This is a genomic window from Sphingomonas sp. SORGH_AS_0879 (assembly GCF_030819175.1).
Lineage (GTDB): Bacteria > Pseudomonadota > Alphaproteobacteria > Sphingomonadales > Sphingomonadaceae > Sphingomonas.
Map to the genome: position 1 here is coordinate 3,392,946 of NZ_JAUTBJ010000002.1, position 57,671 is coordinate 3,450,616.

Genomic DNA, 57,671 nt, shown 5'->3' on the forward strand with positions numbered 1-57,671 from the left:
GACGAAACTGGATAGGAAGAGGGCATGGCCACGATCGCCGAGGTCGATACCTATATCGTCGACATCCCGACGATCCGGCCGCACGTGCTCGCCATGGCGACCATGCAACACCAGTCGATCGTGCTGGTCCGGCTCCGCGATGCGGACGGCGTCGAGGGGATCGGCGAAGGCACGACCATCGGCGGCCTCAGCTATGGCGAGGAGAGTCCCGAGGGCATCAAGCTCGCCATCGACACGTACATCGCCCCCGTCCTCAAAACCTGTGACGCGGCGCAGGTCGGGGCCGCGATGGCCAGGATCGGCAAGAGCGTGTTCGGCAATCACATCGCAAAATGCGCGGTGGAAACCGCCCTGCTCGACATGGCGGGCAAACGACTGGGCGTGCCTGTCTCCGCATTGATCGGCGGTGGCGCGGTCCGGGATCGGCTGCCGGTCGCCTGGACGCTGGCCAGCGGCGATACGGCGCGCGACATCGAGGAAGCCGAACGGGTCCTCGCCGAGCGGCGACACAACATCTTCAAGCTCAAGATCGGCAAGCGCGACGTGCGCGCCGATGTCACCCATGTGGCCGCGATCAAACGTGCGGTCGGCGACCGGGGCAGCGTGCGCGTCGACGTCAACCAGAACTGGAGCGAGGCGCAGGCCGATCTCGGCATGACGCTGCTCGAGGACGCGGGCGTCGATCTGGTCGAACAGCCGGTCGCCCGGCACGATCATGCCGCCATGGCCCGGCTCTCCGCGAAACATGTCGTGCCGCTGATGGCCGACGAAGCGCTGCACGGCCCCACCGACGCCTTCGCCATCGCGGCGTGCGGCGGTGCGCGGGTCTTCGCGGTCAAGATCGCCCAGTCCGGCGGCCTGATCCCGGCCCATGCGGTGGCGACGATCGCGCAGGCAGGTGGCGTCGGGCTGTATGGCGGCACGATGCTGGAGGGCGGAGTCGGAACGGTCGCGTCGGCGCATGTCTTCGCCACCCTGCCCTCACTGGCCTGGGGAACCGAATTGTTCGGACCGCTGCTGCTGACACAGGACATCCTGGCCGAGCCGCTGCGCTATGCCGATTTCCACCTGAGCGTGCCGACCGGCCCCGGCCTCGGCATCGCGCTGGACGAGGATCGTGTCGCCTTCCACCGGCGCGACCGTCGTTCTCCCACCCTCCATGTCGTCGCGGGAAGAGGCTGACCCATGTTGTTCCAGGTCGAAATGGACGTGAACATTCCGCTCGGCTTCGATGCCGAGGAAGCGGCGCGGCTGAAGGCCGCCGAAAAGGCGCGATTCCAGGAGCTTCAGCGCACAGGCACCTGGCGGCACATCTGGCGGGTGGTCGGCCGCTACGCCAATGTCAGCATCTTCGATGTCGGCTCCAATGCCGAGCTGCACGACATATTGATGAGCCTGCCGCTCTACCCCTTCATGACGGTCCGCGTGACGGCCCTGTGCCGCCACCCTTCCTCCCTGCACGACGACGACCGCTGACGAACCGAACGACAAGACCGCCGACGAGCGGCCAGACAGACAGAATATAGGAGAGTGTGATGGACACCAGCTTCGTGAAGACCCCCGCCATCCAGGACCTGCTCGACCGCGTCGCGGGCACGGCCTCCGACAAGGGCGATCCGCGCGTCAAGGCGATCCTGCGCGATCTGGTGGAATCGCTGATGGTGCTGATCGTCAAGCACGACATCAGCGAGAACGAAGTCTGGGGCGCGGTCAACTTCCTCCAGCGTGGCGCGGACGAGTTCGGGCTGCTGATGCCGGGCATCGGCCTGGAGCATTTCCTCGACCTCTACATGGACGCCAAGGATGCCGAGGCGGGCAAGAGCGGCGGCACGCCGCGCACGATCGAAGGTCCGCTCTATGTCGAGGGGGCGCCGCTGGTCGACAACGACGCCAATCTGACCGACGATCCCGACGATACCAGCACGCTCTACATGGCCGGGCGGGTCACGGGACCGGACGGCGAGCCGGTCAGACAGGCGATCCTGCACGTCTGGCACGCCAATTCGAAGGGCTTCTATTCGCACTTCGACCCGACCCATGAGCAGACGCCGTTCAACAACCGCCGCCGCATCCGGCTGGGCGACGATGGCCGCTATGCGTTCCATTCCAAGATGCCCAACGGCTATAGCGTGCCGCCCGGCGGCGCGTCCGACCAGTTGATGCAGGTGCTCGGTCGCCACGGCAACCGCCCGGCGCATGTCCACTTCTTCATCGAGGCCCCCGGCTATCGCCAGCTGACCACCCAGATCAATTTCGGCGACGATCCCTTCGCCGCCGACGACTTCGCGTTCGGCACGCGCGAGGGTCTGCTGCCGGTGCCCAATCGCCAGGGCGATACCGCGCACATCGCCTTCGACTTCCAGTTGCAGCACGCCGACGATGCCGAGGAGGAAGCCTTCTCGCACCGCGCGCGCCTTGCCGTCGCCTGATCCCGGGAGGACATGCCATGACCGATCTTCGCGAACGCCTCGCCACCGCCGTGGTCGACGACCCCGCCACCGGAGCCTTTCGGTGCCGCCGGGACATCTTCACCGATCCCGACCTGTTCGAACTGGAGATGCAGCACATCTTCGAGGGTAACTGGGTCTATCTGGCGCATGAGAGCCAGATCCCGGAGAACAACGACTATTTCACCACCCATATCGGTCGCCAGCCGATCATCATCACCCGCGACAAGACCGGCACGCTGAACGCGGTCATCAACGCCTGCGCGCATCGCGGCGCGATGCTGTGCCGTCGCAAACATGGCAACAAGGGCAGCTTCACCTGCCAGTTCCACGGCTGGACCTTCAGCAATGCGGGCAAGCTGCTGAAGGTCAAGGACGGGAAGACCGGCGATTATCCCGCCGGGTTCAATACCGAGGGGTCGCACGACCTGACCCGCGTCGCCCGGTTCGAGAATTATCGCGGCTTCCTGTTCGGCAGCCTCAGCGCCGATGTGCCGCCGCTGGAGGACTGGCTCGGCTCGACCCGCCTGATCATCGACCAGATGGTCGACCAGGCCCCCGAAGGGCTGGAGGTGCTGCGCGGCAACTCCTCCTATATCTATGACGGCAACTGGAAGCTGCAGATCGAAAATGGTGCCGATGGCTATCATGTCAGCGCGGTCCACTGGAACTATGCCGCGACCACCGGCCGCCGCAAGGAGGACTCGATCAAGGCGGTCGACCCCGATGGCTGGTCGAAGAGCGTCGGCGGCGTCTATGCGTTCGAGCATGGCCATATCCTGCTCTGGACGCGGCTGCTCAATCCCGAGGTCCGCCCGATCTATGCGCATCGCGAGGCGCTGGCGGCGCGGGTCGGCGAGAAACGCGCGACCCTGATCGTCGATCAGACCCGCAATCTGTGCCTCTATCCCAATGTCTATCTGATGGACCAGTTCTCGACCCAGATCCGCGTCGTCCGCCCGATCGCCGTCGATCGCACCGAAGTGACCATCTATTGCTTCGCACCCAGGGGCGAGAGCGACGCCGACCGGGCGCTGCGCATCCGGCAATATGAGGATTTCTTCAACGTCAGCGGCATGGGTACGCCAGACGACCTGGAGGAATTCCGCTCCTGCCAGACAGCCTATGAAGGCGCGGGCATGTTGTGGAACGACCTGAGCCGCGGGGCGACCCACTGGATCGCCGGGCCGGACGACAATGCCCGCGCGCTGGGTCTCGAACCGCTGCTCAGCGGCGGGCGCAGCGAGGACGAGGGGTTGTTCGTCCGCCAGCATGAATATTGGGCGCGGACGCTGATCGCCGCACTCAACCGCGATGGCGGCGGTAATGACGGCGCGAGTCTGCGGCCGGTCGACCGGCTGGAGGTGGCGGCATGAGCCTGACCTACGACGGGCTTCTCGCATTTCTCTACCGCGAGGCGCGGCTGCTCGACGACCGGCAATGGGACGAGTGGCTGGCCTGCTATGCCCCGCATGCGGTCTTCTGGATGCCCGCCTGGGACGATGACGACCGGATCGTCGAAGACCCGCAGCGCGAGATATCGCTCATCTACTATCCCGATCGCGACGGACTGGAGGACCGGGTCTTCCGCATCAAGACCGAGCGGTCGGGGGCCAGCATGCCCGAACCGCGCACCAATCACGCCGTCTCGAATGTCGAGATACTGAGCGAAGCCGACGGGCAGATGCAGGTGCGGTTCAACTGGCACACGCTGAGCCATCGCTACAACGAGACGCTGAGCTTCTTCGGCACGTCCTTCTACACCATCGACGCGACCGGGGCGCAGCCGCTCATCACCCACAAGAAGGTCGTGCTGAAGAACGACTATATCCGCCAGGTGATCGACGTCTATCACGTCTGACGCCCGGCTCCGGAGAGGATATCATGGGCCATCGTATCGCACTGAATTTCGAGGATGGGGCGACGCGCTTCATCACCTGCGACCCGGGCGAGACCGTGCTGGACGCCGCGTTCCGCCAGAAGATCAACCTGCCGATGGACTGTTCGGACGGGGTGTGCGGGACGTGTAAATGCCGATGCGAGCAGGGCGATTACGATTTGGGCGACGATTATATCGACGACGCACTGACCGCCGACGAGGCGGAAGAACGACTGGTCCTGACCTGCCAGATGCGCGTCTCGTCCGATTGCGTCATCGCAGTGCCGGTCCCCTCCACCGCCTGCAAGGTGAAACCCGCCGTGCATGAAGGCGAGGTGGCGGCAGTGGACCTGGTATCCGACAGCACGATCCGCCTCATCCTGCGGCTGGACGATCCGGCCGCCCTTGGCTTCCTGCCCGGCCAGTATGTGAACCTTGCGGTGCCCGGCACCGACCAGCACCGCGCCTATTCCTTCAGCTCCAAGCCCGGCGCGGCGGAGGCCAGTTTCCTGATCCGCAACATGCCCGGCGGGCTGATGAGCGAATGGCTGACCTCCCAGGCGAAGCCCGGCGCGCGCATGAGTTTCGTGGGACCGCAGGGCAGCTTCTTCCTCCGGGCGGTCGAGCGGCCGACGATCCTGCTGGCGGGCGGCACCGGGCTCGCCCCGATCCTCTCGATGCTGGAGGTGCTGGCCGATACCGGCACGGACCAGCCGCTTCATCTGATCTACGGCGTCAGCCGGGACGGCGACATGGTCGAGATCGCCCGGATCGAGGCCCTGGCGGCGCGCCTCCCCTCGCTGAGCTGGACCATGTGCGTCGCCGATCCGCAGAGCGCGCATCCGCTGAAGGGCTATGTCACCGGTCATCTGACCGATGCGCATCTGAACGCGGGCGACTGCGACATCTATCTGTGCGGGCCACCGCCGATGGTCGAGGCGGTGCGTGTCTTCCTGCGCGACAAGGGCGTCGAGCCCCGACATTTCCATTACGAAAAATTCGCGCCCAGCGAAGCACCGGTTGCGGTGGCGGCATGACCTTCGTCGGACGCTTTCGCGACAAGGTGATGGTGGTGACGGGGGCCGCCCAGGGCATCGGACGCGGCGTCGCACTGCGCGCCGCCGCCGAGGGGGCCGCCGTCCTGCTGGTCGACCGCGCCGACTTCGTCGCCGATGTGGCGCAGGAAGCGGGCGGGACGGCGGGGTTCTTCGTCTGCGATCTCGAAACCCATGACGGCGCAAAGGCCGCAATGGAGGCGGCGGTGACGGCCTTTGGCCGGATCGACATCCTCGTCAACAATGTCGGCGGCGCGATCCGGATGCGCCCTTTCGCCGCGTTCGAGCCCGAGCAGATCGAGGCGGAAATCCGCCGTTCGTTAATGCCGACGCTCTGGGGCTGTCACGCCGTCCTGCCGGTCATGCTGCGCCAGGGCGGCGGCACGATCGTCAACGTGTCCTCCAACGCGACACGCGGCATCCGGCGCGTTCCTTATTCAGCGGCGAAGGGCGGGATCAACGCCCTCACCCAAAGCTTGGCGATGGAATATGGCGACCAGGGCATCCGCGTCGTAGCGACCGCGCCCGGCGGCACACAGGCCCCGCCGCGCACCGTCCCGCGCAACCCGGATGGCGACGACGCCCGCGAACAGGCCTGGATGGCCGAGGCGGTGGAGCAGGTCACCACCTCCACCTTCCTGGGGCGCTATGCCACGCTCGACGAGCAGATCGCGCCCATTCTCTTCCTCGCCTCGGACGAGGCTTCCTACATCACCGGCTCGGTCCTTCCCGTGGCCGGTGGCGACCTCGGCTGACTGGAGCGATATGAAAAGCAAGATTTATCCCTCCCCCGCCGCAGCGCTCGACGGGCTGCTGTTCGACGGGATGACGATCATGTCGGGCGGCTTCGGCCTGTCGGGCAATCCCGAAAGCCTGATCCCGGAGGTCCGGGCGAGCGGGGTGAAGGGGCTGACCGTCATCTCGAACAATGCGGGAGCGGACGGCTTCGGCCTGTGGATGCTGCTGGAGAGCCGCCAGGTCCATAGGATGATCTCCAGCTATGTCGGCGAAAACAAGCTGTTCGAGCAACAATATCTGTCGGGCGAACTGGAACTGGAACTGAACCCGCAAGGCACGCTGGCCGAGCGCATCCGGGCGGGCGGCGCGGGCATCCCGGCCTTCTACACCAAGACCGGCGTCGGCACGGTGGTGGCCGAGGGCAAGCCGGTCGAGACGTTCGAGGGGCAGGATTATGTCCGCGAAACCTGGCTGCGCGCCGACCTGTCGATCATCAAGGCGTGGAAGGCCGATCCGGCGGGCAACCTGCTGTTCCGCAAGACCGCGCGCAACTTCAACCCGAACATGGCTACCGCGGGCAAGGTGACGGTGGTGGAGGTCGAGGAGATCGTCGCAGCCGGGGAGATCGACCCGGATTGCATCCACACGCCCGGCATCTTCGTCGATCGGATCGTGCGCTCGACGATCAACGAGAAGCGGATCGAGAAACTGACCACCCGCGCGCGGGAGGATGCGGCATGAGCTGGACCCGCGACGAAATGGCGGCACGCGCCGCGCGCGAACTTCGGGACGGCTTCTACGTCAATCTGGGCATCGGCATCCCGACGCTGGTCGCCAACCATGTGCCCGAGGGCGTCGACGTGACCTTGCAGTCCGAAAACGGCCTGCTCGGCATCGGGCCCTTCCCCCATGAGGGGGAGGCGGACCCCGACCTCATCAATGCGGGCAAGCAGACGGTCACGACGCTGCCGACCTCCAGCTTCTTTTCTTCCGCCGACAGCTTCGCGATGATCCGGGGCGGCCATATCGACATGGCGGTGCTCGGCGCGATGGAGGTGTCGGCGGGCGGCGACATCGCCAACTGGACGATCCCCGGCAAGATGGTGAAGGGCATGGGCGGCGCGATGGACCTGGTTGCGGGCGTCAAGCGCATCGTCGTCGTCATGGACCATGCCAGCAAGGCGGGCAGTCCGAAGATCCTGCCAGAATGCACCCTGCCGCTGACCGGCAAGGCCTGTGTGGACCTGATCGTCACCGACCTGTGCGTCATGGCGTGCGACAAGCCGGGCCTGCGGCTGATCGAACTGGCCCCCGGCGTCACGCTGGAGGAGGTGCGCGCCAAGACAAGCGCGCCGTTCGCCACGAATATACTGGAAGGCGTCGCCTGATGCCGTTCGTGACATCCGACGGAGCCGACATCTACTGGAAGGTCGAAGGCCAAGCGGATGGGCCGCGACTGGTGCTGCTCAACTCGATCGGCACCGACATGGACCTATGGAGCCCGGTCCTGCCGCTGTTGCGCGAACACGTCGCCCTATTGAGGATCGACACGCGCGGGCATGGCGCTTCGGATGCGTCGGCGGGGGATTATACCCTGGCCGGGCTGGCCCGCGATATCGCCGCGGTGATGAGTGCGGCCGAATGGGATAGGGCTCAGGTGGCGGGGGTGTCGCTGGGCGGCATGATCGCGATGCAGATGGCACTGGACATGCCAGACCGCGTGACGGGCCTGATACCGATCTGCACCTCGGCCGCAATGGACCGTGCCGCCTGGACCACCCGCGTCGATACGGTGCGTCGCGACGGCATGGCGGGAATCGTCGATCTTGCCATGTCGCGCTTCCTCTCCCCAACCTTCATCGCCGAGCGGCCCGGCCATGCCGCAACGATTCGGCAAGGGCTGCTCACGATGCGGGCCGAGGGCTATGCCGGTTGCGCCGCCGCGATCCGTGACATGGCGCTGGCCGATCGGTTGAACGGGATCGCCTGTCCGACGCTAGTGATCTCGGGCGAGCGCGACATCTCGACGCCCTATACCGGGCATAGCGAGCATCTGGTCGCGGCCATTCCGGGCGCACGGCATATCGCCATCCCCGCCGCCCACCTCGCGCCGTTCGAAGCACCCGATGCGCTGGCCGAAGCCATTCTGAATCACCGGAGTTGACCGCATGACCGCCGCTTTCCTCTGCGACGCCGTCCGCACCCCGATCGGGCGGCTGAACGGCGCCCTGGCCGATATCCGCGCCGACGACCTCGCCGCCGTGCCGATCCGTGCGCTGGTCGAGCGCAACCGCAGCGTCGACTGGGACGCGGTGGACGATACCATCCTCGGTTGCGCCAATCAGGCGGGCGAGGACAATCGCAACGTCGCGCGCATGGCGGTGCTACTCGCGGGATTGCCCGAGGCGGTGCCCGGCACGACGGTCAACCGACTGTGCGGCTCGGGCCTCAACGCGGTCGGCTACGCGGCCCAGGCGATCCGGTCGGGGGACGCCGAACTGGTCATCGCGGGCGGGGTCGAGAGCATGACCCGCGCACCCTATGTCATGGGCAAGGCCGCCTCCGCTTTCGATCGCGCGCAGCAGATCGAGGACACCACGCTCGGCTGGCGGTTCGTCAACCCGGCGATGCAGGCGGCGTACGGCGTCGACACCATGCCGCAGACGGGCGAGAATGTCGCCGATCAATGGCGCATCCCGCGCGAGGATCAGGACCGTTTCGCCCTGGCCAGCCAGCAAAAAGCCGCCGCCGCGATCGCCAGCGGCCGGATGGCGGCCGAGATCGTGCCCGTCACCATCCCCCAGAAAAAGGGCGAGCCACGCATCGTCACGCAGGACGAACATCCGCGCGCGACCAGCCTGGACGCCCTCGCCCGGCTGAAACCCGTCGTCCGCGCCGACGGCACCGTGACGGCCGGCAACGCCTCCGGCCTGAACGACGGTGCGGCCGCGATGATCGTCGCGTCCGAAGCGGCGGCGGGGCGACATGGCCTGACACCACGCGCGCGCATCCTAGGCATGGCCGCCGCCGGGATCGCGCCTCGCATCATGGGCGTCGGTCCCATCGAAGCGGCTCGCAAGCTGTCCCGGCTGACCGGCGTTGCGCTCGACGAGCTCGACGTGATCGAACTCAACGAAGCCTTTGCCAGCCAGGCGATCGCGACCTTACGTGATCTGGGCATTGCGCAGGACGACCCCCGCGTGAACCGCAACGGCGGGGCCATCGCGCTGGGGCATCCGCTGGGCATGTCGGGCGCGCGCATCGTCATGACCGCCGCCGAGGAACTGCACCGGACGCAGGGGCGCTACGCCCTCGCCTTCATGTGCATCGGCGTGGGCCAGGGCATCGCATTGATGATGGAGCGGGTCTGACGCCATGAGCGGGCGGGGGCAGACGCCCCCTGCCCGCTTTCCCATCAGGCGGGCAGCCGCAGGATAGGCTTGATCGTCACGCCGCTTTCGCTGTCCGCGACGGCCTGGTTGATGTCGGCGAAATCATAGAACTTCACCAGCCGGTCGAACGGGAACCGCCCCTGGGCGTGGAGCGCGATCAGTTCGGGAATGAAGACCTGCGGCACGACGTCGCCCTCCACGATGCCCATGATGCGCTTGCCGGGCACCATGACCATGTTCACGTCGAAACTCGCCTCGGTGCCCAGCCTGGGCGCGCCGACGATGCCGCAGGTGCCCATGATGGTCAGCGCGTCGATCGCCTGGCGCAGCACCTCGGGCCGACCGCTGCTCTCCAGCGTGAAGTCCGCGCCGCCGCCGGTGATCTCGCGGATCGCTTCCACCGCGTCGGTCTCGCGGCTGTTGACCACATGCGTGGCCCCCAGTTCCCTGGCGAGGTCCAGCCGACTGGGCGTCACGTCGACGGCGATGATCGTCGTGGCACCCGCGACGCGCGCGGCCATGATCGCGCTGAGCCCGACCGCGCCAGAACCAAAGGCGGCGAAGCTCGCCCCCGACGGCACCTTCAGCGCGCGCAGCACCGCGCCCGCGCCGGTCTGGATACCGCAGCCAAGCGGCCCCAGCAGTTCGAGCGGCGCGTCCTTGGCGACCTTCACGATGTTGCGCTCCTGCGCCATCGCAAAACTGCCAAAGGAGGACTGGCCGAAGAAGTGATCGTGCAGCGCCCCGCCATGCGCATCGCAGGTGGCGGTCGAGCCGTCCTTGCGCCCGCCGCCGAAGTTCAGCGCGAAGAAGTCGCCGCAATGCGCCGGGTGGCCGGTCAGGCACGGACCGCAGACCCCGCACGAGGCGAAGCTGAGCACGACATGGTCGCCCGGCTCGACGGCGGTCACGCCGGGCCCCACCGCCTCGACCACGCCCGCGCCTTCATGGCCGAGCACGGCGGGCAGCGGCACCGGATAATATTGGTCCCGCACGATGATGTCGGTGTGGCACACCCCCACCGCGACGATCCGGACAAGCACTTCGCCCCCTTGCGGGGCGGCGATCTTCGCCTCCTCGATCGCGAAGGGTGCGCCCTGGTCGCGAACCACGGCGGCGGTGATACTGCGCATGCCTGTCATTGTCATCTCCTGCATCATGTTATGTCGTTGCGAGCCGTCAGAAGGGATAGGCGGGTGCGGTGCCCTTGACCGTCACCCACTGCCAATGGGTGAACTCCTCCCAATTGGCCGGGCCGCCGATTGCGGACCCGTTGCCGGAGGCGCCCACCCCGCCAAAGGGATTGACCACCTCGTCATTCACGGTCTGGTCGTTGATGTGGAGCAGGCCCGCGCGCAGCCGTTCGCCCAATGCCATGGCACGGCCGACATCGCGGGAGATCACAGCAGCCGACAGGCCGTATTCGGTGTCGTTGGCGAGCGCCACGGCTTCGTCGTCCGTGTCGAACGGCACCAGCACCGCGACGGGGCCGAAAATCTCTTCCTCGAACGCCGCCATGCCGGGCACCACGCCGTCCAGCACGGTCGGCGCAAGACACAGGCCCTGCGCGGTGCCGCCCGCCATGACGCGTGCCCCGGCGGCAACGCTGCGGTCGAGAATGTCGAGCGCGTGGTCGAGCTGCGGCTGGCTGATGAGCGGACCGACCGCGACCGCGCCCGACATCGGATCACCCGCGGGCAGCGCCTTCGCCTTGTCAGCCAGCCGGGCGGCGAAGGCGTCGAAGATCGCGCGGTGGACCAGGATGCGACCCGCCGTCATGCAGATCTGCCCCTGATGCAACCACGCGCCCCACGCGGCATTGCGGGTCGCGAGGTCCAGATCGGCATCGTCCAGGATGATCAGGGTATTCTTGCCACCCAGTTCCAGCGAAACCTTTTTGAGGTGACGGCTCGCCGCCTCGCCGACTTTCCGCCCGGCTTCGGTCGAGCCGGTAAACTGGATCATCGCGATATTCGGGTCCGCGCAGAGCGCCGCCCCCGCCTCGCCGCCGCCGGGCAGCACCGACAGCACGCCGGCGGGCAGCCCCGCCCGTTCGAACAGTCGCGCGATCACCAGGCCACCGCAGATCGCGGTGCGCGGGTCCGGCTTGAGCAGCACCGCATTGCCCACCGCCAGCGCGGGCGCCACCGCCCGCATCGCCAAGTAGAGCGGAAAGTTGAACGGCGCGATCACGCCGACCACGCCCAGCGGACGACGGCGCGCCAGGCTTAGCCGCCCCGGCTCGCTGGGCAGGACCAGCCCCTGCGCCTGGTGCGGCATCGCCGCCGCCAGTTCGATCGCCTTGATCGTGATCGCCAGCTCGAACTCCGCCTTGGCGCGCACCGAGCCGCTTTCCCGCATGATCCAGGTCACGATTTCCTCGCCATGCGCGCGGGCCAGCGCCGCCGCCTGGACGAAGACGCCCGCCCGGACATCCGACGTCGCCGCCGCCCAGTCCTGTTGCGCGGCACGCGCGGCCGCCGCTGTTCGCGCGACGGTCGCGACGTCGACCGAGGCGGCCTGCGCTAAGACCGCGCCGGTCGCGGGCTCGAGGACATCATAGCCCTGGTCGCCCTCGATCCAGTTCCCGTCGAAGAATCGGCCATCGAGATGCGCGGCGTCGAGCAGGGATGTCATATCGCTCTCCATCATGATCGTTGAAATATTAGACGACGCGGTATCGAACGCCCCGCGCCTTCGGTCAGTCATCGGCGGCGGCATGGACCAGGTCGGCCATGCGCTAGTGGCGCTCAGCTGTCGGAGTCCTCCATCGGACCCGCCGAACGTTCCCGGTGCGGCCGGCATGCCGAATGCCGTCGGAATGGCATGATACCCATCATCCGCTTACTCTCCATAGGATGTCGCGTTCTTTCGTTGCGACGTGTCCGAAGCGCTCGCTTTTGTGGAGGCAAGCATGTCGGGGCCAGTGCTGTCCGTCCAACACCAACTTCATATCCTGTCGATACCTGTAGGGTTGCTGGGCGTATTCAGCCCTGCCCGGGGAACAACGCGCGGGTCATCGAGAAAACTCTTTGATCTGGCCCCCGTTTCACCGGACGGGTTCAAGCGGTTGCAGAAACCAGTGCGCGATGCTCGCGCGGCGAACGCATTTTGAGCCCTGAATGGGGGTGGTTGTCGTTGTAGTCCTCGATCCATCCGGCAAGCGATGTCAACGCGGTGAGTGCGTCCGGCAGCGGCGAGACGCGGACGTAATCCCGTTTGAGGGTATGGACGAAGGCCTCCGAGATGCCGTTGGACTGCGGGCTGCGGACGGGGGTGAAGCAGGGTTTGAGGCCCAGCTGCCGGGCAAAGGTCCGTGTTTCGCAGGCGGTATAGGCCGAACCGTTGTCCGACAGCATCTCGACCGGTGTCGTCGCGCGCATGGTGCCGAAGCGGGTTTCCACGGCTTCCAGCATGATGTCGCGCACGTCCGAGCCGCTGATGCCGGCATTGGCAACCGCGCGCCACGAGATGATCTCGCGGTCATGGGCGTCGATGATGAAGGCACCGCGCACGACCTCACCGTTCCAGCAGGTGAACTCGAAGCCGTCGGAGCACCAGCGCAGGTTCGAGCGGATCGTCACTACGACGCCGTCATGCCCATAGTCGGCTCGCTCGGCGTAGCGCCGCGCCAGCAGCAGGCGGTCCGCCGCCATGATGCGGTAGACGCGCTTGTGGTTGACCGGCGCAAGTCCTTCGGCGCGCCGCTGCCGATTGAGGACCGCCGCGATGCGGCGGTAGCCGTATGTTGGCCGTTGCGCGGCGATCTGGCGAATGCAGGGCAGCAGATCCGTGTCGTCGGCCTTGGCGTACGGCCCGCGCGTCCTGGTGGTTCCCGTCAGGCGGTCGTACACCGTCGAACGCCCGACCCCGAGCGTGCTGGCGACCAGGCTCACCGGATAGTCTCCGGCAGCGGCGAGTGCATGAGCAAGCTCGCTTTTTTTGGGCGCGAGCGCTCCAGCGCCTCCTTCAGTATCTCGACCTCCAGCGTCTTGCGCCCGAGCTGGCGCTCCAGTTCGCGGATGCGGGTTTCCATCTCGCGGACCTGCCGGTTGCTGGTCACGTCGTCGTCGCCGGCAACTGCAACGCTCCCGCCTTCCAGCATCAGCCGCCGCCAACGGTACAGCAGGTTCGGCGTGACGTGACCCCCGTTTCTTCATCCAACTGGAAGTAGAGACCGTCTCCTTAAAGGGACGGACGGAATGAAGCGGAAGCAGTTTTCGGAAGAGCAGATCATCGGCATCCTGAAGGAGGCCGAGGCGGGTGCGGTGGTGACGGAGCTGTGCCGCAAGCACGGGATGTCGAGCGCGACTTACTATGCGTGGAAGGCGAAGTTCGGCGGCCTGGAGGTATCCGACGCAAAGCGCCTGCGGTCGCTCGAAGAGGAGAACGCCCGGCTCAAACGGCTACTGGCGGACACGATGCTGGACAATGCGGGGTTGAAAGACCTGCTGTCAAAAAAGTGGTGACGCCCGCCGCGAAGCGGCAAGCGGTCGCGCATCTCCAGGCGACGTTGGGGATGAGCGAGCGGCGGGCATGCACGGTCGTTGGGGCAGACCGCACGAGCATGCGGTATCGCTCGTGCCGGGCGGATGATGGCGACCTGCGGTCGCGGCTGCGCGAGCTGGCGCAGCAACGCCGACGGTTCGGCTATCGGCGTCTGCACATCCTGCTGCGCCGGGACGGCATCACGATCAACCGCAAGAAGACCCAGCGGCTCTATCGTGAGGAGGGTTTGACGGTCAGGCGCCGGAAGGGACGAAGGCGCGCCACAGGCAGCCGTGCGCCCGCGTCAGTGCTGGCGCTTCCCAACCAGCGCTGGAGTCTGGACTTCGTCCACGACCAGCTCGTGACCGGCCGTCGGTTCCGCGTGCTCAACATCGTCGATGACGTCACGCGCGAATGCCTTCGGGCGGTGGTGGACACGTCGATCTCGGGCCGGCGGGTCGTGCGCGAGCTGGCCGATCTGATCGCCGAGCGTGGCAGGCCGAAGATGATCGTCAGCGACAACGGGACCGAACTGACGTCGAACGCGGTGCTCGCCTGGTCCGGCGATGCCCGCATCGAGTGGCATTACATCGCGCCGGGCAAGCCCACGCAGAACGGGTTCGTCGAGAGCTTTAACGGTCGCATGCGCGACGAGCTGCTCAACGAGACGCTGTTCTTCACCATCGGTCAGGCCCGCTCGATTCTGGCCCGCTGGGTCGACGACTACAACAACGAGCGTCCGCACTCCTCGCTCGGCTACGCCACTCCGGCAGCCTTCGCTGCCGGGCTCGAACAGCAACGGGCGGGGTTAACCCCGCCCGTTGCTTCACCTGCGCTTATGCGCGAAAACCACGGTCGGTCTCTGGTTGCCGCTGGATGAAAGACCGGGGTCACGTCAGCGCCCTTCCGGCTCTCGACATACTGCCGACAAACCCCGGCGAAGGCACCGCCTAGGATTTGGACATTATCGCTTGACGGCTTGCCCATGCCAGGTTGAAATGACGCCACACACGGGTACAGGCCGTGTGTACAAACCGATGGGCAAGCGGCCCCCGAAAACCGCAGAATTACGTGCTTTTCATGCTGGTTTAACGCCTCCCGTAGGGGTCACCATCCTCGCATCGAGGCGCGGAAATCCAGGATTTACGCCAGCTTCACCGTCCGCAGGTATAGCGAACGGGTATAGAAGCGCATGGTGCAGATGATCACACCCTGGAAACATCCCCAGACCGGCATCTACTATCTCTACAAGGATTCCTCTGCGAAACGGCTCATTTGTGACAGAGGATCTGGGCGAGGCTTTCGCTGCAGGGATCCGGTACGGGCCTTGGTCAGCTTTGGCTGGCCGGTTTGGAGGGGCCGGATCGCCCCGGCTCAGCCAGCGGCAAGGATGGCGGCGCGTCTGAGATTGTAGATGGTGGCAAAGGCGAGGAAGTCTGCGGCGTTCCGCTCGATCGACAGGCATCTGGTGCGCGCCTTGCCGTAGAGGCGCTTCATGGCGCTGAAGACCGCCTCGACAGGGGCGCGCCGTCTGGCGATGAGGTGGTTGCGCCGGGCCTGCCAGCGCGGCAGCTTTGGCATGTAGCGGTGCCGGCGATGCATGATGCGATCCTTGATCCCGGCCGCCTTCAGGGCCTTGCGACGCGCCTGGCCCTCATAGGCCCGGTCGGCATAGACCGCGCCTTCGTCGCCGCAGACCAGCGCGTCGGCCCGTTCGACATCCTGGACCCTGGCCGAGGTGAAGGCCAGCTTGCGGATCAGGCCCGAGCCCTCGTCCATGCCGATATGGAAGCGGTAGCCGAACACCGGCTTGCCGTCCTTGCGCGTCCAGTCGGCACCCGGCTCCTGGGGGTGCGGATCACCCGGCGCGATCCAGTCCCCGCGCGGGGGCTTGCGGGTCGCCTTGACCACCGAGGCATCAAGGATCGTCCCCCGCCGCAGCACCAGCCCCTGCGCATCCAGCTGCCGGTTGATCTCGGCAAAGCAGCGCTCCAGCACGTCCCCCGCCGCCGCCGCCGCGCGAAACCGGCACAGCGTCGTCTCGTCCGGCGTGCCGCCATCCAGCGCAAAGCCGCAGAACCGCCGGAACGACAGCCGGTCGAGCAGCGCCTCCTCCAGCCCGGGGTCCGACAGATCATACAACGCCTGCAGATACAGCGCCTTGACCATCGCCAGCGGCGCATAGGGCGGTCGACCCGTCCGACCCTGCCGCAGCGGCGACACCAGCGGCTCCAGCCGGCTCCAGTCGATCAGCCGCTCGATCCCCGACAGCTTCGCATTCGATCCCAAGCGCGGATCCATCAACGCTTCCACCAGCGATCGCTGCTCGACCATCACCATGCCCTCCTGCCCGCACAGTGAATCACTCAACCATCCTCATTGCCAGACGTTTCGCAGAGGAATCCTACAGGAAGCCTGCGTCCATTCGCAGATCCTGTGTGCGCCGGTCGATCCGAACCGCCGCTTCGCTGACTGGGTGCGGTCCGACATCGGCGAGATCGAGCAGGAAGCACAGGTCGACGCGATCGCCACTTTCCGGCTCGTCATACGCCGTCTCGCCAAGGTGAATCCGGTCGGTCGCAGCATCGCTGCGGCCATCAGCAGCCACTTCGCCGAATGGCTGGGCGAAGCCGATTACGCCGCCCGGCTCCATGTCGCGGACCTGCTGTCCGCCGCCGACTGATCGAACCCGGCCGCATCGCGGCCTACCTCCAGGAAAAACTATGTCTCTCATTGATCTATCGATCGAGGAGCGCGGCTTCGCACCCGCGTCGATCGCGCTCGCCGTACGCACGATCGGTGCCTGTCCCGCCGCCCGCCACCGACCGGACGCCCGCATCCTCTGCGGGGTCGGCATCCTCAACGTCACGCCGGATGATGGTGGCGGCCACCGGTTCTCCGCCGATGCTCGCTGCCTCGGAGAAGGCGACGCCGTCGGCGATCTTCTCGACTGGCTGGAGCAGCGCATCCCCGCGACCGGCGCTGCAATAAGCTGGGACAATTGGGGTCGCGTCCCCCACCGACTGCTGGCGCTCGCCGATCTGGCGCGCCATCCGCGCATCATCGCCATCGCCGGCGACACGGCCGGGCGGTGGCGCGACATGCCGCGCGGATAACGAATAGACCGCAGACATAGGACACTCTCCCATTCTACGGCCCCGTGGTGCGTTCGCACTCATATGCCTGGCGGGTGAACTCCCGCTATTTTGTTTCGCGAGTCTTCGCGCATTCTTTCGGACAATCCAAGCCGCGTGCATTTGCGTGTGGCATAGGACACATGGCGGACCCGTTAGACGGGCGGCGAAGCGTGCATCGCGGTTGGACGACGTCAGACCGTCCAGCATCGTCGCCAGGGTGATGGCATCCTCGATCGTCGTATTCGCACCCTGCCCATGATGGGGCAGCATGGCATGGACGGCATCGCCGATCAGGACGACCCGACCGCGATGCCAATGGCAAAGCGGCGGGGCGACGAACAGGCACCAGCGCCGTTCGACATCGCCCGCCGCGACCATCTGGCGCACGGCCGGATGCCAGTCGGCAAAGGCCACCACCGCGTCACCGGGCTCGATCGGCGCCGTACCGCCACGATCGGGCAAAGCGGTGGGGCCCTCCACCACCGCGAAGAAGTCGACATGCCCGCCGGCGCTGCCGAGTGACGGAGCGAACGCCGTCCGCACCCACCACGATATCGGCCTCCACAGGATCGCGCCCGGCGGCATTATCGCGGGTATGGCTTATTCCGTCCCAGCAGGAGAGCGGCGATCCATCACGCTCTACCAGAAGCGGCACATCCCTTTGGTCAAGGACGGACGGGATGCTGGACCCATGACTTCGATCAAAATTGGTGGTTGTACGAAGCGTCGGGCCCGAGAATGAGCAGCGTCGATATCGGCCACCGCTCCTGCCCGATATCGACGCTGCTCGAAAGGATCCGCGTGCGTTACCTATTGGCCATCTGGACCTGCATTCTCGTTACACCACCGGCTGTGGCACAGGGCGGGCATCCGATAACGCCCGAGGACATGCTGGGGGTTCGACAGGTTGCCGATGCGCAGATGTCGCCCGACGGAAAGCGGATCGCCTATACCGTCACCGAGCGTAAGGGTGACGAGCGCGTATCGCGCATCTGGATCGTGCCTGCCGATGGTTCGGCCCCGGCCCGGCCCCTGACCGTCGGCAGCGGCTCCGACACATCGCCACGCTGGTCACCGGATTCCCGATCGCTGGCGTTTCTTTCCACGCGCAAGAACAACTGGCCGCAGTTCCGCTTCAAGCTGACCGGGCTGGAGGGCCTTCCCCAGGTAGCGGCCAAGGCACCGGCAGCCGACGCGAACAAGCCGCAACTTCACCTTTTCGACTTTACCAGCGAAGCGCGCCCCCTGACCGACATTCCGGGCGGTATCAAGAGCTTCCGCTGGCTACCCGATGGCAGCGGCATGAGCTTCGTCCATCGCGACACCGGTGACGCCCGCCAGCGCGAACGCCAGGCCGCGAACAATGACGAGATCGTCGCCTTCGATCGCAGCCTTTTCGACCGGCTGTTCGTCTATACGCTGGCGGACGGCCAGGCGCGGCTGATCACCCGTGGGGACGACAATGTCGGTGACGCGGTCGCCATCCCCGCCGGCGCGCTTTATGTCGCCCGGCTTGCTTCGTCGTCGAACCTCAACGACGTCTATTACGGGACCCGCACCGCACTGCTCGATGGCGTGACCGGCCATATCGTGAGGACGTTGACGCCGCGCGGCCATTTCCTCAGCGAACCATCGCCGGACGGCCGCCGCATCGTGCTCACCGAGCGGACCGAGAAGGGCATTCTGGGCGGCTATCCGCGCATCGTCGATCTGCGAACCGGCCACAAGATCGACGTGACCGGTCCGAACCCCGCCACCTTCGGTATTTTCAAGTGGAGCGCCGACGGCAGGACGCTGCTCGGCGGAGCGGAAGAAGGCACACATGATATCGTCTACCGCATCGACCTGACCACCGGTCGCGCAACGCCCCTGGCCCGTGTGCCGACAGGCGGCGATCGCTTCACCGCCTCGACCGATTTGCGGGTTCTGGCCATCGCCGGCAGCACGCCGGATCGTCCCGCCGCGATCTGGACCATGCGCGGCAGCAAGCTGGGACGCGTGGCCGACCATAATCCGCAAGTCGCCCAGTGGACGCTGGGAGCAACCGAGGAAATCGACTGGAAGAGCAGCAAGGACGGCCGCGTCCTGCATGGCATATTGGTCTATCCCGCAGGCTATACCCACGGGACGCGCGTGCCGATGGTCACCTATCTGCACGGCGGCCCGCTCGAAAGCTGGTCGAACGGCTGGAACGCGACCTGGTACTCACCCGCGCAACTCCTCGCCTCGCATGGCTATGCGGTCCTGCTGCCCAATCCGCGCGGATCGAGTAGCGGCGGCGTCGACCTGGCCGAAGCGAATTTCGGCGACTGGGGCGGCACCGATTATCAGGACGTTCAGGACGGCATCGACACGGTGATCGATCGCGGCGTGGCCGACCCGAACCGGCTCGGCATCGGCGGGTGGAGCTATGGCGGCTTCATGGCGATGTGGTCCGTCGGGCATACCGACCGGTTCAAGGCGGCCTATTCCGGTGCGGGGATCAGCGACCTGAAGATGATGGCGCTGACCACCGATATTTCGCCCAACTATCTGGGCGCCTATTTCCCGCCGGTGCTCGGCACGCCGGACGTCTTCGCGACGCATTCGCCACTGACCAGCGTCGAGCGTGTCACCACCCCGATCCTCCTGATCCATGGCGCGGATGACGATCGCGTGCCGCCGACCCAGTCGCTGGCCTTCTTCAATGCCCTTCGCTTCCAGAACAAGCCGGCAAAGCTGATCCTCTATCCGCACGAGCCGCACATCTTCACCCGATATGCCCATCAGGTCGACAGCCTTACCCGCATGCTGGCTTGGTTCGACGCGCATTTGCGCTGAGCGTCGAACCTAGAGCCGCGATCGGTTGAAATGCGCCATCCAGCGTCGGAGCGCCGGGTCAGCCGTCGCGTCGAGGATCGCGCGTAGCGTGTCGATCCGCTCGTCCTGGCCCAGCTTGAACTTTGCGGCGATCGCGGTGGGGCGGGCGCGGAAGCCGATGATGGCGCCGAGCATCCCCCGATAGCGCTCGCCCAATTCCGTGGTCGACCAAGGATCGGGGCGCGAGCGCTCCATCGCCATGATCAACACGGCAAGGGACAACTCGGTCGCCGCTTCGTCGAACACGATGTCCGCATTGACCCTGGCCTGCGCATAGTTCCAGGTCGGTGCCCAATCGCGCAGCCCCGCCTGTTCGGGCGAGACATAGCCTTCGGGTCCGCGGAACAGGATGGTCGCCGAAGGGTCCTGGGCCAGCGCGAGATGCAGCGGATTGCGCCGCGCCAGGTGGCCGATCAACTCGATCAGACGACCATCCCCATCATAGATACCGATCAGCGGCAGCAGACTGGCCTCCAGCCCTTCCCCGCCGCGCGCCGTCACCCAGGCGAGCGGATGCTCATCGATCAGCATACGGAGATCGGCATCGTCATAGCGCTCAAAGGGAGACAGAGGGCGCGCCCCCTTCGTCGAAACCGAGCCCTGCCGCGTCATGATTGCACAATCGCGCCACGCCCCTCACGCAACAAGCGCCAAGACATAAAATGGCGCGGGACCAAGCTTCACAAATCCGCAGCTGGGCCGTAAACCCACCTGAAATCAATGGAAATGAGGGACCAATGCTGCGCCCTTGGCAAGTGGGATTGAGCGAGCGGATCGATCCCGCACGCGAAACGCCGATCTATATGCAGATCATCCAGGCGCTGATCCGCGATATCGACAGCGGACGACTGACCTCGGGCACCTATCTGCCGAGCAGCCGCGAACTCGCGACGACCCTGAAGGTCAATCGCAAGACGGTCGTCCTCGCTTATGAGGATCTGATCGCCCAGGGCTGGCTTTCGTCCGCCGGGACACGAGGCACGATGGTGTCGGAGTCGCTACCCGAACCGTCCGGCCGAACACACGAGTCCCCCCTGCCGCATACGGTTCCCACGGGCGCCGCCTATCGCTTCGCCGCGCCGCCGCAGCGACCGCTCGCGCTGCCACCGGGACAGGGTCTGAAGCTGGACGAAGGTGCGCCGGACGGGCGACTGTTCCCCGCCGAACTGCTCGCCCGTGCCTATCGCTCGGCCGTCGCGAAGGCGACGCGGATCAACGGCTTCCAGTATCGCGACCCGCGCGGTTCGCCAGCGTTGCGGGAGAATGTCGCCGCGATGCTCAAAAGCCAGCGCGGCTTGAGCGTGACCGCCGACAATATCTGCATCACGCGCGGCAGCCAGAACGGCATCTTCGTCTCGGCGCAAGTGCTGTTACGGCCAGGCGACACCGTGATCGTCGAAGCTTTGACCTATGAACCGGCCGTGGCCGCGTTCCGCGCATTGGGAGCGCAGGTGGTGTCGGTCGGGCTCGACGACGAAGGCACGATCATCGACGATGTCGAGGCGGCGTGTCGACAGCACCGGGTTCGCGCCGTGTTCGTAACCCCGCATCACCAGTTCCCGACGACCGTATCGCTACGGCCCGAGCGCCGCCTGCGTCTGCTCGAACTCGCTCGCCAATTCGGCTTCGCCATCATCGAGGACGATTATGATCATGAATTCCACTTCGAATCCCAACCGCTGCTGCCCATGGCCGGCTATGCGCCCAACCATGTCATCTATGTCGGATCCCTGTCGAAGCTGCTCCTGCCCGCCTTGCGCATCGGCTATGTCGCCGCGCCGATACCCGTGGTCGAGGCGATCGCGCATTGCGTTTCGCTGACCGACGGCATGGGCAATACCCTGACCGAGGATGCGGCGGCCGAACTGATCGAGAGCGGCGAATTGCGCCGCCATGCCCGCAAGGTGCGTCAGATATATGCGCAACGGCGACAGACCTTTGCTGCGGAGGTCGAACGCATGCTGGGCGGGTTGGTCGAATATCGCCTGCCGGACGGAGGGCTTGCCTTCTGGCTGCGATTTCGCTGCGATCTCGATACGATCGAGGCACGTGCCCAGGCGATGGGCCTGCGCTTCGCCTCCTCGCGTTCGTTCATGACGCGGGAAGACGCCCCGCAGGGCCTGCGGATCGGCTTCGCCAGCCTGACGGAACAGGAAGCGCGCGCCGGTCTCTCGGCACTGGCGCAGGCGGCGCATTAGGCTTGGCCCGGTCCGTTCGGCGCGAACTGGATGTTTCGCGCCGGCGATCGACGGATTGATGTCTTTTCGGTCAAGCGGAGGGACCGGTGATGGACAGGCGAAACTTTCTGACCGCGAGCGGCGGCGGGGTGGCCGCGATGCTGGCCCCTGCCCTCGCGCGGGATATGACGGGCGCACTCGACACCGCCTATATCAACGGACGGATCTGGACGGGCGCTGGCCCGGGCCTGTTCACCGATGCGCTCGGGATCAAGGGGGACAGGATCGGCGCGATCGGCCACGCCGCAGTCAGGAGCGCCGCCGCCAGATCGACCCGGATCGTCGATCTGAAGGGCGCGTTCGTGACGCCCGGTTTCATCGATGCGCATGTCCACTTCGTCAAAGCGTCCGTCATGCTCACCCAGCCTTCGCTGCGGACGGCAGACAGCCCCGAAGACTTCGTCCGGCGGATCGGCGAGGCGGCACGCAAGCTGCCGAAGGGAGAATGGCTACAGGGCGGCAACTGGGATCAGGACCGCTGGGGCGGCCAGATGCCGCATCGCAGTTGGATCGACCCGGTCACGGCCGACACGCCCGTCGCGCTGATACGATACGACCTGCATATGATGCTGCTCAATTCGGTCGCACTCAAACTGGCCGGTATCGATCGCAACACCCCCGACATGCCCGGCGGCGTGATCGAGCGCGACGCGAAGGGCGAGCCGACCGGCATCATCAAGGACGCCGCCAAGCAACTGGCTATCCGCGCGATCGGCGCGCCCAGCGATGCGCGGATCGACGCCGCGGTACGGCAGGGCATCGCGCTGGCGCTGAGCAAGGGGGTGACCGGTGTGCACAGCACCGAGATCGACTGGGTTTCGCAAGCCGCCTTTCAGCGACTGAACGCGGCCGGTTCGCCCGGCATCCGCTTTCGCAGCTATGTGCCACTGGCGGACTGGGCGCGGCAGGCAAAGCTGATCGCCGATCATGGCAGCGGCGACGACGGGATGCGTCTGGCCGGCTGCAAGGTGGTGTTCGACGGTTCGCTGGGGTCCCGCACCGCTCTGTTCTACGACCCCTATATCGATGATCCGTCGACCCATGGCATCACCGTCACCGATCCCGCCGACCTCGAACGCTGGATGATGGCCGCGGACAAGGCCGGGTTGCAGATCGCGGTGCATGCGATCGGGGACAAAGCCAACGACACCGTGCTCGACATCATGGCATCCGTCGCCGCCGCCAACGGCGAACGCGATCGCCGCTTTCGCATCGAACACGCCCAGCATCTCACCCCCACGGCGATTCCACGCTTCGCACGCCAGGGCGTGATCGCCTCCATCCAGCCCTATCATGCCGTCGACGATGGCCGTTGGGCAGCGCGCCGCATCGGGCCGGATCGGCTGAAGACCAGCTTCGCCTTTCATTCGCTGATCGCGTCGGGCGCGCATGTCTGCATGGGGTCGGACTGGCCGGTCGCTCCGATCGATCCGCTGAGCGGCCTGAAAGCGGCGGTACTGCGCGAGACGATCGACGGGAAGAATCCCGGCGGCTGGTATCCCGAACAGCGTATCGGCCTCGCCCAGGCGCTGTCCGGCTATACGCGGGGCGGCGCCTATGCCGCCTTTGCGGAACGGCGGCTGGGTGTGCTGGCGCCCGGCTTCCTTGCGGATTTCACGGTCTTCGATACCGATCTTTTCGCGATCGACCCGGAAAGGATGACCGATACGAAGGTCCTGCGTACCGTCGTGTCGGGGCTGCCGCGCTTCGTCGCCTGACCCGGCGAATTGGTCCCCTCCCCTCTGCTTAAACTGGATGTTTTGCCCGAGCGGCAATGGGCCAACACTGTTCGGATAATGAGACGCAAATCGGGAGTGGACTGGCCTTGTTTCCGGTTTCTGGGGGATTTCGCATGACCGCTTGCCGTTCCTGGCTTCGTACCGCCGGCCTTACAGCCCTTGCGACGATGCTGACCACGCCCGCCTTCGCGCAGCAGGAGGAGCCGACCAGGGAAAGCGACGAGATCATCGTCACGGGCCAACAGGTGCAGAAGCAGGTGGTCAGTGACGGAAACCTCGGCGCACTGGGCAATCAGGATGCGATGTCGACGCCGTTCAACGTCACCACCTACACCGCCAAACTGATCCTCGACCAGCAGTCGGAGACGATCGGCGACGTGATGAAGAACGATCCCTCGGTGCGCATCACCTCGGGCAATGGCAACCAGGCCGAGCTGTTCATGGTCCGTGGCTTTCCGCTCTATGGCGACGACATCGCGATCGACGGCATGTACGGGATCACGCCGCGCCAGTTGATCTCCCCCGAACTCTACGAAGGCGTGCAGGTTCTCAACGGAGCCAGTGCCTTCCTGTTCGGTGCCCCGCCGGGCGGGTCCGGCGTCGGTGGCGGCATCAACCTGACGCCGAAGCGCGCCGACAAGCCATTGTATCGCATCACTGGCAGCTTCAGCGGCAAGAGCATCTTCGGCGGCAATTTCGACGCGGGCAGGCGCTTCGGGCCCCATGACGAACTCGGCATCCGCGCCAACGGAGTCTATCGCCAGGGCGAGAATGCGATCGACAATGAGGACAAGCGCGTCATCGTCGGTGGCCTCGGCATCGATTATCGCAGCGGCCCGGCGCGCATTTTCCTCGATCTCGGCTATGAGAACCAGCGCGTGTTCCAGCCCCGCCCGGTGATCCGTCTCGGCTCGGCGCTGACGGATGTGCCCGCGCCGCCCAAGGCCAGCTCCAACTATGGTCAGGCCTGGACCTATACCAAGCTGCGCGACGTCTATGGCACGCTGCGCTTCGAACTCGATATCGCCAAGGACGTCATGCTATACTCTGCGTTCGGCATGCGCGACGGCAGCGAATATGGCGACTATTCGACGATCACCATCGCGGCCGCCAATGGCAACGGCACCCAGGCCAGGCTCTACGTCCCCCGCGCCGACAATAATGAGGCAGGCCAGCTCGGCTTGCGCGCCAGGTTTACAACCGGCGGCATCTCGCACCAGGTCAATGCCGGTGCCTCGGCAACCTTCCAGGAGAATCGCAACGTCTCGACTGGCGGCATCTACCCGGCGTCGACCCGGACCGGCGCGAACTGCACCGGCATTCCGGCGGCATCGCTGACGTCCTCGGTATTTTGCAGCAATCTCTACAACGCGCCGCAGGTCGCCAAGCCGGCGGATGCGACCGTGCTGACCAACCTCGGCAACCTGCGTCGGCTCCAGGCCTTCGACTATCGCAGCGTGTTCGCGTCGGATACGCTGGGCTTTCTGGACGACCGGCTGCTGCTGACCCTGGGCGGGCGGTACCAGAAGATGGATTCCCGCACCTTCGCCTATAGTCCCGCATACCGCGTCACCCAGGTTATCCGCGACGCGGTAACGCCCGTGGTCGGGCTGGTCGCGAAGCCGACCGATACCCTGTCGATCTACGCCAACCGCATCGAGGCGCTGGTGCAGGGAGCCGTCGCCCCCGCGACCTTTGGCGGCCTGACGGTCGCCAATTCGGGGCAGATCTTCGAGCCTTATCGCTCGGTACAATATGAAGGCGGCATCAAATTCGCGATACGCGGCCTGACCGGGACGGCGGCGGTCTATCAGACGAACCAGCCGATCTCCTCCTATGTCGACGGTCCGGCGGTCGGCCAGGTTTCGTTGCTGGTCGATGGCGAACAACGCAATCGCGGCGTAGAGTTGAGCCTGAACGGCGAACCGACCGACTGGCTCCGCTTCATCGGCGGGGCCACCTATACGCAGGCCGAGGTGATCCGGCAGGTCACCTATATCAACCGCGTGCCCTATGACCTGCGCGGCAAGCGGGGGATCGGCGTTCCCGAATGGCAGGTCAATTTCGGAGCGGAGGTGGTGCCGCCATTTTTGAGAAGCGCGACCTTGACCGGTCGCCTAGTCTATACCGATCGCCAATATGTCAACAATATCAATACACTTTCCATTCCGGCCTGGACGCGCCTGGACCTCGGCCTGCGCTATGTCTTCGTCGCGGACCGCCATCCCGTGACCTTCCGCCTCAGCGCCGAGAATGTGACCAACAAGGATTACTGGTCCTCCGCGGTACTCGGCTATCTAACCATGGGTGCGCCACGAACCTTCAAATCGTCCATCACGTTCGAATATTGACGGTCGGATATTGAGGGCGCCGTTCGGCGATTTGCCGGGGGCATATGGTCCATCGTTCAGAAGAGGCGAACGAAGATGACGACCCATGAGTGACAACCCTCGACACCCCCCGGGGCGGCTGACGCGGCGAACCCTACTCGCCGCTCCGGCCGCGATCGCAGCGGCAAATGTCGGGGCCGGGGCCGCAGCCGGTGCAGCCAAAGCCAGTGACGTGCTGGATCTCGGCGCGACCGAGCTGGCGACCGCCATTCGACGCAAACAGGTTTCGAGCCGCGAGGTCATGACCGCCCACCTGGCGCGGTTCGAGCAGTTGAACCCCCGTTTCAACGCGATCGTCTCGCAGGTTCGCCCGGAGCGGCTGATGGACATGGCCACGGCATGCGACGCGGACGCCGCAGCGGGCCGCTTCCGCGGACCGCTGCATGGCTTTCCGCATGCGGTGAAGGACACCGCACCGACGCGCGGCATCCGCACCACCCAGGGCTCACCGATCCTGCAGGACAATATCCCCACCGCCGACTCGCTGGTGGTCGCGCGGATGCGGGACGCCGGGGCGATCTTCGTCGGCAAATCGAACGTGCCCGAATTCGCGCTCGGATCGCACAGCTTCAACCCGTTGTTCGGCACCACCCGCAACGCCTGGAACCCGGCATTCGCCGCCGGGGGTAGCACCGGCGGGGGCGCGGTGGCGCTGGCGCTCCACATGGTGCCGCTTGCCGACGGCAGCGATTTCGGCGGATCGTTACGCAACCCCGCCGGCTGGAACAGCGTCTTCGGCTTCCGCCCATCCTTCGGACGTGTCCCGTCCGTGCCATCAAGCGACGTGTTCGGCCAGACCTTTGCCACATCCGGCCCGATGGCGCGGCGCGTGCGCGATCTGGCGCTGCTCCTGTCGGTGCAGGCGGGTGCCGATCCACGCGCGCCCTTCTCGCTTTCCGACGATCCGACGGCCTTCGCGCGTCCCCTCGATCGTGATTGGAAAGGCCGCCGGATCGGCTGGCTAGGCGATCTGCAAGGCGCGCTGGCCACCGAGCCGGGCGTCATCGAGACCTGCACCAACGCGCTGGCCGCTTTCCGTGCCATCGGCATGGAGGTGGAAGAGGCGCGGCTGGCCCTGTCGGCGGCGGAGATGTGGCAAACCGCGCTGACGCTGCGCTTCTGGTCGGTGGGATCGGATCTGATCGACTTCTACCATGATCCGACGAAACGCGCGCTGATGAAGCCCGAAGCGATCTACGAGGTCGAAGGCTATCTGGCACTTACTGGCCGACAGGTGGCGGAAGCATCGCAGGGCCGCAGCCGCATCTATCAGGCCTTCCGCACCCTGTTCGATCGCTATGATTTCGTCGTTCTGCCGACGGCGCAGGTCTTCCCCTTTCCTGTCGCCCAGCGCTGGCCGAAGGAGATCGCCGGCCGGGCGATGGACAGCTATCACCGCTGGATGGAAGTGACCCTGCCACCGACCATGGCGGGCCTGCCGACGCTCGCGGTGCCCGCGGGTTTCGGCGGTCCCCACAAGCTGCCGATCGGTCTACAGATCATCGGCCCCAACCATTCCGATCTTGCCGTATTGCAGGTCGGCCATGCCTATGAGCAGGCGTCCTCCTGGATCGGACAAGCCATCCCCGAGGCACGGCGCATGGCGCAATAGTCCGAGGACACGAAGGGAAACCGCAAGGTTGCGTGCCCCCGTTATGCCATCGGCACGGACGGCCCGTTCGGGCTGCGGGCGTCCGCTGTTCCCAGGTTGTCACTCCCGAAATCCAGCGTAATGCACAGTCCGGGGCGGGTGTTGACGATCTCCAGCGAGGCGTCGAGCCGCGAGGCGGCGGAGCGGACGATGGCGAGGCCCAGGCCGCTGCCCTCGCTGTCGCGCGCGGTCGACAGGCGGGTGAAGCGTTCGCCGAGACGCGCCAGCTCGGCGTCGGGCAGGCCGGAGCCGTTATCCGCCACCGTAATCCGGGCCCCCGCCCCGTCTTCGCAGGAGATGTTCAGCATTACCTGACCACCCCGCCGATTGTAGCGGATCGCATTGTCGAGCAGGTTGGACAGGATTTCGAACAGCAAGGTGCGGTGGCTGGCGATCGCGATGTCGATGTCGATGGGGGCGTCGAGATGGACGTCGATCCCCGCCTCGATCGCCTGCGCGATGCGGCGGTTGATGACGGCGACCGCGACCTCGCGCAGGTCGACCCGCTCGCGCGGCGGCGCGACGCCCGCTTCTTCGGCGCGGGCGAGCGCAAGTAGCTGCGTCACCAGATGCTCCAGCCGGTCGGCGGCATCGGCGCCAGCATCGCCGCGAGCAGCCGGGTACGCAGCGCCAGTGCGCCGCGCCGCGCGCGCTTAATGGGCATTGAGCATATAGCCGACCCCGCGCACGGTGCGGATCGCCGGGCCATCGGGGGCCAGCTTGCCGCGCAGCCGCGTGATGTTCACCTCAATCGCATTGGGGCCGACCGGCTCGTCATAACCGAACACCTCGGATTGCAGCGTCTCGCGCGGAACGATCTGGCCAGCGAGGGTCGCCAGCGCATCGAGGACCGCCCATTCGCGACGGCGCAGATCGAGCGTCCGCGCCCCCACCCGCGCCGACCCGCGCGAACGGCCCAGCACCAGCGCTCCGACCACCAGCTCGGGCGTTGGATCGCCGCCGCGCCGCCGCCCGAGCGCGCGGATGCGGGCCTCCAGTTCCTCCGGCGCAAAGGGCTTTCGCAGATAATCGTTCGCCCCCGTGGTCGAGTCCGCGCACCCGATCATCCAGCGCGTCGCGCGCGGTCAGCATCATCACCGGCACCCGGTTCCTCTGCCGCCTGAGCGTCTGAAGCACCGAAAAGCCGTCGATATCCGGCAGCCCGACATCCAGGACGACCAGTGCATAGGCCTCGTCCGCGGCGACCATCAGCGCATCCTCGCCGGTGGCGACATGATCGACCGCGTGCCCCGCCGTGCGCAACAGCGCGACGATCCCGCGCGCCAATGCCGCATCATCCTCGACGATCAGAATCCGCATGATGCGGCACATCCGTGAAAGGCGGATGACAGCTTGCGGGGATAATCCATGTCCTTGAGCTTATCCGAACTCAGAGGCGGGAAGCGAGAGGACCTGAACGATGCGAATGGTAATTCTATCGATGCTGATGCTGGGCGCCATGGCGTCCACCCGCACCGATGCGCAGCGCCCCGCCGGTTATCCCCGCTCCTATGACGGGCTGGTCGCCAATGCCCGGGGCGAGCGCATGGTGCGCATCTACGGCAATGCCGACACCGCCGCGATGCAACCGCTGATCGCCGCCTTTCGCCGCGCCTATCCCGGCGTCCAGGTGCGCTATGACGATCTGGAATCGAGCACCATTTACGACCGGGTCGTCGCCCAAGCGCGGAGCCGGACAGCGGGGGCCGATCTGGTCTGGTCCTCCGCGATGGACCTTCAGGCCAAGCTGATCAACGACGGCTATGCGCAAAGCTATCTCAGTCCCGAAAAGTCCGCCTTGCCGGATACGGCGGTGTGGAAGAACATGGGTTACGGCGTCACCGCCGAGCCCGTCGCCTTCGTCGTCAACCGCCGCCTGATCCCCGCCGCGCAGGTGCCGCGCACGCACGAGGCGTTCGAGCAGTTGTTGCGCACCCGTCGCGCCGAGCTGATGGGCAAGGTCGCCACCTATGACCCGGCGCAGTCCAATGTCGGCTATCTCTATCTGACCGAGGATCATGCGATCACCCGCGACACCCGCTCGCTGGTGCGGGCGAGCGCGGCGACCCGGCCCATACTGTCGCGCACGATCGAACCGATGCTGGATGCGGTGTCGGCGGGGCGGATCGCCATCGTCTATAATGTCGTCGGCCCCTATCTTCACCGGCATCCTGTCGGGCACCGGCATGGTCGAGGCGATGAGCAAGGAGGTCGTCGGCTTCATTCCGCCAGTGCTGGGGCCGTACATGGCGCCGATCACCGCGATGCTCAGCCTGCCGTTCACCTTCTTCATCTCCAACGACGCCTTCTATTTCGGCATGCTGCCGATCCTGGCCGAGGCGGGGACGCATTACGGCGTGTCGCCCATGGCGATCGCCCGCGCCTCGCTGATGGGACAGCCGGTCCACCTGCTCAGCCCGCTGGTGCCCTCGACCTATCTGCTGGTCAGCCTGGTGGGCATTGATCTCGCCGATCATCAGCGCTTCACGCTGGTTCCCGTCACGGTGGTGTGCGTGGTCATGACCTTGGTCGGGATGGACGTCCTCGCCTTCCCGCTGATGGGCTGATCCGATGGACCTCTGGCAGCATATCGTCGCCGACTTCTCCGCCATCGGCACGCCCGGCGATGCGGCGCAAGGTGATTCTGGTCGGCGTCGTCGCCGCCTTGGTCCTGCGCATCGGTTTCGCGCTGGTGGTGACGCAACTGCTCCAGATCGTCGGACTGGTGCTGGCTGGCGGGCTGCTGCTGATATGGGTCGCATGGAAGATGTGGCGCGAACTACGCGGCGGCGCGGAAGAGGGCGATCCGCTGGCAAGTCAGGCCCCGTGCCGCTTCTGGGCCGCCGCCTGGGCGGTGGCGGTCGCCGATGTCTCGATGAGCCTCGACAATGTCCTGGCCGTCGCGGGCGCGGCGCGCGATCATCCGGGCATCCTTGCCATTGGTCTGATCCTGTCGGTCGCTCTGATGGGTCTGGCCGCCAATGTGCTGGCACGCGTGATCGAGCGCTATCGCTGGCTGGCCTATGTCGGGCTGCTCGTCATCCTGTGGGTCGCCGGCAAGATGATCTGGGAAGGCCTGACCGACCCGGCGCGCGGCCTGCTCACCCTGTTCGCGTGACCCCCTTCCCTTTTTTTTCCGGGAGACTTTCGAGATGATCCGAAACGCCCTGCCCTTGGTGTTGCTGCCCGCCATGGGATGCGACGGGCAGCTCTGGGCCCGGCAGTTGGTCGACCTGAGCGACATCGCCCATCCGATGCTGGGCGACCTGACCATCGACGACACGCTGGAGGCGATGGCCGCGCGCGTGCTGGCCCACGCCCCGCCGCGCTTCGCGGTCGCCGGGGTCAGTCTGGGCGGCTATGCCACGCTAGAGATCATCCGCCAGGCGCCCGAGCGGGTGCAGCGGGTGGCGCTGTTCGGCACTCGCGCCTCGGTGCAGATGCGCCCACGCACCGTCGCCGACCAGGGACTGCTTGCTACCGCCCCTCATGCCGATCCGACCCTGAGTGCGATCGTCAGCGGGCTCGTACAGGCGATGGCGGAGCGGGTCGGCGCGGCCGTTTTCGAGCGACAGCAGCGCGCGCTGCACGCCCGCCCCGACATCGCCCCCGCCATCGCGGCGGTTCATGTGCCGACGCTGGTCGCGGTGGGCGACCGCGACCGCATCTGCCTGCCCGCCGATGCCCGCGCCTTATCGGAGCATATCCCGGGCGCGCGCTTCCACGAAATTCGCAACTGCGGCCACCTGGCTCCCATCGAGCGCCCGGGCGAAGTGACCATGCTTTTGCGGGACTGGTTGCAATGGCAAAGGGTTCAGGAGCGATAACGTGCGCGGTGCTCCAATGGTCATGCAGTGCCACTGACCCAATCTCGGTCAGCGAAGTCCGGTCAGAGGGCCCCGCGGGCCGTATCATGCCTGACATCGGGTGGAGCCACCGTCCCGCAATACCCCTTGATGAACGTGAGATGGTCCGGGATCGTCTGCACTTGCCGCGAAAGCTGTTGATCCAGGCCTGCAAGGGAATCATTCAGGGCCTGACGGCTTAGCATGCTCGGAATGCGGTGGTGGGATTTTGGGAAAAGTCCCTGCCCCAGCATGACCGAAACCCAGGAATCGATCTTGAACAGATCGTCCTGCCCCTGCCAGGCTCCCGCGCTTTCGATAAACAGTGCGATGCGTTGCGCCAGTGTCTCGGGCACCGACATCGTCGAGCGACGTTGCCAGAATACCGAGTCCGTCCGCCCCGTCTGCGCATAATGCAGGATGATGAAGTCGCGGATATGCTCCCATTCGTGGCGCGACTGGGCGTTGAACCTAGCCCGAAGGGCCGCGCTGTCCTGACCCTGGAACGGAAAACCCTGGATCAGGCGCATCACCGCGATCATGACCAGATGGATGCTGGTCGACTCCAGCGGCTCGATGAACCCGGCCGCGAGGCCCAGCGCCACGCAATTGGCGCTCCAGGCCTGCCGACGCATCCCGGCGCGGAACTGCAAAGCGCGCGGCTCGAACAGCGGCGTCCCCTCGATTCCGCCAAGCAACGTCGCCGTCGCCTCGTCGTCGCTCATGTCGGCCGAGGAATAGACCAGCCCGTTGCCCACCCGCGTCTGAAGCGGGATGCGCCAGCGCCAACCCGCCCGGTGCGCGATGGCGCGGGTATAGGGGACCGGGGAGGAGACGGCTTCGGTCTGGACGGCCAGCGCGCGGTCGCAGGCCAGCCACTCGCTCCAATCCTCGAAGCCCGTCTCCAGCGCGCCTTCGATCAGCAACGCGCGAAAGCCGGTGCAGTCGAGGAACAGGTCCCCCTCGACCCGCTCGCCCGATACCAGGTGCAGTGCGGCGATGTCGCCGCCCTCACCGTCGCGCTCGATCCTGGCGATGCGTCCCTCGACCCGGCGCACCCCGGCCGGTTCGGCGATACCACGCAGGAAGCGGGCATAGGCGGTGGCGTCGAGATGATAGGCATAGGCCAGGGTTCCCGCCTCGTCCCGACCGAACCGGCCCGCCTCCGCCGCCCGCGCTTCGAGCGAATAGTCGGTGTACGCGCCGCCAAAGCCGTGCCGCCTGGCCTCCAGCCAGAAATGCTGGAAATCGGCGATCGCCACCGATCGGCCGACCGTCCCAAACGGGTGGAAATAGCGTGCGCCGTCCGGCCCCCAATTCTCGAACGCGATGCCCAGCTTGAAGGTCGCCTGGGTCGCCTTCATGAACGCGGCCTCGTCGATGCCCAGAAAGGCATGGAAGCTGCGCGCCGTCGGGATGGTGGACTCGCCGACACCGACGATGCCGATCTCGTCGGATTCGACCAGCGTGACATCGACCAGCGGCCCCAACTGCCGCACCAGCGCCGTCGCCGCCAGCCACCCCGCCGTCCCGCCTCCGGCGATGACGACACGAGTCGGCGGATAGGGATGGCTCATCGGTTCAGCCTTTGCAGAAGATAGGCGCGAAGCCGCCGCGCCATGGCCCCGTCGAGCGGCGCGAGCGGGCCGTGCGACGCCGGGGGCAGATGAGCGACGACCGCTTCGCTGTCGCCGAAGACATAATGGTCGAAGATCGCCCGCCAGGCCTGCTTCTCCGCCGCTGGTCGATCGCGCAGCGACAGCATCGCATGCATCACACTATCCATTGGCGTGTCGAGATAGTCCGGCGCCGCGTTCCACCAGTAGTTGACGAGGATGTTGAACGCCTCCAGCGCCTGGACATGGTGCCACCACAGCGCCGGATAGATCAGCAGGTCACCGGGTTCGAGCTCGGCCACCACGGCATGGGTCATGGCATCGGCGAAACGGGGATAGCGATCCAGATCGGGCCGCGCGAAATCGACCATGCTGACCACCTGCCCGCCCGGCGTCGGGGCGAGCGGACCGGGATAGAGATTGCCGATCTGATCGGGAGGAAACAGCGTGAAGCGGCGTCGGCCGACGGCGCAGATCGCCGCGTTGTTCGCCATGTCGTAATGCGCCGAGGCGATGGTCCGGTTGCCGATCCAGATACCGGCCAGCGGCGGGTGGCGTTGGAACAGCCCGCCGGACGGGATCAGATCATTCTCCAGGCGGAAACCCGGCAGATAAGCGTCGAGATCGGTCGACCCCATATAGAGCGCGGGCGCATCCCCCGGCCCGTCGCCCCCCTCCAGCAACTGCGCCAGGAACGCGCGCAGGGGCAGGGTCTGTGTCTGGAAATTCAGTCCGGTGACCGTTTCGTCATAGTGGAAACGCCCCCGTATCGCGGCGTCACCCACATAGCCGGTCACCGGTCGCCCGCGATCGAAGCGCAGGAGATAGTCGGCAGCCGCCTGGGGGGAAACACGCCCCGCATGGACCAGCGGCCAGTTCGCCGCATAGCCCCGCAGGATGACCGGCTCGTTGCGCTCGACGAGCGCGGCCAGGTCGGGCGCGTCCGTGTCCGCCAGCTCGCGGGCAAGACGCGCGGCGGGCAGGCGGTCAGCCATGCGCATCGCCGGCCAGCTTGCGATCGATCAGATGGCGCAGATTGCCCAGCGAGGACGCGATCCAGAACGCCGGGCGCAGATAGTCGCGCGCATGGAGATCGCCCAAGGCCCCGGTCTCCAGAGCCGCCAGCCGCGCGGTGTCGATCGTCAGGCAATCCGGCACATTGTACCGCCGCCCCTCGTCCAGATCGAGTTGCAGGACGGCGGGCGTCAGCAGGTCGAGCGCGGCCCAGGCGTCATACATTGCCCGCTCGGTCTGCACGCCCTCATAAATGCGTTGCAGCATGACCGAGACATGGTCGAGCAGCGGCGCATTGCCGCCATGTTCGCGAAAGACGGGAATGCCGTCGGCAGTCAGTCGCGGATGCTCGGGGTCGAGGTAGACCATCGGCTCGCCCGTGGCGTCATGACCGATCGAAAACGGTCCGCGCGCACGGGTCGCCGGGATATATCGGGCGTCCCAGTGGTCGCCCTTCAGAAACAGGTTTTCGTCCGGGTCGAGGCCGAGGAGAATGGTGGCATACAGCACACCATCCTCGTCGCGCCGCAGCAATATGGCGTATTCGCGCTGAAGCTCCTCGAACTCGGCCGGAAACACGCGCGTCTGGTTGATCGCGTCGCCGAAACGGGCGTGATGACCGATCGCGACACGAAGGTCGCGATGGTCGATATTGTTGAGCAGGACAGGTGCGGCCATGATCGCCCCATGTACCCGGAAGGCCGCGGGGGGGACAGCGGCCTTCCGAGTTTCGCGAATTCAGAAGCGATAGCGGGCGCCGACCAGATAGCGGGCGGAGCCTTCCGCCAGATACCAGGTGTTCATGCGATCGCGGCCATAGGTCTGGACGCCCTCCTCGGTCAGGTTGATCGCCTCGAAGCCGAGCGCGAAGCGCGGCGTCAGGTCGAAGCTCATCGACAGGTCGAGTTGGCCGTAGGGCGCGGTGAAGACCGGATTGCGATCGCCGCCACGATTGATATCGCTCAGGAACTTGTCGCGCCAATTGTACGACAGGCGCATCGAAATGCCGTTCTTGTCGTAGATCAGCGTGGCATTGGCGGTGTCCGACAGGCCGACCAGCGCAAAGGTGTTCACGCTGGGATCGGCGGCGATATCGATGCCGATATTCCCACGGACGAGCGTGTAGCTTGCGGCGACGCCGAAGCCCGTCTCGCCCAGGAAATATTGCCCGGCCAGCTCGACGCCGTAGATATGCGCGTCGCGGTTGTTGATCGGGGTGTTCACCGCGAAGTTGAACAGCGGATCGCTGGCATTGGGGCTGATGTCGACCTGGCTGAGGATCGAGTCCACGAAGCCCTGGTTCAGCGCGCGGCTCTGCGTGTTGTAATTGGCCGCGAACTGCGCGTTGGCCGCCGCGACATTGCCCGCATTCTGCTGGAGCAGCGCGGTATAGGTGAACAGGTTCACGTCGGTGATGTCGGCGCCGAAGGTGTTGGTCAGTTGCTCCCGCGCCGTGCCCGACCGCGTACCCGCCTGCCCCGATGTCGCGTCGCGCAGGCCGAACAGGTTGCGGTTGACGACCGTGTTGCCGATGAAGTTATGCACCCGCTTGTCGAAGAAGCCCGCCGACAGGAAGACGTCCTTGCGCGGATACCATTCGACCGACAGGTCGATATTGTCCGACGACAGCGGCAGCAGGCCGGTATTGTTGGACGATCCGGTCGCGATGCCGCCGATCGCGGTCGGCCGCCCCGGTGCACCGACGCCGGTCGAGGCGAAGAGGTTGCCATAGGGCGCACGCGAGATCGTCTTGCTATACGAAGCGCGCGCGAACAGATTGTCCATCACCTCGATCTTCGCGTCCACCGCGGGCAGCCAGTTGCTATAGGATCCGCGCGCCGAGATGGCCTGCTGATCGGTGCTGTTCTGGACGACGAAGTCGTTGTCCGCCGTCCAGACGATCGCCAGCGGCACCGGCTGGAGCGAGACGGCGCGCACCTTGGTATTCTCGTAGCGCAGGCCCGCCACCACTTGCGCGTTGCGGCCGAACACCTGCCCGTTCCAGCTCGCCTGAAGATAGCCGGACCAGATATTCTCGCGCACCGAATTGTCGCTGTTCGCGTCGATATTGTTCCGGTGGTCGACCCCGTCATTCGTCACGCCGGAATAGTAATTGTACAGCGTGTTGTAGAGCTTGGTCGCATCCTCGGTGCGGAACGCGACCTGGGTGTTCGCGTCGGCATTCGGATTGTTATGCTCGAACTTGCAGGTATTGCAGAACTGGAAGACCTGCCCCGGTGCCAGCCGCGCGATATCGGGCGGCAGCGAGTTGCCCCAGTCGCCCAGGACCTGGCGCGTGTTGAACTGGGTCTGGCGGGTGGTGGTGGTGCGATAATCGGCACCCGCATCGAGCCGGATCTGGTCGGTGAAGTCCCAGGCGGCATCGGCCCGCAATTCGCGGATCCGCTGCGTCTGGTTGGAGGCGAACTGGCGCTGCACCGCGCTCGCCAGATCGCCGACGTCCAGTACGCCGTTATTGTTGCCCTTGATGAAGGGCTGGCCGGTCGGGGTCGTGCTCTGCGTACCGTCGTTGATCGTCAGCGTTTGCTGCGGGAAGCCGTGATCGGTCCAGCGCAGCGTATGGCCGGTTACGACCGGCGCGTTGATCGCGACGGTGGTCGAGGTCTGTCCGTTGGGATTGTCGGGCAGGCTCTGCGCCTCGCCGATATGACCGTCGATCGTCAGGGTGAAGCGATCGCTCGGCTTCCATTCGATGTTGCCGCCGACATCGTACAGCCGGTTCTTCTGCGCGCGATAGGCCTGTTCAAAGGCCGCATCCTTCACGCCGTTGATCGACTCCGCGAGGAATTCGGTGGTGGCGATGCCGTTGCTGGCATCGTCGAACGTCACCTCGCTGAACGGCCGGTTGAACCAGTTGGACTGGCTCGATCGACGCTCCGACTGGCGCAACTGGGCATAGAGGCCGTCGGCGGTGAAGGTCAGCGTGTCGGTCGGGCGGAATTGCAGGATCGCCTGTCCGTTGATCCGCTCGCGGCTGGCCTCGGAGAAGTGATAGCGGAAGTCGTTGGGCACCGAGACCAGCGGGTTGCCGGTCGGGCGGTTGTTGATCTTGGTCGCCGCGTTTACGAAACCGTTGGACGGGTTCAGGAAATCGTTGAGCGAGCGGATATTCCAATTGTCCGGCGCCACGCTCGCGAAGCTGAAGTTGCGCTTCTGGTAGCTACCGAACAGCGACACGCCCACGCGCTTTTCGCTGTCGGACCAACTGACCGTGCCCGAGGCTTCGGGCGTGACGCGCGCGCCGCAGTCGATGCAGTCGGCCGAGCTGTTGTCATAGCTGCCCTTGACGCCCAGCGACCCGACCAGCCCGGTATCGGCATTGTCGAGCGGGCGGCGGCTGACCACGTTGACCGTTGCGCCGATGCCGCCCGAGGGGATCGCGGCGCGCCCGGTCTTGTAGACCTCCAGCGTCTTCACCCCTTCCGAGGCGAGGTTCGAGAAGTCGAACGAGCGCCCGAAGCCGCCCGCGCCGTCACCGCCCTGGTCGCCGCCGACCGCGACGATGTTGGACGTCGCCAACTGGCGGCCGTTGAGTGTGACGAGGTTATATTGCGCGCCGAAACCGCGCACGGTGACGGTCGAGCCCTCGCCGTTGCGCCGGTCGATCGAAACGCCGGTGATGCGCTGCAGCGACTCGGCGAGGTTGGTATTGGCGAACTTGCCGATATCCTCCGCGCTGATCGCATCGACGACACCGTTCGAGTCGCGCTTGATGGCGATCGAGCGTTCCAGCGAGGCGCGAACCCCGGTGACGACGATGTCGCCGGAGCTGGTTTCGGGCTGGGGATTGGTCGGGCTCGCCTCACCCGGCGGGAGTGTCTGGCTGCCGGTATCGGCCTGGGGCGTACCCTGTTGCGGATCGATCGGCGCGGTCTGCGCCTGGCCCTGCGAGGCCAGCAGCAATCCCGCCGTCAGCCCTAGAACCGATGTCGAGCGCACGAGCACGCGTGCAAGCGTCTTCCCCTTCATCCCACCTCTCCCTTTGCGGTTATCTCACGCCGCATGTGCACCGACGATTTCGGCTAATTATTTTCTTTATAGTTCATTGCTATACCGACCGACATCGGTGTCAATCGAATTGCCGCGACGGCGCGGCACCCCGATCAATCAACCCGGCGACTGTGCCCCCGCCGCCACACTCACCTCTCCATTCGCGACCGGGCTCTGCGCGTCCGTGGCAAGGGTCAGGCGATAGCGGCCCGGCGCGACCGCCCATCCACGACCCGCCGTCCAGCGCGCCAGGATCCGGGGATCGACGGGGATCGCCAGCGTCTTCGTCTCGCCCGGTGCCAGCGCTACCCGCTGGAACCCGGCCAGGCGCATCGGCCCCTGCCCCGTACCGGTCAGATAGAGTTGCGGCACGATCACGCCCTGCCGCTTGCCGATATTCGTTACGGCGACCTCGACGGCCGGAGCCGCACCGCCCCTGAACCGGGCGTCGCCGAAGCGGAAGCGCGTGTAGCTGAGGCCATAGCCGAACGGATAGAGCGGCCGCTCGCCGCGCGCGGCGTACCAGCGATAACCGACATCGCTTCCTTCCGAATAATCGACCGGGAACGGGGCGAGATCGCCGGTGTCGACGACGCCCGCGTTGCTCGACGCGTCGGTCAGCGCGGTCACGCCGGCAGGCAGCACCGGCTGCGGACGGGGCAGTTGTGCGGCACGGGCCGGAAAGCTGATAGGCAGACGGCCCGAGGCTTCGACCTGACCGAACAGGACGCGCGCGATCGCCTCGCCCCCGCGCTGGCCGGGATACCAGGCCTGGACGATCCCCGCGACCTGATCCGCCCAGGGCATCAGAACCGGCCCGCCCGTCTCCAGCACGACGACGCTACGCGGATTGGCCTTTGCGACCGCCGCGATCAGCGCGTCCTGATTATCTGGCAGCGACAGCGAGGTCGCGTCCTGCGCTTCGGTCTGCCATTGGGTCGCGAACAGGATCGCGATGTCGGCCGCCTTGGCCGCCGCTGCCGCCGCCACGGGATCGCGTCCATCGACGAAGCTGACCTGCGCATCGGGGGCCAGCGCCCGCATCGCACGCAGCGGCGAGGAGGCGTGATAGGTGATCCGCGCGAACGAGGCCGCCGCTCCCTTGGTCAGCGGGATTTCGATCGGCGCGCCGCCGACCGAGCGGACCTGGCTCGATCCGCCGCCGGACAGGACGCCGACATCGGCATGGCCACCGATCAGGACGATCCGCCGCGCCGTCGCCGCCAGCGGCAGGACGTCGCGGTCGTTCTTCAACAGCACGATCCCCGCTTCCGCCGCGCGCTGCGCGACATCGGCATGGGCGGCATAATCGATGGGCTGCGCGGTCGCTGGCGTCGGATCGTCGTACAGCCCGCTGGCGATGACGCCGGTCAGGATGCGCGTGACCATCTCGTCCAGCCGCGCCTCGGGCACGCGACCGCTCGCGATCGCATCGGCCAGCGGCTTGCCGAAATAGATCTGCTTGTCGAGTTCCTGCCCCGATTCCTGATCCAGCCCGGCCAGCGCCGCCTTCTCGGTCGAATGGACGCCGCCCCAGTCGCTCATGACGAAGCCGGGATAACGCCATTCGTCGCGCAGGACCTGCGTCAGCAGGAAGCGGTTCTCGCACGAATAGTCGCCATTGACCTTGTTATAGGCGCACATGACCGATCCGGGGCGTCCCCCGTCGATGGCGATCTTGAACGCCAGCAGATCGCTTTCGCGCAGCGCCTTCTCATCGATGCGCGCGTCCAGGATGTTGCGCCCGGTTTCCTGCGAATTCAGCGCGAAGTGCTTGACCGTCGACACGATGTGCCGGGACTCGACACCGCGGATCGACGCGCCCGCCATGATCCCGGCCAGCAGCGGGTCCTCGCCCAGATATTCGAAGTTCCGCCCGTTCCACGCATCGCGCGTCAGGTTGACGCCGCCCGCCAACAGCACGTTGAAGGTCTTGGCGCGCGCCTCCGCCCCGATCATCGCGCCCCCGGCATAGGCGATGGCGGGATCGAAACTGGCCGCCGTCGCCAGGCTGGACGGCAAGGCGGTGGCGGTGTCGCCCTTGCGCTGTTCGACCTGATTGGCGACGCCCAGGCTCGCATCGCTTTCCCGCAGCGTCGGGATGCCCAGGCGCGGCACGCCCGGCACATAGCCGGCCGAGGGTATCATGTCGGCATGGCGTTCCTTGGTCATCGGCGGGAACAGGCCGTGGACATAGGCCAGCTTCTCGGCGCGGGTCATCGCCTTGACCAGCGCGCGGGCGCGCTCGACCGCCGGGGCGGCCTTGTCACGCCATGCGCCCTCGGTCGCCTGCGGCGACGACGGGGCCTGCTGCGCCGACGCGACGACCGGCGCGGCCCCCGCCAGGAGCGCGACGACAAGGGCGTGACGATAGGACATGGTGGCGCTCCGAACAGGGGTCCGGCAAACCCGGTCGAAGCGTATCGGGCACGACGCGACGCGCGGCCCGCGCCGTCGGCGTGATGATCCTCTCCCGGTCTTCCCGTTTTCGGCACCTGTTGTCCGCAAGACTGACAACGATGTCAACGGTCAATCCTCCGCCATCGTTCTCGGCGGTAGTGCCCCGGAATGGCACCTGCACCCGATTGCATAAGATCACGGCATATGGGACGCTTTGCCGTTGTTCCGCACTTCTCATCGGCTCGGCCGATCCGGCGTGCCGTATTTTTGTCTTTCGACCGGATGTTTCCATGAAGGCGCTTACTATCAAGGACGTGGCCCGACAGGCCGGCGTTTCCCCCAAGACCGTTTCCCGCGTCATCAACGGCGAAGCGCATGTCCGACCGGCGGTACGCGAGGCCGTGGCGCGCGTCGTGGCGGAGATGAACTACCAGCCCAACGCCTTTGCCCGCAGCCTGTCGAGCGCGCGCTCCTTCCTGATCGGTCTGTTCTTCGACGATCCGGCGTGCAGCTATGCCAATGACGTGCTGCTCGGCGCGCTCGACCGGGCGCGATCGCTGGGCCGGCACGTCGTGATCGAGACCGTGGCGCTCGACCGCCCGGATTGGCCGGCCCGGCTGGAGGAAAGCCTGGTCGGGTTGAAGCTGGGCGGCGCGATCCTGACGCCGCCGATCTGCGACTGCGAGGAACTGATCGCCATTTTCGAGCGGCACGGTGTGCCGTTGGTCCGGATCGCGCCGGGTACGGATGTCGATCGCACCCCCCATGTCAGGATCGACGACCGCGCCGCGGCGCACACCATGGCGGAGCATCTGATCCGGCTCGGCCACCGCGACATCGCCTTCATCAAGGGCAACCCGACCCATCATTCCGCCCATCGCCGTTGGCTCGGTTTTCAGGATGCCCTGAATGCCGCCGGTATCGCGTTCGACGACCGGCGGGTGTTCCAGGGGGACTTCACCTTCCGGTCTGGCATCGTCGCCGCCGAAGCTCTGCTCCAGGGGCCCTGCGCACCCAGCGCGATCTTCGCGAGCAACGATGAGATGGCCCTTGGCGTGCTGGTGGCCGCCATGCGGGCGCAGATCGCCGTGCCGCAGAAATTGGCGATTGCGGGGTTCGATGACGCCCAACTGGCACGCATGGCCTGGCCGCAATTGACGACGATCCGGCAACCCAATAGCGAAATGGCGGCTGCCGCCGTCAGCTTGCTGGCGGAACGCAGAGATGGTGCCGATGGCGTGAAATCCGCGATCGAACTGCCCTATGAGCTGATGGTGAGAGCGAGCTCCTTCGGCTCGTAATCGCGCAGCCCGAACGGGCGGCCTTTGGGGCAAGCGCAACACGCGCGACATGGGCGTGGCAGACATCGGAGTTGCCTCGCTGCTGGAACCTGTCTCCCACCTAGATCGCTGATAAGGACAAGCGGATGTCGCGGGCGTAGGTCGCGGGGTTGCGTACGCCTACGAGGCGACGGCATTGGGGAGAATTGGGTTGGCTTCTTTCGCGACAGACGATGCCCCCACCGGCACGAGAGGCCTGGACGATGTGCTCAAGGGCGGGCTGGAACGGGCGCGGACGTTTCTTCTCGAAGGCAACCCGGGCACCGGCAAGACGACGATCGCGCTCCAGTTCCTGATGACCGGTGCGGCGGCGGGCGAACGTTGCCTGTATGTGACGCTGTCGGAAACCGAGGACGAACTGCGCGCCTCCGCACGGGCGCATGGCTGGGACCTGGCCGGGGTCGAAATCTACGAACTGATCCCGCCGGAAAACCTCCTCGACGAGAACCAGCAGCAGAGCCTGCTCTATTCCTCCGATCTGGAGCTGGGCGAGACCACGAAGCGCATCTTCGAGGCGTTCGAGCGGGCGAAGCCCGACCGCGTCGTCGTCGACAGCCTGTCCGAGATCCGCCTGCTGGCGCAGAGTTCGCTGCGCTATCGGCGGCAGATCCTGGCGCTCAAGCATTATTTCGCCAAGAGCGGGGCGACGGTGCTGATGCTCGACGACCTGACCACCGACACCAACGACAAGACGGTGCACTCGGTGGCGCACGGCGTCATCCGGCTGGAGGAACTCGCCCCCGAATATGGGGCGGAGCGGCGGCGGATCCGCGTCGTCAAATATCGCGGCCGCCGGTTCCGTGGCGGCTATCACGACGCGACGATCGAGACGGGTGGCGTCCACGTCTATCCGCGCCTGGTATCGTCCGAGCACCGGATCAGCTTCTCACGCGACATGCTGACCACACAGTCGGACGAGCTGAACCAGTTGCTCGGCGGCGGGATCGAGCGCGGGTCGAGCGTATTGGTGCTGGGCCCCGCCGGTACGGGCAAGAGCTCGATCGCGCTGACCTTAATCGAGACGGCGGTGGCGCGCGGCGAAAGTGCCGCGATGTTCGTGTTCGACGAGGAAGTGGGGCTGCTGATCCAGCGCTCGCTGGGTCTGGGTATCGACCTTCAGGCGATGATCGACGACGGCAAGCTGTTGCTGCAACAGGTGGACGCCGCCGAATTGTCGCCTGGCGAATTTTCGGCCCGGGTGCGCCGGTGCGTCGAGGAATATGGCGCCAAGACGGTCGTGGTCGACAGTCTCAACGGCTATCAGGCGGCCATGCCGGGCGAGCAGGCGCTGATCCTTCACCTGCATGAGCTGCTGCAATATCTCAATCGCCAGGGCGCGACGACATTTCTGACGGTCGCACAGCATGGGCTGGTCGGCGACATGAAGACCCCGGTCGACGTGACCTATCTCGCTGATACGGTCATCCTGCTGCGCTATTTCGAGGCGCTGGGCCGGGTCCGTCGCGCCATTTCGATCGTGAAGAAGCGCACCGGGCCCCATGAGAACACGATCCGCGAATATCGGATCGGCGGCAACGGGATCACGCTGGGCGAACCCCTGACCAAGTTCCAAGGCGTGCTGCGGGGCGTGCCGACCCTGCACGGCGTGAACGATCTTCTGGACGGTGACGAGGCGTGAAGCGATCGACCGTTTCGGAACGTGCCCTCGTCCTGGCTCCGCGCGGTCGCGACGCCGCCCTGGCGAGCGCGATGCTGGCCGAGGCGCATCTCGAAACCGCGGTCTGCCCTTCCCTGTCTCATCTGGTCGCCGAGCTCGACCAAGGCGCGGCCCTGGTCATCGTGACCGAGGAAGCGATTGCGACCAGTGACCTGTCCGCCCTGTCGGAATGGCTCGGCGCTCAGGAGGAATGGTCCGACCTGCCGTTCATCCTGCTGACCAGCCGTGGTGGCGGGCTGGAGCGCAACCCGGCCGCTGCACGGCATCTGGAAGTGTTGGGCAACGTCACCTTCCTGGAGCGCCCCTTCCATCCGACGACGCTGATCAGCATCGTGCGCTCCGCGGTGCGGGCGCGACGCCGTCAATATGACGCACGTGCGCGGCTGATCGCCTTGCAGGACAGCGAGGCGCGCTACCGGACCCTGTTCGAGAATATCGAGGTCGGCTTCTGCATCATCGACATGATCTTCGACGATGCGGGCCACCCGGTCGACTATCGCTTCATCGAAGCCAACCCCGCCTTCGAGCGACAGGCCGGTTTCCAGCCCGCCGGTCGCCGGGTGCGCGAGGTCGTGCCCGAGCATGAACGGCATTGGTTCGATTTCTACGGGAAGATCGCGACGACGGGTGTCCCCGGCCGCATCGAGGAGGGCTCCGCCACGCTGGCGCGGTGGTGGGATGTCCATGCCTTTCGCGTCGGCGATCCGGCCAGCCACCGCGTCGCGGTGCTGTTCAACGACATTACCGCGCGCCGCAACGCGGAATTGCGTCTTCAGGAGATGAACGAAACGCTGGAAGCGCAGGTCGCCGCCCGTTCGGCGGAGCGCGACCGGTTGTGGAATCTGTCGCAGGATATGCTGGCCCGCGCCGATTATAGCGGGATGATGTCCGCGGTCAGCCCGGCATGGAACTGGGTGCTGGGCTGGAGCACCGAGGAACTGCTGTCGCGCGGCTATGCCACGTTCATGCACCCCGAGGACGAACCACCCACGCTCACCGCGATCGAGACGATGGCGCACACGGGGCGGCCGACGCGGTTCGAAAACAGGATCGCCACCCGCGATGGCGACTGGAAATGGATCGAATGGACGGTCGCTCCTGAACCCGATGGCGCCAATTTCATCGCGGTCGGACGCGACCTGAGCCATGCCAAGGCCCGCGAGTCCCAGCTCCACGCCGCGCAGGAGGCGTTGCGACAGAGCCAGAAAATGGAGGCGATGGGCAGCCTGACCGGCGGCGTCGCGCATGACTTCAACAATCTCCTGACCCCGATCGTCGGATCGCTCGACATGCTGCATCGCAAGGGACTGGGCTCCGAACGCGAACAGCGGCTGATCGACGGCGCGCTACAGTCGGCCGAGCGCGCCCGGACGCTGGTCCAGCGCCTGCTCGCATTCGCCCGCCGTCAGCCGCTTCAGCCGATCTCGGTCGACATGCCGCAGCTCGTACAGGGAATGCTCGACCTGATCGGGTCGACGCTGGGACCGACGATCGCGTTGACGCTGGAGGCGGCCCCCGATCTGCCGCTGGCCAAGGCGGATGCCAACCAGCTCGAAATGGCGCTGCTCAACCTGGCGGTGAATGCACGGGACGCGATGCCCGACGGCGGCACGCTGACGATCGGGGTGACGCACGAATCGGTTCGCGAGCCGCGCCCCGGCCTGTCGCGCGGCCACTATATCCGGATCGGCGTTCAGGACACCGGGACCGGGATGGACGAAGAAACGCGCGCCCGAGCGGTCGAGCCCTTCTTCTCGACCAAGGGGATCGGCAAGGGAACCGGGCTGGGCCTGTCGATGGTGCACGGGCTCGCGGCGCAATTGGGCGGCGCGCTGACGATCGATAGCGAGGTCGGCAAGGGCACCGCCGTCGCGCTGTGGCTGCGCGTCGGCCACGACCTGCCCGAGGCGGAGCAGCGACCGGCCCAGGCCATCGAGCGCCGCGACGCGCGAGGGGTGGTGCTGTTGGTCGACGACGAGGACCTTGTGCGCATGAGCACCGCGCACATGCTCTCCGACTTCGGCTATGACGTGGTCGAGGCGGAGTCGGGGGAAACCGCCCTCCAGATGATGCGGGAGGGACTGGCCCCGAACCTCCTCGTGACCGATCACCTCATGGCGGGGATGACCGGGGCGCAATTGGTCGCGGCACTCAAGGATATCCGCCCTGGCCTGCCTGCGCTGATCGTGTCGGGTTATGCCGAGGCGGAGGGCATCGACCCTGCCGTGCCCCGCATCACCAAGCCGTTCCGAAGCAGCGAACTGGCCGAAGCGCTGTCGGACGTCCTGAAATGATACCGCGACTCCTGTCATTCGGCCGCCTCCAACTGACGCTCGCCCCAGATGGGGAAGGGATCGCGCAACGTCGCCCATGGGGCGGGTGCGAAGGCAGCAGCGGGTAGGAGGCATGCGTCGAGCCTCGCGCGGATCCGGGCCTCGTCCATCCCGATGCCGATAAAGACCAGCTCCCGTCGCCGGTCGCCCCAGATCATGTCCCAGTGCTTGGCGACGAACGCCTCGAACCTGCCGTCATCGGGCCACTGGTTCTTCGGGATCGATGCCCACTAACGCCCCATGCGCGCCGTCTCGGTCTGGTGATGGCATAGCCGTACAGCTCCTTGGCCCAGAGCGGATGACGCGCCGCCTTCTCCTCGTCGAACAGTCCGGTCGCAAGCACGAGGTTCAGGTCGAGGCGATCGCCGTCCCGAATAGCGTCCTGCACGCTTGTCGCTGTTCGCCGAATGATACAGAGTAACGTGTGATTCCCACTGACGAGAGCGGTTCCATGCCCCGGTCCATGAACGTCCATGCCTTGCCCGTTACCCGTCGCCCGTTGCGCCATGCGGCGATCGTCGTGAGCGGCCTGCTTATCGCATTCGGTGCAGGCGGCGTTGCCGCGAAGAAGGACTATCCGGGCTATCTGACTCCCGGCGAGTTCGACGTGACGCAGGTGATCGAGCCCGCCCCGCGCAAGGGCGATCCGCGCTATGATACCGACCGCCAGATCTTCCGCGCGACGCGCAAGCTGGCGGATACGCCGCGCTGGCAACTGGCGACGAACGATGTCGATACCTCGCGGCCCGCGCTGATGCGCGATTTCAGTTGTGCCGTCGGCGTCGCACTGACGCCGGACAATGCGCCGCTGACGCTCCGGCTGGTATCGCGCGCCGGGGCCGACACCGCCGCCCAGACCAATATCGCGAAGAATAGCTACCGCCGCGCTCGCCCCTTTCACCAGGACAAAGGGCCGGTGTGCCAGCCGGTCGCGCAGCTTGCCGACAGTTTCGACTATCCGTCCGGCCACACCACCTGGGGCTGGACCTGGGCGCTGATCCTGACCGAACTGGCACCCGACCGCGCCGGGCCGATCCTGCGCCGGGGCCGCGCCTATGGCGACAGCCGCTTCGTCTGCGGGGCGCATAACGAAAGCGCGGTGGAGGGCGGGATGCTCTCCGCCAGCGCGACCATGGCGCTGGTCCGCACCAAGCCCGCCTATCAGCAGGATCTGGCCGCCGCCCGCGAGGAGATCGCCCGGCTGCGCGCCGACCCCGCCACGCCCAGGCCGGAGGGTTGCGCCGCCGAGGAGACACTGGTCGCCCAGCGCGTCATGCCGAGGCTCGATCGTTGAGGCGCGCCCTCCCCCTCCTCGCACTGGTCGCCGCCACCGCGAGCGCTCAGGACTATCAACCGCGCGAGACGTTCGCGCCGTTCGACATGCCCCAGCCGGTCAACCGCTATCGCAGCGCCAACGGCCTGCCCGGCCCCGATTACTGGCAGAATCGCGCCGACTATCAGTTGCGCGTGACGCTCGACCCCGCGACCCGGACGATCGCGGGCACGGCGACGATCAGCTACACCAACAACAGCCCCGACACGCTCGACGCGCTGTGGTTGCAGATCGACCAGAATCTCTACAAGCCCGGATCGCGCGGCGGCCTGGCGCGCGGCGGCGTTCCGGCGGGCCATAGCGACGGCATGGTGATGGAGGCGGTCAGCGTCGCGGTCACCGGTGGTCCGGCGACGAGCGTGACGCCGCTGGTCAGCGATACGCGCGCGCAACTCCGCCTGCCCACTCCGCTCGCCCCGCATGGCAAGGCGGTGGTGACGATCCGCTACCACTATAGCATTCCAGAGGCCTGGGGCGGTCGCACCTCCTGGGGCGCATCGCCGGGCGGCGACATCTATGACATCGCGCAATGGTATCCGCGCATGGCGGTGTATGACGATATTCGCGGCTGGGACACGGCACCGTATCTCGCGCAGGAATTCTACCTCGAATATGGCGATTTCGACTATTGGGTGACGCTCCCGGCGGCGATGCTGATGGCGGGATCGGGCGAACTCATGAACCCGCGCGAGGTGCTGACCCCGACACAGGTCGCGCGGCTGGACAAGGCACGGGGCAGCGACGCCACCGTGCCCATCCGCACCGTCGCGGAGATCGCCGATCCCGCCTCTCGCCCGGCGCGCGGCGGCGCGCTGACCTGGCATTACCGGATGAAGAATACGCGCGACGTCGCCTTCGCCGCCTCTTCCGCCTTCGCCTGGGATGCGGCGCGTATCCGGCTACCGAACGGCGGCGCGTCGCTCGCCATGTCCTATTACCCGGCCGAGAGCGCGGGCAATGCGCGCTGGGGCCGCTCGACCGAATATGTGAAGGACACGGTCGAGCGCTTTTCGGCGCGCTGGTATCCCTATCCCTGGCCCGCCGCGATCAATGTCGCGGGGCCGACCAGCGGCATGGAATATCCCGGCATCGTGTTCGACGCGCCCGAGGATGCGGGCAAGGAGCTGTTCTGGGTCACCGCGCATGAGATCGGGCACAACTGGTTCCCGATGATCGTCGGCTTCGACGAACGACGCCATGCCTGGATGGACGAGGGGTTCAACACCTTCATCGACGTCTATCAGTCGGACGACTTCAACCGGGGCGAATATGGCCCCAAGCGCGACAGCGAATATGCCGAGGGCGGCGGCAACCCGGTCGACGAGATCCTGCCCGTGCTGGCCGACAGGGATGCGCCGCCGATCCTGTCGCGCGCGGACACGGTCATCGAAAAGTGGCGGCACCCCGTCACCTATTTCAAGTCGGCGCTGGGCTTGGTCCTGCTGCGCGAGCAGATATTGGGGCCGGAGCGCTTCGATCCCGCCTTCCGCCGCTTCGTCGCCGCCTGGGCCTATCGCCATCCGCAACCGGCCGACTTCTTCCGGGCGATGGAGAGCGAGGCGGGCGAGGACCTGTCCTATTGGTGGCGCGGCTGGTACGCCCATAACTGGCAGCTCGATCTGGCGGTGACGGGGATCGAGGCTGCAAAGGACGGCACGCCGTTGATCCGCGTGGCGTCCCGCGACAAGCTGGTGATGCCCGCCACGCTGCGGGTCCGCTATGCCGACGGCACCACCCGCGACCTGCGCCTGCCCGCCGAAACCTGGATACGCCAGGAGGCGACGGCGGTGCCGGTGCCTGCCGGAAAGGTGGTGAGCGCCGAACTCGACCCCGACCACAAGCTGCCCGATCACGACCGGTCGAACAATGCGGTCGGAGCAGCACCCTGATCCATCCGGCATGGTTCCCATGGTGCGGAAATGAAACGGATCGCGGCTCGCCCGGACGCCAAGGATGCGCAACGATGGGGGCATGACCATGGGACCGATCGTCGATCATCGCCTCCAGTCGACCAGCGATACGCTCGTGCTGAACGCACGGCCGGAGGCGATCCGGCGGTCCCCGGCCGATACCGCGGTCGTCGTCATCGACATGCAGAACGCCTATGCGAGCAAGGGCGGCTATGAAAGCGTGGCGCGGATGCTGGACGAGATGGCCGAAGTGCCCAACACGGGCGGCGTGTTGCTGACCTTCGACGATTTCCTCGAAGGCGTCGAGGCCTTCGGCACCCGCATCCAGCCCCTCATAAAAAGCCGCCGGCAGGGCTGAGGCTTCGGCTCGGATGGCAGTTTTCCCGATCCCGAACGGGGCCGCTGCCCGGATCATCCATGGCAGGCCGCTTCCGCCTCGATCACCGCGCGAAAGGCATGGGCGGTGGGAGAAAGGTCGGCGCGGTGGATCATCAACAGTCGGCTGGTGACGGGGGCGTCCAGCCGTCGATAGACCAGCGTATCGATATGCAGGCGCTCCAGCGATCGGGCCAGGATCGTCGCGCCGAACCCCGCCGAAACCAGACCCAGCAGCGTCGCGAAGCTGCTCGCTTCATGCGCGATGCGCGGCTGGAAGCCCGCATGATCGCACAGCGCCAGGAAATGCTCGTTGAACCCCGCCCCGATCGCGGGCGCATAAAGGACGAGGGGCACATCGGCCAGATCGGCGATTTGCGGGTCGGCGGGGCGCACGGCCAGTGGATGATCGGCGCGCACGGCCAGCAGCATATCCTCGGTGATGAGGCAGCGGGACACCATGCCCTTGGGCAGGCAGGGTTTGGTCGATCCGCGGATCAGCCCGATGTCGAGTTCCCCCTCCTCCACCCGCGCGATCTGCTCGTCGCGCCCCCGCTCCTGCAACGACAATTGGACTTCCGGATGCGCGTCGCGAAAGCGGGACAGCGCATTGCCGACGATCTGCACGAAGGGGCCCGACGGCGTGAAGCCGAGCGCCAGATGCCCGATCTCGCCGCGCTGCGCCCGTCGTGCGGTCTGTGCCGCATGATCCGCCTGCGCAAGCGTCTGACGGGCCTCGGGCGCGAACAGCATCCCCGCCTCCGTCAGCTTGACGCGGCGACTGGTGCGATCGAACAATCGCACGCCCAGTTCGTCTTCCAGCGCGCGAATCTGCTGGCTGAGCGGCGGCTGCGAAATGCCCAGTCGCCGCGCCGCGCGACCGAAATGCATCTCCTCGGCGACGCACAGGAAATAGCGCAAATGCCGAAGGTCCATCGATCCATATTCCCGACATATCAATCGAGCCATATTATGTATTGGACCCGAAACAACCAAGGGGGCATCGCTCCGCCATCGCGACAACGGATGAGGCCGTGAGCGGGCTGGAAAGGCCGCTCTCGATCAGGCCGCTCCGATCGCCGCGCCACGGGAGCGGAATGGAATTGGGCGTGCGCGTCGCCAGACGCGTCGGATGAGAGGGCGTGGATGATCGGTATCGTCAGGGTGGCACTGCACAGGCCACTGACATTCATCGTGATGGCGATCCTGATCGCGATCGTCGGCGTGATGGCGGCGGTGCGCACGCCCGTCGACATCTTCCCGAATATCCGCATTCCGGTGATCGCGGTCGCCTGGACCTATTCGGGCCTGCCGCCCAAGGACATGTCGGACCGGATCGTCACCCCCTATGAGCGGGTGCTGACCACCACGGTCAACGATATCGAACATGTCGAAAGCCAGTCGCTCCAGGGTGTCGGCGTGGTGAAGATCTATTTCCAGCCCGGCGCCGATATCCGCACCGCGACCGCGCAGGTGACCTCGATATCGCAGACCATATTGCGCCAGTTGCCGCCGGGTACGACGCCGCCGCTGATCCTGAACTATTCCGCCTCGACCGTGCCGATCCTGCAACTCGCGCTATCGGGCAAGGGGCTGTCCGAACAGCAATTGTTCGATATCGGCCAGAACCAGATCCGCCCGCCGCTGGTGACGGTGCCGGGCCTGGCCATGCCCTTCCCCTCGGGCGGCAAGCAGCGGCAGGTCCAGATCGACCTCGATCCGCTGGCGCTCCAGTCCAAGGGACTGTCGGCGCAGGACATCGGCAACGCCATCGCCGCGCAGAACCAGATCAACCCGGCAGGCTTCGTCAAGATCGGCCCGACCCAGTATAGCGTCCGTCTGAACAACGCACCCGACACGATCGACGCGCTCAACGACCTGCCGGTCAAGGTGGTGAACGGCGCGACCATCTATATGCGCGACGTCGCCCATGTCCGCGACGGCAGCGGGCCGCAGCAGAATGTCGTCCATGTCGAGGGCGGCCGCTCGGTGCTGCTGACCGTCTTGAAGAACGGCGCGACCTCGACGCTGGCGATCGTGCAGGGGGTGAAGGACAAGCTGCCCGCGATCGCGGCGACCCTGCCCGATACGCTGAAGATCCTGCCGGTCGGCGACCAGTCGCTGTTCGTGAAGGGCGCGGTGGTGGGCGTGGTGCAGGAAGGGGCGATCGCCGCCGCCCTGACCAGCCTGATGATCCTGCTCTTCCTGGGATCCTGGCGCTCGACCGTCATCATCGCGCTGTCGATCCCGCTCGCCGTGCTGGCCGCCGTCGCCGCCCTCGCGGCGTTCGGCCAGACGCTCAACGTGATGACGCTGGGCGGCCTCGCGCTGGCGGTCGGCATCCTGGTCGACGATGCGACGGTGACGATCGAAAACATCAACTGGCATCTCGAACAGGGCAAGGGCGTGATGGCCGCGATCCTCGACGGCGCGGCGCAGATTGTGACGCCCGCCTTCGTCTCGCTGCTGTGTATCTGCATCGTGTTCGTGCCGATGTTCTTCCTGCCGGGGGTGGCGGGCTTCCTGTTCGTGCCGATGGCGCTGTCGGTCGTGTTCGCGATGATCGCGTCCTTCATCCTGTCGCGCACGCTGGTGCCGACGCTTGCCATGTATCTGCTCAAGCCCCATGCGCCGGGCGAGGACGAGCACATGGCGGGCACCCCGACCTCGCGCAATCCGCTGGTCCGTTTCCAGCGCGGGTTCGAGATGCGGTTCGAGCGGATCCGCATGGGCTATGCCGGGCTGCTCCAGCGGGCCCTGGGCGCGCGCAAGCCCTTCCTGCTCGGCTTCCTGGCGGTCGTACTCCTGTCCTTCGCACTGGTGCCGATGCTCGGCCGCAACTTCTTCCCCAGTGTCGATTCGGGGCAGATCGCGATGCATGTCCGCGTGCCCGTCGGCTCGCGGATCGAGGACAGCGCCGCGCGCTTCCAGGAGATCACGCGCGCCGTCCGCGACCTCGCCCCCGCCGGGCAGATCGCCTCGGTCGCGGACAATATCGGCCTGCCGGTCAGTTCGATCAACACGGTCTATAACAACAGTGGCACGATCGGGCCGCAGGATGGCGACATCCTGATCACGCTCACCGAGAAGCATCGCCCGACCGAGGAGATCGTGGCGATGCTGCGCCGCGAACTGCCTCGCCGTTTCCCCGGCACCAGCTTCGCCTTCCTGCCCGCCGACATCACCAGCCAGATCCTGAATTTCGGCGCGCCCGCCCCGATCGACATCCAGATCACCGGCAAGGACATGACCGCGACCCGCGCCTATGCGCAGAAACTGCTCGCCAAGGTCGCGACGATTCCAGGCCTCGCCGATGCGCGCATCCAGCAACCGGGGCATTCGCCGCAGCTCGACGTGGACGTCAACCGCTCGCGCATCGGCCAATATGGCCTGACCGAGCGCGACGTGACGACCAGCCTTTCCAGTTCGCTCGCGGGCACGGCGCAATCGGCCCCGGTGTTCTTCGTCGATCCGAAATCGGGCGTCTCCTATCCGGTCGTCGCCCAGGCCCCCGAGTATCTGGTGGGGTCGATGAGCGCCCTGTCGAACGTGCCCGTCTCCGGCACCAATGCGGGCGCGCCGCAGCCGCTGGGCGGGGTCGCCGACATTCGCCGGTCGAATGCGTTGCCGGTCGTCTCGCACTATAATATCCAGCCGGTGCTCGACATCTATGCGACGACCCAGGGACGCGATCTGGGGGCGGTGGCGGGCGATGTGCAGCGCGCGATCGCGTCGCTGTCCGCCGATCTGCCCAAGGGCGCGGGGGTCACGATACGCGGCCAATATGCGACGATGAACACCGCCTTCGCCGGGCTGGGCTTCGGCCTGCTCGGCGCGATCGTGCTGATCTACCTGCTGATCGTCGTCAATTTCCAGAGCTGGGTCGACCCGTTCGTCATCATCACCGCGCTGCCCGCCGCGCTCGCCGGGATCGTGTGGATGCTGTTCACCACCGGCACGACCCTGTCGGTGCCCGCGCTGACCGGCGCGATCATGTGCATGGGGGTCGCCACCGCCAATTCGATCCTGGTGGTCAGCTTCGCGCGCGAACAGCTTGCCGAACTGGGCGATGCGACACAGGCGGCGCTGAACGCCGGAATGGTTCGTTTCCGCCCGGTGCTGATGACCGCGCTCGCCATGATCATCGGCATGGCCCCGATGGCGCTGGGCCTGGGCGATGGCGGCGAGCAGAATGCGCCGCTGGGCCGCGCCGTGATCGGCGGGCTGGTCTGCGCGACGATCGCCACCCTGTTCTTCGTCCCCACCATCTTCGCGTTCGTCCATCGCAAGCGCGCCGTGCCCCCTCTCCCTTCCGTGGAAATGCAGCCCAGCCATGTCTGACCTGTCCGATATGAAGTCGCTCTCCGCCCAGGCGGAGGCGGCAGCCCCCCGCCCCGGTACGATGAAGAAGGTCGGCATCGGTGCCGCCGCGATCGCGATCGCCGTCGTCGCACTCGGGGCCGCGACGCGGATGAACGCGGGCCACTCGCTCGACCGGACCGCCGCGGATGCCGCGCTGCCCACCGTCGCGGTCATCCGGCCCCAGGCGGGCGGCGATGGCGACGCGCTGGTGCTGCCCGGCAATGTCCAGGCGTTCAACAGCGCCGCCATCTATGCGCGCACCAACGGCTATGTCCGCCGCTGGCTGGCCGATATCGGTGACCATGTGCGCACCGGCCAAACGCTCGCCGTCCTCGACGCGCCCGAGGTGGACCAGCAACTGGCCCAGGCGCGCGCGGATTATCAGACCGCCGTCGCCAACCAGAATCTCGCCGCCTCGACGGCCAGGCGGTGGAACACGATGCTCGCCAAGGACGCGGTGTCGCGACAGGAGGCGGACGAGAAATCGGGCGACCTCGCCGCCAAGTCGGCGCTGGCCCATGCCTCGCTCGCCAATGTCCGCCGATTGCAGGCGTTGCAGGGCTTCACCCAGCTTCATGCGCCGTTCGCGGGCGTCGTGACCAGCCGCGCGGCGCAGATCGGCCAGCTTGTCGTCGCGGGCAACGCCGCCGCACAGCCGCTGTTCACCATTTCCGACGTGCGGCGGATGCGCATCTATGTCCGCGTGCCGCAGGGCTATTCGGCGGAGGTCCGCCCCGGCATGGCGGCGACGCTGTCGCTCCCCGAATATCCGCAGCGCCGCTTCCCCGCGACGCTGGTGCGCAGCGCTCAGGCCGTCGATGCGCAGTCCGGCGCGGTGCTGGTCGAACTCCAGGCCGACAATCCCGACGGCGCGCTGAAGCCCGGTGCCTTCGCCCAGGTCGCCTTCCATGTCGGCACGGGCGACGGCCATGGCATGACGCTGCCTGGCAGCGCGATCCTTTATGGCAATGACGGGCCGAGCGTCGCCGTGGTCGATCGCGGCGGGCGAGTGACGGTGAAGCCGGTGACGATCGCCAGCGACGCGGGCAAGACGGTCATCATCTCCCAGGGGCTGGGGGCCGGAGACGCGGTGGTCGACTCACCACCCGACGCGATCCGCAGCGGCGACCATGTCCGCGTCCAGGCGGCGGCCGCCGCCACCGCGACGGGCGGGAACGGCACCCATGCGGGCTGAACCGCTCATCGCCATGACGGCCCTCCTGCTCGGGGGGTGTTCGATGGCCCCGGCCTATCGTCCCCCGGCGGCGGCGGTGCCCCCCGCCTTCAAGGAAGCGGCCGCGCCCGCGGGCTGGACCGCCGCCACCCCGCTCGACGGCCAACCGCGCGGCCATTGGTGGAGCGCGTTCGGCGATCCGGTGCTGGACGATCTGGAGGCGCGCGCCGAACGCGCCAGCCCGACGCTGGCCGATGCGCTCGCCCGCTATGACGCGGCGCGGGCGGAGGCGCGGATCGATCAGTCGGCCCTTTCCCCTCAGATCTCCGTCTCGGGACAGGCGGGCCGCCAGCGCGTGTCCGCCGAACGGCCGCTCAGCCAGGGAACCGCCGTCACCTATGACAATGTCGTGCTCGGCGGCACATTGGGCTATGAGGTCGATCTCTGGGGTCGTATCCGCGACAGCGTGAGGGCGTCGCGCGCGGAGGCGGCGGCAAGCGGTGCCGACCTCGCCTCGGCCCGGCTCAGCCTTCAGGCGGCGGTCGCGGACGCCTATGCGCGTCTGCGCGGGCTGGATGCGCAGGCCGACCTGCTGCACCGCTCCGCCGAGGCGTTCGGCCGCGCCTATGACCTGACCGTGACGCGGCATGACGGGGGCGTCGTCTCGGGCATCGACGTCAACCGCGCGCGGACCGTGCTGGCCAATGCGCGCGCGCAGATTTCCGCCGTCGCCAATATGCGCGCCGCCACCGAGCATGAGATCGCGGTCCTGACCGGCCAGGTGGCGTCGGACTTCGCCATCCCCGCGCGCGTCCAGCCGCAGGTGGTGCCGCCGGTCCCCGCCGCCACGCCGTCCGAACTGCTCCAGCGCCGCCCCGACATCGCGGCGGCGGAGCGGCGTCTCTATGCCGCCAATGCGCGGATCGGGGTGGCGCGCGCCGCCTTCTTCCCATCGCTGACACTCGGCCTGTCGGGCGGCTGGCAGAGCACGCACGGATCGCTGCTGACCGCGCCCAACAGCTTCTGGGGACTGGGGCCGGTCGCCAGCCTGCTGACGCTGTTCGACGGGGGGCGCCGCCATGCCCAGGTCCGGCTGTCGCGCGCGCAATATGACGGGATGACCGCCGCCTACCGGGCGACCGTCATCACCGCCTTCCGCCAGGCCGAGGATGCGCTCGCCGCCAACCGCTATCTCGCCGCCCAAGCGGTCGATCAGCGGGATGCGGCACAGGCGGCGGCGAAGACCAGCGACCTGGCGCTGACCCGCTACCGTGACGGCGCGTCCGACTATCTGGAGGTCGTCACCGCGCAGACCGCCGCGCTCGACGCGCAGCGCACCCTGATCGGCGTCGAGACCGATCGGATGCGCGCCAGCATCGCCCTGGTGAAGGCACTCGGTGGATCACCCGCGACCTGACATCGCTGGCAAATTAGCGCTTCATGGACAATGACCTGTTCGCCATTGACGATAGCGAAGGCCATTTCGTTACCTGAATTCGATCGACATTCGAGATTCCAACGGGGCCGAGTGCCGGCTCATGGGCATCCGTGTGGAGACGCCGAGCGATGAACCGCTATCAGTGCCCCGAAGCGACCATCATGACGTCTCCGGCTGATCCGACGTCGCATCTTTCAACTGATGAAGGAAATCGAGAATCGCCCTCGCTTTCGCACTCGTAATCGCATAGCTTTTCCAACCGGTTTCGATCGCATTCTCGATCCCGTGCTCGGCAAGACCAGCGCGGATATTGCATATATAGACCTTGACGACCCGCACCGTCGGGGTGTGCGTCCCCACACGTGCGGCCTGGGCCAAGGCCTGATGGTCCATGAAACGATCCGGCTGATCGAGCATGCGCAGCAGCATATGGGCGGCGGCTCGGCTGATGCGGTCGATGCGTTGCCTGATGAAATTCGCGAAGACCTCATCGCGAACGCTGGAACGGGCCAGTTCCCTTCCTCCGGCGGCGTCCGCCATATGCCCGAGGGCGAGCCCGACACGCTCGGCGATATGGTCGCGTTTCGCTTTCGCCTGATGGATCACCGCTGCCCCGGAAACGCGGCTGCCCGTCAATTCGAGCAGATCGAGCCGCAGCGTCTCGATACGGCCCGAGAGATCTTCGTGCTTCCGGATCGCCGCCACATCTTGAGCGGTACGCAAAACATCACCAGCACAAAGCAGAAGCCCCGCCAGGGCATCGGCATAGGCTTGGTCTGGAGTGTTTACATTGCGCATAATGTATTTCCCCGCTCCCCTTCTTGGAATGA

43 protein-coding genes and 6 pseudogenes (1 of these 49 only partly in view) are annotated in these 57,671 nt (G+C 66.5%); 34 read left to right on the top strand and 15 right to left on the bottom strand.

The window, feature by feature from the left end; translation table 11 throughout:
- The first annotated feature begins 24 nt into the window (after window positions 1-24).
- The 11 genes from QE379_RS16075 to pcaF are packed head-to-tail and all read left to right on the top strand — an operon-like array spanning window position 25 to window position 9,490.
- Window positions 25-1,182, top strand: a complete 1,158-nt coding sequence (locus tag QE379_RS16075) for a muconate/chloromuconate family cycloisomerase (RefSeq protein ID WP_307002039.1) — start codon at window positions 25-27, stop codon at window positions 1,180-1,182.
- 3 nt (window positions 1,183-1,185) lie between these two features.
- Window positions 1,186-1,476 carry a muconolactone Delta-isomerase gene (gene catC, locus QE379_RS16080; protein ID WP_307002040.1) on the top strand — a complete coding sequence of 97 codons (291 nt, stop codon included), beginning with the start codon at window positions 1,186-1,188 and terminating at the stop codon, window positions 1,474-1,476.
- Window positions 1,477-1,535: 59 nt separating this feature from the next.
- Entirely contained in the window at window positions 1,536-2,429 is an 894-nt protein-coding gene (locus QE379_RS16085) for a dioxygenase (protein WP_307002042.1), read from the top strand.
- A gap of 17 nt (window positions 2,430-2,446) precedes the next feature.
- Window positions 2,447-3,823, top strand: a complete 1,377-nt coding sequence (locus QE379_RS16090) for a Rieske 2Fe-2S domain-containing protein (RefSeq protein ID WP_307002044.1) — start codon at window positions 2,447-2,449, stop codon at window positions 3,821-3,823.
- Window positions 3,820-4,308: a benzoate 1,2-dioxygenase small subunit gene (benB, locus tag QE379_RS16095; RefSeq protein ID WP_307002046.1), complete on the top strand. Its 489-nt coding sequence runs from the start codon at window positions 3,820-3,822 to the stop codon at window positions 4,306-4,308. Before QE379_RS16090 ends, benB begins: the two co-directional genes overlap by 4 nt.
- Window positions 4,309-4,331: 23 nt before the next feature.
- Window positions 4,332-5,363 (top strand): benzoate 1,2-dioxygenase electron transfer component BenC, encoded by a 1,032-nt coding sequence (benC, locus tag QE379_RS16100; protein ID WP_307002047.1) that lies wholly within the window; start codon window positions 4,332-4,334, stop codon window positions 5,361-5,363.
- Window positions 5,360-6,136, top strand: coding sequence for a benzoate diol dehydrogenase BenD (benD, locus tag QE379_RS16105; RefSeq protein WP_307002049.1), 777 nt, complete (start codon window positions 5,360-5,362; stop codon window positions 6,134-6,136). Before benC ends, benD begins: the two co-directional genes overlap by 4 nt.
- Before the next feature lie 10 nt (window positions 6,137-6,146).
- The gene (locus QE379_RS16110) at window positions 6,147-6,860 is read left to right on the top strand and encodes a CoA transferase subunit A (RefSeq protein WP_307002051.1); all 714 of its coding nucleotides are present in this window, start codon (window positions 6,147-6,149) and stop codon (window positions 6,858-6,860) included.
- A complete protein-coding gene (locus QE379_RS16115; RefSeq protein ID WP_307002053.1) occupies window positions 6,857-7,507 on the top strand; it encodes a 3-oxoacid CoA-transferase subunit B in 651 nt (216 codons plus the stop codon). The genes QE379_RS16110 and QE379_RS16115 overlap by 4 nt, the downstream gene beginning before the upstream one ends.
- A complete protein-coding gene (gene pcaD, locus QE379_RS16120; protein WP_307002055.1) occupies window positions 7,507-8,283 on the top strand; it encodes a 3-oxoadipate enol-lactonase in 777 nt (258 codons plus the stop codon). The genes QE379_RS16115 and pcaD overlap by 1 nt, the downstream gene beginning before the upstream one ends.
- Window positions 8,284-8,287: 4 nt before the next feature.
- Window positions 8,288-9,490 carry a 3-oxoadipyl-CoA thiolase gene (gene pcaF, locus QE379_RS16125; protein WP_307002057.1) on the top strand — a complete coding sequence of 401 codons (1,203 nt, stop codon included), beginning with the start codon at window positions 8,288-8,290 and terminating at the stop codon, window positions 9,488-9,490.
- A 44-nt stretch (window positions 9,491-9,534) separates the two neighbouring features.
- Here pcaF and QE379_RS16130 read toward each other — a convergent pair whose 3' ends face one another.
- The 3 genes and pseudogenes from QE379_RS16130 to QE379_RS16140 all read right to left on the bottom strand — a co-directional run.
- Window positions 9,535-10,644 carry an NAD(P)-dependent alcohol dehydrogenase gene (locus QE379_RS16130; RefSeq protein WP_307002060.1) on the bottom strand — a complete coding sequence of 370 codons (1,110 nt, stop codon included), beginning with the start codon at window positions 10,642-10,644 and terminating at the stop codon, window positions 9,535-9,537.
- Between the two features lie 46 nt (window positions 10,645-10,690).
- Complete coding sequence (locus tag QE379_RS16135; protein WP_307002062.1) at window positions 10,691-12,148, bottom strand: benzaldehyde dehydrogenase; 1,458 nt, start codon at window positions 12,146-12,148, stop codon at window positions 10,691-10,693.
- 425 nt (window positions 12,149-12,573) lie between these two features.
- A pseudogene (locus tag QE379_RS16140) lies at window positions 12,574-13,667 on the bottom strand (IS3 family transposase); the annotation flags it as partial.
- 46 nt (window positions 13,668-13,713) lie between these two features.
- Here QE379_RS16140 and QE379_RS16145 point away from each other — a divergent pair.
- Window positions 13,714-14,879 (top strand): IS3 family transposase gene (locus QE379_RS16145; protein ID WP_373461696.1). Its coding sequence is split into 2 segments (ribosomal slippage): window positions 13,714-13,975 and window positions 13,975-14,879, totalling 1,167 coding nucleotides; the frame shifts between segments, so codons are not numbered across the junction.
- Window positions 14,880-15,373: 494 nt separating this feature from the next.
- Here the strand turns inward: QE379_RS16145 and QE379_RS16150 are convergent.
- On the bottom strand, window positions 15,374-16,369 hold the full coding sequence (locus QE379_RS16150) for an IS5 family transposase (protein ID WP_306997241.1): 996 nt from the start codon (window positions 16,367-16,369) through the stop codon (window positions 15,374-15,376).
- Between the two features lie 106 nt (window positions 16,370-16,475).
- Here QE379_RS16150 and QE379_RS16155 point away from each other — a divergent pair, with 106 nt between their 5' ends.
- The 4 genes from QE379_RS16155 to QE379_RS16170 all read left to right on the top strand — a co-directional run bounded on the left by QE379_RS16155 (window position 16,476) and on the right by QE379_RS16170 (window position 19,956).
- Window positions 16,476-16,682 carry a hypothetical protein gene (locus tag QE379_RS16155; RefSeq protein ID WP_307002064.1) on the top strand — a complete coding sequence of 69 codons (207 nt, stop codon included), beginning with the start codon at window positions 16,476-16,478 and terminating at the stop codon, window positions 16,680-16,682.
- Between the two features lie 40 nt (window positions 16,683-16,722).
- Window positions 16,723-17,115 carry a hypothetical protein gene (locus QE379_RS16160; RefSeq protein WP_307002065.1) on the top strand — a complete coding sequence of 131 codons (393 nt, stop codon included), beginning with the start codon at window positions 16,723-16,725 and terminating at the stop codon, window positions 17,113-17,115.
- Between the two features lie 294 nt (window positions 17,116-17,409).
- Window positions 17,410-17,658, top strand: a complete 249-nt coding sequence (locus QE379_RS16165; protein ID WP_307002068.1) for a hypothetical protein — start codon at window positions 17,410-17,412, stop codon at window positions 17,656-17,658.
- Between the two features lie 279 nt (window positions 17,659-17,937).
- A complete protein-coding gene (locus QE379_RS16170; protein ID WP_307002070.1) occupies window positions 17,938-19,956 on the top strand; it encodes a S9 family peptidase in 2,019 nt (672 codons plus the stop codon).
- A gap of 9 nt (window positions 19,957-19,965) precedes the next feature.
- Here the strand turns inward: QE379_RS16170 and QE379_RS16175 are convergent, their stop codons facing one another.
- The gene (locus QE379_RS16175) at window positions 19,966-20,607 is read right to left on the bottom strand and encodes an FMN-binding negative transcriptional regulator (RefSeq protein WP_307002071.1); all 642 of its coding nucleotides are present in this window, start codon (window positions 20,605-20,607) and stop codon (window positions 19,966-19,968) included.
- Between the two features lie 125 nt (window positions 20,608-20,732).
- On the opposite strand from QE379_RS16175, the gene QE379_RS16180 reads away from it, so the two are divergent.
- From QE379_RS16180 to QE379_RS16195, 4 genes are all read left to right on the top strand, one after another.
- Complete coding sequence (locus QE379_RS16180; RefSeq protein ID WP_307002072.1) at window positions 20,733-22,193, top strand: PLP-dependent aminotransferase family protein; 1,461 nt, start codon at window positions 20,733-20,735, stop codon at window positions 22,191-22,193.
- Between the two features lie 89 nt (window positions 22,194-22,282).
- The gene (locus QE379_RS16185) at window positions 22,283-23,950 is read left to right on the top strand and encodes an amidohydrolase (protein WP_307002074.1); all 1,668 of its coding nucleotides are present in this window, start codon (window positions 22,283-22,285) and stop codon (window positions 23,948-23,950) included.
- A gap of 188 nt (window positions 23,951-24,138) precedes the next feature.
- Window positions 24,139-26,322, top strand: a complete 2,184-nt coding sequence (locus tag QE379_RS16190) for a TonB-dependent siderophore receptor (RefSeq protein ID WP_307002076.1) — start codon at window positions 24,139-24,141, stop codon at window positions 26,320-26,322.
- Between the two features lie 85 nt (window positions 26,323-26,407).
- Entirely contained in the window at window positions 26,408-27,973 is a 1,566-nt protein-coding gene (locus QE379_RS16195; RefSeq protein ID WP_307002078.1) for an amidase, read from the top strand.
- A 41-nt stretch (window positions 27,974-28,014) separates the two neighbouring features.
- Here QE379_RS16195 and QE379_RS16200 read toward each other — a convergent pair whose 3' ends face one another.
- Together QE379_RS16200 and QE379_RS16205 are read right to left on the bottom strand one after the other, a co-directional pair.
- Window positions 28,015-28,578, bottom strand: a complete 564-nt coding sequence (locus QE379_RS16200; protein ID WP_307002081.1) for a sensor histidine kinase KdpD — start codon at window positions 28,576-28,578, stop codon at window positions 28,015-28,017.
- An 87-nt stretch (window positions 28,579-28,665) separates the two neighbouring features.
- Window positions 28,666-29,332: pseudogene (locus QE379_RS16205) on the bottom strand (response regulator).
- Between the two features lie 262 nt (window positions 29,333-29,594).
- On the opposite strand from QE379_RS16205, the pseudogene QE379_RS19655 reads away from it, so the two are divergent.
- The 5 genes and pseudogenes from QE379_RS19655 to QE379_RS16225 all read left to right on the top strand — a co-directional run.
- Window positions 29,595-29,930: pseudogene (locus tag QE379_RS19655) on the top strand (ABC transporter substrate-binding protein); the annotation flags it as partial.
- A gap of 280 nt (window positions 29,931-30,210) precedes the next feature.
- Window positions 30,211-30,348, top strand: a pseudogene (locus QE379_RS19660) (citrate transporter); the annotation flags it as partial.
- Between the two features lie 54 nt (window positions 30,349-30,402).
- Window positions 30,403-30,579, top strand: a complete 177-nt coding sequence (locus tag QE379_RS16215; protein ID WP_307002085.1) for a hypothetical protein — start codon at window positions 30,403-30,405, stop codon at window positions 30,577-30,579.
- A gap of 4 nt (window positions 30,580-30,583) precedes the next feature.
- A pseudogene (locus QE379_RS16220) lies at window positions 30,584-31,130 on the top strand (YjbE family putative metal transport protein).
- Window positions 31,131-31,164: 34 nt separating this feature from the next.
- Complete coding sequence (locus QE379_RS16225) at window positions 31,165-31,839, top strand: alpha/beta fold hydrolase (protein ID WP_307002087.1); 675 nt, start codon at window positions 31,165-31,167, stop codon at window positions 31,837-31,839.
- Window positions 31,840-31,901: 62 nt separating this feature from the next.
- On the opposite strand, the gene QE379_RS16230 is transcribed toward QE379_RS16225, so the two are convergent.
- From QE379_RS16230 to QE379_RS16250, 5 genes are all read right to left on the bottom strand, one after another.
- The gene (locus tag QE379_RS16230) at window positions 31,902-33,434 is read right to left on the bottom strand and encodes a tryptophan halogenase family protein (RefSeq protein WP_307002088.1); all 1,533 of its coding nucleotides are present in this window, start codon (window positions 33,432-33,434) and stop codon (window positions 31,902-31,904) included.
- A complete protein-coding gene (locus QE379_RS16235; protein WP_307002090.1) occupies window positions 33,431-34,468 on the bottom strand; it encodes a cupin-like domain-containing protein in 1,038 nt (345 codons plus the stop codon). Before QE379_RS16235 ends, QE379_RS16230 begins: the two co-directional genes overlap by 4 nt.
- Window positions 34,461-35,165, bottom strand: coding sequence for a SapC family protein (locus QE379_RS16240; protein WP_307002091.1), 705 nt, complete (start codon window positions 35,163-35,165; stop codon window positions 34,461-34,463). Before QE379_RS16240 ends, QE379_RS16235 begins: the two co-directional genes overlap by 8 nt.
- A 60-nt stretch (window positions 35,166-35,225) precedes the next feature.
- A complete protein-coding gene (locus QE379_RS16245) occupies window positions 35,226-38,477 on the bottom strand; it encodes a TonB-dependent receptor (protein ID WP_307002093.1) in 3,252 nt (1,083 codons plus the stop codon).
- A gap of 138 nt (window positions 38,478-38,615) precedes the next feature.
- Window positions 38,616-40,877 carry a beta-glucosidase gene (locus QE379_RS16250; RefSeq protein WP_307002095.1) on the bottom strand — a complete coding sequence of 754 codons (2,262 nt, stop codon included), beginning with the start codon at window positions 40,875-40,877 and terminating at the stop codon, window positions 38,616-38,618.
- A gap of 311 nt (window positions 40,878-41,188) precedes the next feature.
- On the opposite strand from QE379_RS16250, the gene QE379_RS16255 reads away from it, so the two are divergent.
- The 3 genes from QE379_RS16255 (at window position 41,189) to QE379_RS16265 (ending at window position 46,210) form a co-directional block, all read left to right on the top strand.
- Window positions 41,189-42,199: a LacI family DNA-binding transcriptional regulator gene (locus tag QE379_RS16255; protein ID WP_307002097.1), complete on the top strand. Its 1,011-nt coding sequence runs from the start codon at window positions 41,189-41,191 to the stop codon at window positions 42,197-42,199.
- A 190-nt stretch (window positions 42,200-42,389) separates the two neighbouring features.
- On the top strand, window positions 42,390-43,877 hold the full coding sequence (locus QE379_RS16260; RefSeq protein ID WP_307002100.1) for an ATPase domain-containing protein: 1,488 nt from the start codon (window positions 42,390-42,392) through the stop codon (window positions 43,875-43,877).
- Between the two features lie 71 nt (window positions 43,878-43,948).
- On the top strand, window positions 43,949-46,210 hold the full coding sequence (locus QE379_RS16265) for a PAS domain S-box protein (protein ID WP_307003263.1): 2,262 nt from the start codon (window positions 43,949-43,951) through the stop codon (window positions 46,208-46,210).
- A gap of 14 nt (window positions 46,211-46,224) precedes the next feature.
- Here the strand turns inward: QE379_RS16265 and QE379_RS16270 are convergent, their stop codons facing one another.
- The gene (locus tag QE379_RS16270) at window positions 46,225-46,407 is read right to left on the bottom strand and encodes a GTP-binding protein (protein ID WP_307002102.1); all 183 of its coding nucleotides are present in this window, start codon (window positions 46,405-46,407) and stop codon (window positions 46,225-46,227) included.
- A 305-nt stretch (window positions 46,408-46,712) separates the two neighbouring features.
- Between QE379_RS16270 and QE379_RS16275 the strand changes: the two genes are divergently transcribed.
- The 3 genes and pseudogenes from QE379_RS16275 to QE379_RS16285 form a co-directional block, all read left to right on the top strand.
- Entirely contained in the window at window positions 46,713-47,543 is an 831-nt protein-coding gene (locus tag QE379_RS16275) for a phosphatase PAP2 family protein (protein ID WP_307002103.1), read from the top strand.
- Window positions 47,540-49,471 carry a M1 family metallopeptidase gene (locus QE379_RS16280; protein ID WP_307002104.1) on the top strand — a complete coding sequence of 644 codons (1,932 nt, stop codon included), beginning with the start codon at window positions 47,540-47,542 and terminating at the stop codon, window positions 49,469-49,471. Before QE379_RS16275 ends, QE379_RS16280 begins: the two co-directional genes overlap by 4 nt.
- A 226-nt stretch (window positions 49,472-49,697) precedes the next feature.
- Window positions 49,698-49,850: pseudogene (locus tag QE379_RS16285) on the top strand (pyrimidine utilization protein A); the annotation flags it as partial.
- A gap of 53 nt (window positions 49,851-49,903) precedes the next feature.
- Here QE379_RS16285 and QE379_RS16290 read toward each other — a convergent pair.
- A complete protein-coding gene (locus QE379_RS16290; protein ID WP_307002106.1) occupies window positions 49,904-50,803 on the bottom strand; it encodes a LysR substrate-binding domain-containing protein in 900 nt (299 codons plus the stop codon).
- Window positions 50,804-51,013: 210 nt separating this feature from the next.
- Between QE379_RS16290 and QE379_RS16295 the strand changes: the two genes are divergently transcribed.
- The 3 genes from QE379_RS16295 to QE379_RS16305 are packed head-to-tail and all read left to right on the top strand — an operon-like array spanning window position 51,014 to window position 56,820.
- Window positions 51,014-54,208, top strand: coding sequence for an efflux RND transporter permease subunit (locus tag QE379_RS16295; RefSeq protein ID WP_307002108.1), 3,195 nt, complete (start codon window positions 51,014-51,016; stop codon window positions 54,206-54,208).
- Window positions 54,201-55,424: an efflux RND transporter periplasmic adaptor subunit gene (locus QE379_RS16300; RefSeq protein WP_373461809.1), complete on the top strand. Its 1,224-nt coding sequence runs from the start codon at window positions 54,201-54,203 to the stop codon at window positions 55,422-55,424. Before QE379_RS16295 ends, QE379_RS16300 begins: the two co-directional genes overlap by 8 nt.
- Window positions 55,414-56,820 (top strand): efflux transporter outer membrane subunit, encoded by a 1,407-nt coding sequence (locus QE379_RS16305; RefSeq protein WP_307002111.1) that lies wholly within the window; start codon window positions 55,414-55,416, stop codon window positions 56,818-56,820. The genes QE379_RS16300 and QE379_RS16305 overlap by 11 nt, the downstream gene beginning before the upstream one ends.
- 180 nt (window positions 56,821-57,000) lie before the next feature.
- Here QE379_RS16305 and QE379_RS16310 read toward each other — a convergent pair whose 3' ends face one another.
- Window positions 57,001-57,671, bottom strand: the 3' portion of a protein-coding gene (locus tag QE379_RS16310) for a helix-turn-helix domain-containing protein (RefSeq protein ID WP_307002113.1). Its footprint extends 70 nt past the window's final position; the window shows 671 of its 741 coding nt (coding positions 71-741); its start codon lies off the right edge, out of view; its stop codon occupies window positions 57,001-57,003.

What these genes read in the sequence shown, in the direction of transcription:
- QE379_RS16075 (WP_307002039.1), top strand. Translation starts at nt 25, where the DNA reads ATGGCCACGATCGCCGAGGTCGATACCTATATCGTCGACATCCCGACG.
- catC (WP_307002040.1), top strand. Translation starts at nt 1,186, where the DNA reads ATGTTGTTCCAGGTCGAAATGGACGTGAACATTCCGCTCGGCTTCGAT.
- QE379_RS16085 (WP_307002042.1), top strand. Translation starts at nt 1,536, where the DNA reads ATGGACACCAGCTTCGTGAAGACCCCCGCCATCCAGGACCTGCTCGAC.
- QE379_RS16090 (WP_307002044.1), top strand. Translation starts at nt 2,447, where the DNA reads ATGACCGATCTTCGCGAACGCCTCGCCACCGCCGTGGTCGACGACCCC.
- benB (WP_307002046.1), top strand. Translation starts at nt 3,820, where the DNA reads ATGAGCCTGACCTACGACGGGCTTCTCGCATTTCTCTACCGCGAGGCG.
- benC (WP_307002047.1), top strand. Translation starts at nt 4,332, where the DNA reads ATGGGCCATCGTATCGCACTGAATTTCGAGGATGGGGCGACGCGCTTC.
- benD (WP_307002049.1), top strand. Translation starts at nt 5,360, where the DNA reads ATGACCTTCGTCGGACGCTTTCGCGACAAGGTGATGGTGGTGACGGGG.
- QE379_RS16110 (WP_307002051.1), top strand. Translation starts at nt 6,147, where the DNA reads ATGAAAAGCAAGATTTATCCCTCCCCCGCCGCAGCGCTCGACGGGCTG.
- QE379_RS16115 (WP_307002053.1), top strand. Translation starts at nt 6,857, where the DNA reads ATGAGCTGGACCCGCGACGAAATGGCGGCACGCGCCGCGCGCGAACTT.
- pcaD (WP_307002055.1), top strand. Translation starts at nt 7,507, where the DNA reads ATGCCGTTCGTGACATCCGACGGAGCCGACATCTACTGGAAGGTCGAA.
- pcaF (WP_307002057.1), top strand. Translation starts at nt 8,288, where the DNA reads ATGACCGCCGCTTTCCTCTGCGACGCCGTCCGCACCCCGATCGGGCGG.
- QE379_RS16130 (WP_307002060.1), bottom strand. Translation starts at nt 10,644, where the DNA reads ATGCGCAGTATCACCGCCGCCGTGGTTCGCGACCAGGGCGCACCCTTC.
- QE379_RS16135 (WP_307002062.1), bottom strand. Translation starts at nt 12,148, where the DNA reads ATGACATCCCTGCTCGACGCCGCGCATCTCGATGGCCGATTCTTCGAC.
- QE379_RS16160 (WP_307002065.1), top strand. Translation starts at nt 16,723, where the DNA reads ATGTCTCTCATTGATCTATCGATCGAGGAGCGCGGCTTCGCACCCGCG.
- QE379_RS16165 (WP_307002068.1), top strand. Translation starts at nt 17,410, where the DNA reads ATGGACGGCATCGCCGATCAGGACGACCCGACCGCGATGCCAATGGCA.
- QE379_RS16175 (WP_307002071.1), bottom strand. Translation starts at nt 20,607, where the DNA reads ATGACGCGGCAGGGCTCGGTTTCGACGAAGGGGGCGCGCCCTCTGTCT.
- QE379_RS16180 (WP_307002072.1), top strand. Translation starts at nt 20,733, where the DNA reads ATGCTGCGCCCTTGGCAAGTGGGATTGAGCGAGCGGATCGATCCCGCA.
- QE379_RS16185 (WP_307002074.1), top strand. Translation starts at nt 22,283, where the DNA reads ATGGACAGGCGAAACTTTCTGACCGCGAGCGGCGGCGGGGTGGCCGCG.
- QE379_RS16190 (WP_307002076.1), top strand. Translation starts at nt 24,139, where the DNA reads ATGCTGACCACGCCCGCCTTCGCGCAGCAGGAGGAGCCGACCAGGGAA.
- QE379_RS16195 (WP_307002078.1), top strand. Translation starts at nt 26,408, where the DNA reads ATGAGTGACAACCCTCGACACCCCCCGGGGCGGCTGACGCGGCGAACC.
- QE379_RS16215 (WP_307002085.1), top strand. Translation starts at nt 30,403, where the DNA reads ATGGGACAGCCGGTCCACCTGCTCAGCCCGCTGGTGCCCTCGACCTAT.
- QE379_RS16225 (WP_307002087.1), top strand. Translation starts at nt 31,165, where the DNA reads ATGATCCGAAACGCCCTGCCCTTGGTGTTGCTGCCCGCCATGGGATGC.
- QE379_RS16230 (WP_307002088.1), bottom strand. Translation starts at nt 33,434, where the DNA reads ATGAGCCATCCCTATCCGCCGACTCGTGTCGTCATCGCCGGAGGCGGG.
- QE379_RS16235 (WP_307002090.1), bottom strand. Translation starts at nt 34,468, where the DNA reads ATGGCTGACCGCCTGCCCGCCGCGCGTCTTGCCCGCGAGCTGGCGGAC.
- QE379_RS16240 (WP_307002091.1), bottom strand. Translation starts at nt 35,165, where the DNA reads ATGGCCGCACCTGTCCTGCTCAACAATATCGACCATCGCGACCTTCGT.
- QE379_RS16245 (WP_307002093.1), bottom strand. Translation starts at nt 38,477, where the DNA reads ATGAAGGGGAAGACGCTTGCACGCGTGCTCGTGCGCTCGACATCGGTT.
- QE379_RS16250 (WP_307002095.1), bottom strand. Translation starts at nt 40,877, where the DNA reads ATGTCCTATCGTCACGCCCTTGTCGTCGCGCTCCTGGCGGGGGCCGCG.
- QE379_RS16255 (WP_307002097.1), top strand. Translation starts at nt 41,189, where the DNA reads ATGAAGGCGCTTACTATCAAGGACGTGGCCCGACAGGCCGGCGTTTCC.
- QE379_RS16265 (WP_307003263.1), top strand. Translation starts at nt 43,949, where the DNA reads ATGCTGGCCGAGGCGCATCTCGAAACCGCGGTCTGCCCTTCCCTGTCT.
- QE379_RS16270 (WP_307002102.1), bottom strand. Translation starts at nt 46,407, where the DNA reads ATGATCTGGGGCGACCGGCGACGGGAGCTGGTCTTTATCGGCATCGGG.
- QE379_RS16275 (WP_307002103.1), top strand. Translation starts at nt 46,713, where the DNA reads ATGAACGTCCATGCCTTGCCCGTTACCCGTCGCCCGTTGCGCCATGCG.
- QE379_RS16290 (WP_307002106.1), bottom strand. Translation starts at nt 50,803, where the DNA reads ATGGACCTTCGGCATTTGCGCTATTTCCTGTGCGTCGCCGAGGAGATG.
- QE379_RS16295 (WP_307002108.1), top strand. Translation starts at nt 51,014, where the DNA reads ATGATCGGTATCGTCAGGGTGGCACTGCACAGGCCACTGACATTCATC.
- QE379_RS16300 (WP_373461809.1), top strand. Translation starts at nt 54,201, where the DNA reads ATGTCTGACCTGTCCGATATGAAGTCGCTCTCCGCCCAGGCGGAGGCG.
- QE379_RS16305 (WP_307002111.1), top strand. Translation starts at nt 55,414, where the DNA reads ATGCGGGCTGAACCGCTCATCGCCATGACGGCCCTCCTGCTCGGGGGG.